General features: G+C 56.8%; 57 protein-coding genes and 1 tRNA gene (2 of these 58 running past the window's edge). 47 read left to right on the top strand and 11 right to left on the bottom strand.

The window, feature by feature from the left end; genetic code table 11:
- Together RQ935_RS03760 and RQ935_RS03755 are read right to left on the bottom strand one after the other, a co-directional pair.
- Positions 1-126, bottom strand: the start of a protein-coding gene (locus tag RQ935_RS03760) for a zf-HC2 domain-containing protein (protein WP_311497269.1). It extends 150 nt beyond the left edge of the window; 126 of the gene's 276 nt are visible here — the first part of the coding sequence; it begins with the start codon at positions 124-126; its stop codon lies beyond the left edge, outside the window.
- Entirely contained in the window at positions 123-707 is a 585-nt protein-coding gene (locus RQ935_RS03755; RefSeq protein ID WP_311497268.1) for a sigma-70 family RNA polymerase sigma factor, read from the bottom strand. The genes RQ935_RS03760 and RQ935_RS03755 overlap by 4 nt, the downstream gene beginning before the upstream one ends.
- A gap of 206 nt (positions 708-913) precedes the next feature.
- On the opposite strand from RQ935_RS03755, the gene RQ935_RS03750 reads away from it, so the two are divergent.
- The 13 genes from RQ935_RS03750 to thrB all read left to right on the top strand — a co-directional run bounded on the left by RQ935_RS03750 (position 914) and on the right by thrB (position 14,822).
- The gene (locus RQ935_RS03750) at positions 914-1,375 is read left to right on the top strand and encodes a DoxX family membrane protein (protein ID WP_311497267.1); all 462 of its coding nucleotides are present in this window, start codon (positions 914-916) and stop codon (positions 1,373-1,375) included.
- A gap of 118 nt (positions 1,376-1,493) precedes the next feature.
- The gene (locus RQ935_RS03745; RefSeq protein ID WP_311497266.1) at positions 1,494-2,861 is read left to right on the top strand and encodes a hemolysin family protein; all 1,368 of its coding nucleotides are present in this window, start codon (positions 1,494-1,496) and stop codon (positions 2,859-2,861) included.
- Complete coding sequence (locus tag RQ935_RS03740; RefSeq protein WP_311497265.1) at positions 2,854-3,888, top strand: hemolysin family protein; 1,035 nt, start codon at positions 2,854-2,856, stop codon at positions 3,886-3,888. The genes RQ935_RS03745 and RQ935_RS03740 overlap by 8 nt, the downstream gene beginning before the upstream one ends.
- Positions 3,889-4,080: 192 nt before the next feature.
- Positions 4,081-4,905 (top strand): M23 family metallopeptidase, encoded by an 825-nt coding sequence (locus RQ935_RS03735; RefSeq protein WP_311497264.1) that lies wholly within the window; start codon positions 4,081-4,083, stop codon positions 4,903-4,905.
- A gap of 9 nt (positions 4,906-4,914) precedes the next feature.
- On the top strand, positions 4,915-5,880 hold the full coding sequence (locus RQ935_RS03730; RefSeq protein WP_399531962.1) for a glycerophosphodiester phosphodiesterase family protein: 966 nt from the start codon (positions 4,915-4,917) through the stop codon (positions 5,878-5,880).
- Positions 5,881-6,022: 142 nt separating this feature from the next.
- Entirely contained in the window at positions 6,023-6,412 is a 390-nt protein-coding gene (locus RQ935_RS03725; RefSeq protein WP_311497262.1) for a hypothetical protein, read from the top strand.
- A gap of 71 nt (positions 6,413-6,483) precedes the next feature.
- On the top strand, positions 6,484-7,740 hold the full coding sequence (locus RQ935_RS03720; RefSeq protein WP_311497261.1) for an Nramp family divalent metal transporter: 1,257 nt from the start codon (positions 6,484-6,486) through the stop codon (positions 7,738-7,740).
- Positions 7,741-7,792: 52 nt separating this feature from the next.
- Positions 7,793-7,865: transfer RNA gene (locus RQ935_RS03715), tRNA-Arg, on the top strand.
- A gap of 111 nt (positions 7,866-7,976) precedes the next feature.
- Positions 7,977-9,656 carry an arginine--tRNA ligase gene (gene argS, locus RQ935_RS03710; protein ID WP_311497260.1) on the top strand — a complete coding sequence of 560 codons (1,680 nt, stop codon included), beginning with the start codon at positions 7,977-7,979 and terminating at the stop codon, positions 9,654-9,656.
- 49 nt (positions 9,657-9,705) lie between these two features.
- Positions 9,706-11,292, top strand: a complete 1,587-nt coding sequence (locus tag RQ935_RS03705; protein ID WP_311497259.1) for a diaminopimelate decarboxylase — start codon at positions 9,706-9,708, stop codon at positions 11,290-11,292.
- A 24-nt stretch (positions 11,293-11,316) separates the two neighbouring features.
- Positions 11,317-12,621: a homoserine dehydrogenase gene (locus RQ935_RS03700; RefSeq protein ID WP_311497258.1), complete on the top strand. Its 1,305-nt coding sequence runs from the start codon at positions 11,317-11,319 to the stop codon at positions 12,619-12,621.
- An 87-nt stretch (positions 12,622-12,708) separates the two neighbouring features.
- Positions 12,709-13,848, top strand: coding sequence for a threonine synthase (gene thrC / locus RQ935_RS03695; RefSeq protein WP_311497257.1), 1,140 nt, complete (start codon positions 12,709-12,711; stop codon positions 13,846-13,848).
- Positions 13,849-13,916: 68 nt separating this feature from the next.
- Positions 13,917-14,822 (top strand): homoserine kinase, encoded by a 906-nt coding sequence (thrB, locus tag RQ935_RS03690; RefSeq protein ID WP_311497256.1) that lies wholly within the window; start codon positions 13,917-13,919, stop codon positions 14,820-14,822.
- Positions 14,823-14,948: 126 nt separating this feature from the next.
- On the opposite strand, the gene RQ935_RS03685 is transcribed toward thrB, so the two are convergent.
- The 5 genes from RQ935_RS03685 to RQ935_RS03665 all read right to left on the bottom strand — a co-directional run bounded on the left by RQ935_RS03685 (position 14,949) and on the right by RQ935_RS03665 (position 20,344).
- Complete coding sequence (locus RQ935_RS03685; RefSeq protein WP_311497255.1) at positions 14,949-15,569, bottom strand: CBS and ACT domain-containing protein; 621 nt, start codon at positions 15,567-15,569, stop codon at positions 14,949-14,951.
- 20 nt (positions 15,570-15,589) lie between these two features.
- Positions 15,590-16,294, bottom strand: a complete 705-nt coding sequence (locus RQ935_RS03680) for an ABC transporter ATP-binding protein (protein ID WP_311497254.1) — start codon at positions 16,292-16,294, stop codon at positions 15,590-15,592.
- A complete protein-coding gene (locus RQ935_RS03675) occupies positions 16,287-18,167 on the bottom strand; it encodes an ABC transporter permease subunit (RefSeq protein WP_311497253.1) in 1,881 nt (626 codons plus the stop codon). The genes RQ935_RS03680 and RQ935_RS03675 overlap by 8 nt, the downstream gene beginning before the upstream one ends.
- 3 nt (positions 18,168-18,170) lie before the next feature.
- Entirely contained in the window at positions 18,171-19,055 is an 885-nt protein-coding gene (locus RQ935_RS03670; protein WP_311497252.1) for a branched-chain amino acid ABC transporter permease, read from the bottom strand.
- 98 nt (positions 19,056-19,153) lie between these two features.
- Entirely contained in the window at positions 19,154-20,344 is a 1,191-nt protein-coding gene (locus tag RQ935_RS03665) for an ABC transporter substrate-binding protein (protein WP_311497251.1), read from the bottom strand.
- Positions 20,345-20,729: 385 nt separating this feature from the next.
- Here RQ935_RS03665 and rho point away from each other — a divergent pair, with 385 nt between their 5' ends.
- From rho to hpt, 4 genes are all read left to right on the top strand, one after another.
- Entirely contained in the window at positions 20,730-22,451 is a 1,722-nt protein-coding gene (rho, locus tag RQ935_RS03660) for a transcription termination factor Rho (protein ID WP_311497250.1), read from the top strand.
- A gap of 233 nt (positions 22,452-22,684) precedes the next feature.
- Positions 22,685-24,046 (top strand): NlpC/P60 family protein, encoded by a 1,362-nt coding sequence (locus tag RQ935_RS03655; RefSeq protein ID WP_311497249.1) that lies wholly within the window; start codon positions 22,685-22,687, stop codon positions 24,044-24,046.
- 12 nt (positions 24,047-24,058) lie between these two features.
- Complete coding sequence (gene tilS, locus RQ935_RS03650) at positions 24,059-25,318, top strand: tRNA lysidine(34) synthetase TilS (protein ID WP_311497248.1); 1,260 nt, start codon at positions 24,059-24,061, stop codon at positions 25,316-25,318.
- Between the two features lie 103 nt (positions 25,319-25,421).
- Positions 25,422-25,976: a hypoxanthine phosphoribosyltransferase gene (hpt, locus tag RQ935_RS03645; RefSeq protein WP_311497247.1), complete on the top strand. Its 555-nt coding sequence runs from the start codon at positions 25,422-25,424 to the stop codon at positions 25,974-25,976.
- Positions 25,977-25,984: 8 nt separating this feature from the next.
- On the opposite strand, the gene RQ935_RS03640 is transcribed toward hpt, so the two are convergent.
- Positions 25,985-27,199 carry a glycosyltransferase gene (locus tag RQ935_RS03640; RefSeq protein WP_311497246.1) on the bottom strand — a complete coding sequence of 405 codons (1,215 nt, stop codon included), beginning with the start codon at positions 27,197-27,199 and terminating at the stop codon, positions 25,985-25,987.
- Positions 27,200-27,298: 99 nt separating this feature from the next.
- On the opposite strand from RQ935_RS03640, the gene ftsH reads away from it, so the two are divergent.
- From ftsH to RQ935_RS03615, 5 genes are all read left to right on the top strand, one after another.
- Complete coding sequence (gene ftsH / locus RQ935_RS03635; RefSeq protein ID WP_311497245.1) at positions 27,299-29,578, top strand: ATP-dependent zinc metalloprotease FtsH; 2,280 nt, start codon at positions 27,299-27,301, stop codon at positions 29,576-29,578.
- Positions 29,575-30,150, top strand: a complete 576-nt coding sequence (gene folE / locus RQ935_RS03630) for a GTP cyclohydrolase I FolE (protein ID WP_296179382.1) — start codon at positions 29,575-29,577, stop codon at positions 30,148-30,150. The genes ftsH and folE overlap by 4 nt, the downstream gene beginning before the upstream one ends.
- Positions 30,151-30,216: 66 nt before the next feature.
- Positions 30,217-31,107 carry a dihydropteroate synthase gene (gene folP / locus RQ935_RS03625; protein WP_311497314.1) on the top strand — a complete coding sequence of 297 codons (891 nt, stop codon included), beginning with the start codon at positions 30,217-30,219 and terminating at the stop codon, positions 31,105-31,107.
- A gap of 15 nt (positions 31,108-31,122) precedes the next feature.
- Positions 31,123-32,424 carry a 2-amino-4-hydroxy-6-hydroxymethyldihydropteridine diphosphokinase gene (gene folK / locus RQ935_RS03620; RefSeq protein ID WP_311497244.1) on the top strand — a complete coding sequence of 434 codons (1,302 nt, stop codon included), beginning with the start codon at positions 31,123-31,125 and terminating at the stop codon, positions 32,422-32,424.
- Entirely contained in the window at positions 32,424-32,906 is a 483-nt protein-coding gene (locus RQ935_RS03615; RefSeq protein ID WP_311497243.1) for a DUF3180 domain-containing protein, read from the top strand. The genes folK and RQ935_RS03615 overlap by 1 nt, the downstream gene beginning before the upstream one ends.
- 37 nt (positions 32,907-32,943) lie before the next feature.
- Here RQ935_RS03615 and RQ935_RS03610 read toward each other — a convergent pair whose 3' ends face one another.
- Entirely contained in the window at positions 32,944-33,453 is a 510-nt protein-coding gene (locus tag RQ935_RS03610; RefSeq protein WP_299293322.1) for a hypothetical protein, read from the bottom strand.
- 84 nt (positions 33,454-33,537) lie between these two features.
- Between RQ935_RS03610 and RQ935_RS03605 the strand changes: the two genes are divergently transcribed.
- Together RQ935_RS03605 and disA are read left to right on the top strand one after the other, a co-directional pair.
- Entirely contained in the window at positions 33,538-34,350 is an 813-nt protein-coding gene (locus RQ935_RS03605; protein WP_311497242.1) for a hypothetical protein, read from the top strand.
- A gap of 4 nt (positions 34,351-34,354) precedes the next feature.
- Positions 34,355-35,428: a DNA integrity scanning diadenylate cyclase DisA gene (gene disA, locus RQ935_RS03600; RefSeq protein ID WP_297722761.1), complete on the top strand. Its 1,074-nt coding sequence runs from the start codon at positions 34,355-34,357 to the stop codon at positions 35,426-35,428.
- A gap of 14 nt (positions 35,429-35,442) precedes the next feature.
- Here the strand turns inward: disA and RQ935_RS03595 are convergent, their stop codons facing one another.
- A complete protein-coding gene (locus RQ935_RS03595) occupies positions 35,443-36,411 on the bottom strand; it encodes a DUF808 domain-containing protein (protein WP_311497241.1) in 969 nt (322 codons plus the stop codon).
- Between the two features lie 99 nt (positions 36,412-36,510).
- Positions 36,511-37,470: a type II CAAX endopeptidase family protein gene (locus tag RQ935_RS03590; protein WP_311497240.1), complete on the bottom strand. Its 960-nt coding sequence runs from the start codon at positions 37,468-37,470 to the stop codon at positions 36,511-36,513.
- Between the two features lie 289 nt (positions 37,471-37,759).
- Between RQ935_RS03590 and rpsL the strand changes: the two genes are divergently transcribed.
- The 23 genes from rpsL to RQ935_RS03475 form a co-directional block, all read left to right on the top strand.
- Positions 37,760-38,134 (top strand): 30S ribosomal protein S12, encoded by a 375-nt coding sequence (gene rpsL, locus RQ935_RS03585; RefSeq protein WP_004008363.1) that lies wholly within the window; start codon positions 37,760-37,762, stop codon positions 38,132-38,134.
- 2 nt (positions 38,135-38,136) lie between these two features.
- Positions 38,137-38,607, top strand: coding sequence for a 30S ribosomal protein S7 (gene rpsG, locus RQ935_RS03580; protein WP_296179357.1), 471 nt, complete (start codon positions 38,137-38,139; stop codon positions 38,605-38,607).
- 100 nt (positions 38,608-38,707) lie between these two features.
- Entirely contained in the window at positions 38,708-40,840 is a 2,133-nt protein-coding gene (gene fusA, locus RQ935_RS03575) for an elongation factor G (RefSeq protein ID WP_311497239.1), read from the top strand.
- Positions 40,841-41,049: 209 nt separating this feature from the next.
- Complete coding sequence (gene tuf / locus RQ935_RS03570; protein ID WP_282922111.1) at positions 41,050-42,246, top strand: elongation factor Tu; 1,197 nt, start codon at positions 41,050-41,052, stop codon at positions 42,244-42,246.
- A 162-nt stretch (positions 42,247-42,408) separates the two neighbouring features.
- Complete coding sequence (locus RQ935_RS03565; RefSeq protein ID WP_298635883.1) at positions 42,409-44,031, top strand: aldehyde dehydrogenase; 1,623 nt, start codon at positions 42,409-42,411, stop codon at positions 44,029-44,031.
- Between the two features lie 90 nt (positions 44,032-44,121).
- Positions 44,122-45,747 carry an aldehyde dehydrogenase family protein gene (locus RQ935_RS03560; RefSeq protein WP_282922109.1) on the top strand — a complete coding sequence of 542 codons (1,626 nt, stop codon included), beginning with the start codon at positions 44,122-44,124 and terminating at the stop codon, positions 45,745-45,747.
- A 125-nt stretch (positions 45,748-45,872) separates the two neighbouring features.
- The gene (locus RQ935_RS03555; protein ID WP_311497238.1) at positions 45,873-46,859 is read left to right on the top strand and encodes an ABC transporter substrate-binding protein; all 987 of its coding nucleotides are present in this window, start codon (positions 45,873-45,875) and stop codon (positions 46,857-46,859) included.
- Between the two features lie 186 nt (positions 46,860-47,045).
- A complete protein-coding gene (locus RQ935_RS03550) occupies positions 47,046-48,035 on the top strand; it encodes an ABC transporter permease (RefSeq protein ID WP_295026546.1) in 990 nt (329 codons plus the stop codon).
- 3 nt (positions 48,036-48,038) lie between these two features.
- Positions 48,039-48,830: an ABC transporter ATP-binding protein gene (locus RQ935_RS03545; protein WP_311497237.1), complete on the top strand. Its 792-nt coding sequence runs from the start codon at positions 48,039-48,041 to the stop codon at positions 48,828-48,830.
- Between the two features lie 368 nt (positions 48,831-49,198).
- Positions 49,199-49,507: a 30S ribosomal protein S10 gene (gene rpsJ / locus RQ935_RS03540; protein WP_004008351.1), complete on the top strand. Its 309-nt coding sequence runs from the start codon at positions 49,199-49,201 to the stop codon at positions 49,505-49,507.
- Between the two features lie 11 nt (positions 49,508-49,518).
- Positions 49,519-50,175: a 50S ribosomal protein L3 gene (gene rplC / locus RQ935_RS03535; protein ID WP_282922104.1), complete on the top strand. Its 657-nt coding sequence runs from the start codon at positions 49,519-49,521 to the stop codon at positions 50,173-50,175.
- A 2-nt stretch (positions 50,176-50,177) separates the two neighbouring features.
- Positions 50,178-50,822, top strand: a complete 645-nt coding sequence (gene rplD, locus RQ935_RS03530; protein WP_311497236.1) for a 50S ribosomal protein L4 — start codon at positions 50,178-50,180, stop codon at positions 50,820-50,822.
- Positions 50,819-51,121: a 50S ribosomal protein L23 gene (gene rplW, locus RQ935_RS03525; RefSeq protein ID WP_282922102.1), complete on the top strand. Its 303-nt coding sequence runs from the start codon at positions 50,819-50,821 to the stop codon at positions 51,119-51,121. Before rplD ends, rplW begins: the two co-directional genes overlap by 4 nt.
- A 12-nt stretch (positions 51,122-51,133) precedes the next feature.
- On the top strand, positions 51,134-51,970 hold the full coding sequence (gene rplB / locus RQ935_RS03520; RefSeq protein WP_282922101.1) for a 50S ribosomal protein L2: 837 nt from the start codon (positions 51,134-51,136) through the stop codon (positions 51,968-51,970).
- A 15-nt stretch (positions 51,971-51,985) separates the two neighbouring features.
- On the top strand, positions 51,986-52,264 hold the full coding sequence (gene rpsS, locus RQ935_RS03515; protein WP_282922100.1) for a 30S ribosomal protein S19: 279 nt from the start codon (positions 51,986-51,988) through the stop codon (positions 52,262-52,264).
- Between the two features lie 19 nt (positions 52,265-52,283).
- Positions 52,284-53,054: a 50S ribosomal protein L22 gene (gene rplV / locus RQ935_RS03510; RefSeq protein ID WP_311497235.1), complete on the top strand. Its 771-nt coding sequence runs from the start codon at positions 52,284-52,286 to the stop codon at positions 53,052-53,054.
- Positions 53,055-53,057: 3 nt separating this feature from the next.
- On the top strand, positions 53,058-53,879 hold the full coding sequence (gene rpsC, locus RQ935_RS03505; RefSeq protein WP_282922098.1) for a 30S ribosomal protein S3: 822 nt from the start codon (positions 53,058-53,060) through the stop codon (positions 53,877-53,879).
- Between the two features lie 3 nt (positions 53,880-53,882).
- Positions 53,883-54,299, top strand: coding sequence for a 50S ribosomal protein L16 (gene rplP, locus RQ935_RS03500; RefSeq protein ID WP_282922097.1), 417 nt, complete (start codon positions 53,883-53,885; stop codon positions 54,297-54,299).
- On the top strand, positions 54,296-54,538 hold the full coding sequence (rpmC, locus tag RQ935_RS03495) for a 50S ribosomal protein L29 (RefSeq protein WP_004008342.1): 243 nt from the start codon (positions 54,296-54,298) through the stop codon (positions 54,536-54,538). Before rplP ends, rpmC begins: the two co-directional genes overlap by 4 nt.
- 3 nt (positions 54,539-54,541) lie before the next feature.
- Positions 54,542-54,826: a 30S ribosomal protein S17 gene (gene rpsQ, locus RQ935_RS03490; protein ID WP_004008341.1), complete on the top strand. Its 285-nt coding sequence runs from the start codon at positions 54,542-54,544 to the stop codon at positions 54,824-54,826.
- Between the two features lie 175 nt (positions 54,827-55,001).
- Complete coding sequence (locus RQ935_RS03485) at positions 55,002-56,147, top strand: aminotransferase class I/II-fold pyridoxal phosphate-dependent enzyme (protein ID WP_311497234.1); 1,146 nt, start codon at positions 55,002-55,004, stop codon at positions 56,145-56,147.
- Positions 56,148-56,379: 232 nt separating this feature from the next.
- The gene (locus RQ935_RS03480) at positions 56,380-57,366 is read left to right on the top strand and encodes a LacI family DNA-binding transcriptional regulator (RefSeq protein WP_308536018.1); all 987 of its coding nucleotides are present in this window, start codon (positions 56,380-56,382) and stop codon (positions 57,364-57,366) included.
- Between the two features lie 12 nt (positions 57,367-57,378).
- Positions 57,379-57,671, top strand: partial view of a sugar ABC transporter ATP-binding protein gene (locus RQ935_RS03475; RefSeq protein ID WP_311497233.1) — the beginning only. The gene runs 1,204 nt beyond the window's last position; 293 of the gene's 1,497 nt are visible here — the first part of the coding sequence; the start codon lies at positions 57,379-57,381; its stop codon lies off the right edge, out of view.

The following is a 57,671-nucleotide window of genomic DNA, read 5'->3' as shown; positions in this document are numbered from 1 at the left end:
TTGCTGGGCGGTGGGCAAATCCATCTCTCCGTTCATGATTTCACGCATATTTTCCGTGACGGTTTCGCAGTTACAGTCGGACTCAGACGCGGGGGGCATCTGTGGATTAAGGTTTTCCTCACTCATACCAACACCTCAGCTTCCACACGTTCTCTCAGCATTTTTCGCAGTTTCGCCCGTCCACGATGCAGACGGGACATGACCGTCCCGGAGGGAATATCAAGGATTTCCGCAATCTCTTTGTAAGCCAGACCTTCTACATCGGCTAGGTACACCGCTTCGCGGTATTCATCGGGTAGGGCATCCAAGGCATCAAGAATGTCTTGGGTTCCCAGACGATCCAAGGCCAGAGACTCCGCCGAATGAGCTTCTCGGTTGGAGTCGTCCTGAGCGAGTTGGTAATCCGTCAGCTCAGCCATAGTTTCGGTACGGGGCCGACGCTGATCCTTGCGATAAGAGTTAATGAAAGTGTTGGTCATGATGCGATAGAGCCACGCCAACAGGTTCGTTCCCTCCTGAAAAGAATCAAAACTTTTAAAAGCTTTCAGGAAGGTTTCTTGGACCAGATCCTCGGCATCGTGCGGGTTTCTGGTCAAACGCAAGGCACCGGAATAGAGCTGATTCAAAAACGGCATGACTTCCGTTTCAAAACGCTGCTCCGATTTGGAAGGCGTCCCTGGGGGCGCAGAATTTACTGTTTCGCTCATCGTTGCCCAGTTTAGACCTGTGCAGGGTGCGGGCGGAAGAGATTGCGCCCGGTTTGTTGCGCCCCGGGCGCGAGTGGGCTTGGCGAGAGGTTTTTCCAAAGTTTGTCTCACACCTGTTATAACCGTAGTGGGTGGTTTTTATTCCTCACCGCCAAAAACGTTTCGAAAAGGTGCGAACTGGTCTAAAAAATGGGGACAATAGTGTTATGAGGACTTTGCTGCGTTTTATTTCACGTCCGCTGCTGGCGGCGGTGTTCATTCATGACGGCCTCGACGCTTTGCGCAACCCCGCAGATCACGTGGAACGTTTCCGAAAGATGGAGCCGACCCTGGAAAAGATTGGCCTGCCGCCCATGCTGACTTCGGATGCGAAGCTGTTGTCCCGCTTGGCTGGAGCCGCAACGGCGGTGACCGCGATGGGTCTGGCTCTGGGGAAGTACCCCCGGATTTGTGCCCTCATTTTGGCGGTCGTGAACCTTCCCATCAGCGTGGTCAACAATCCGGTTTGGGCAGCGAATTCCTCAGAGGAACGCAAAGAATACACCCGCGGCTTGGTAGCTGGGGGTTCGCTGGCGGGAGGCTTGGGCATGGTCCTAGCCGATGGCAACGGCCAGCCTTCTCTGCGGGTCCGCCGCGAAATCGTCCGTGCCGCCACAGCTGGCAAATAAGTACGGTGGTTAAACTGCAAGACATCCCGCGATTATCTTTTTTTCTGTTCCCCACCCCGGTTCTCCGGTTTCAGCCCGGTCGTCCCGCCTTGGTTTCAGATGAGGGCGCACAAGGGCGGTGGGTCGGTTGAGTCCTGTCGTGGCTGACTGGCTGTTGGTGGCGGTGGGGTTGATTCTGACTTTGGTCACAGCTTTTTTTGTAGCCACTGAGTTTGCCTTCCTAGCTGTCGACCCCGCCAGAGTTGCGGGTCGCGCGGCTAACGGCGACAAGCGGGCCGCCCTTGTGAAGGACTCTATTTCTAATCTGTCTACCCAACTTTCGGGTACCCAGGTGGGCATTACCCTGTCCACAATTATGGTGGGTTACACCACCCAAACAGCCATAGCGAACCTGGTGACACGCGGTTTAGGACATACCGGGATGGCTCTGGCCGCAGCCACGGCACTGGGCGCGGTGGTCGCCCTGGTCATCACGAATCTTTATTCCATGGTCTTTGGCGAGCTCATTCCCAAGAACCTGGCGCTGGCGGACCCCATGAAAACGGCCGGTTTTGTGGTGCGTCCGCAGCGGGCGTTCACCTTTATTTTCAAGCCTCTCATTGTGGTGCTGAAGGCTTCGGCGAACTTCGTGCTGGACCGGATGGGTGTGGAGGTTGTGGAAGAACTGTCCGGGGCTCATTCCGCTCAGGAACTCGTGGCGATGGTGCGGCAAAGCGCGGAGGAAGGGCTGCTGGATTTATCGACCGCTTCCCTGTTTACCCGTTCGGTGCATATTTCTGGTTTGGCGGCGAAAGACGTGATGACTGACCGCGGGCGGGTGCACTATCTGACTCAGAATGACAGCGCGGATGACCTCATTGCCAAAGCGCGGGAAACCGGGCATTCTCGTTTTCCGGTGGTTGGACCGGACGGTTTGGACGACATCCTGGGATTCGCCAATCTGCGCCGAGCCGTATCCGTACCTTATGAACGCCGCGGTGAAGTCGTGGTCACTTCGTCGTCGCTGATGTATGAAGTTCCCAGGGTTCCCGAGACGATGGGTCTGGCGGATTTGATGGTGCTGCTGCGTGATGCTGGCGGCCAAACCGCGGTGGTGGTAGACGAGTACGGGGGCACTTCGGGCATCGTGACTTTGGAGGACGCGGTCGAAGAAATCGTGGGTGAGGTCGCGGATGAACACGATCAGCACGCTGCTGGGATTAATCATCCTCTGGAGGGCGAGTGGCTGGTTCCAGGGTTGATACGCCCTGATGAACTGTCGATTCAAACCAAAGTGGAACTGCCTGATGAAGGCCCCTACGAAACATTGGGGGGCTTGATTATGAACGAACTGGGACACATCCCCTCGCAAGGTGATACAGTCCTGGTCAACGGATACCTTTTGCGTGTCGAACAGATGGACGGTCGGCGTATCGACCGAGTTCGCATCACCCGCAACCCTGTCCCCGGCATGCGCTTGACTTCCCCGGAGGCGACGTATGAGTGATTGGATTGCCCTAATCGTGATGGTGGTGCTCCTGGCCATCAACGCTTTCTTTGTCGGCGCGGAATTCGCGTTCACGGCTTCGCGTAAAGCTGAGATTGAACCCCTGGTGAAAGAGGGGAAACGCGGGGCAGCTTCCGCGCTGATTGCGGTAGAAAATATTTCCGAAATGCTCGCCGTTTGCCAGCTGGGAATTACGTTGGCGTCTACCGGATTGGGAGTGGTGGCGGAACCGGCAATTGCGCATCTGCTGTTGCCGGTGGCGCTGCTGCTGGGACTGCCTGCCGTCAGTGCTCATTCCCTAGCCATTATTCTCGCTTTGCTGATTGTTCTGTACCTGCACGTGGTGGCCGGTGAGATGATTCCGAAATATACCTCGGTTTCGGCTCACACCCGACTCATCTTGATTTACTCACCCCCGATGGTGGCGATAGAAAGGGCGTTGCGTCCCGTCATCGGCGCCATGAATCGCTTTGCGAACTCGGTGGTGAGGTTGTTCGGTTTGGAACCGCAACATGAAGTTGGGGTGAGTTTTACAGTCGAAGAAATGTCTTCAATCGTTGAGAAATCCCGCGAGCAGGGGGTTTTGGAGGACGACTTGGGCCTGCTTTCCGGGACTCTGGAGTTTTCTGCAGAAGTCGTGTCCGGGGTAATGGTCGGTTTAGAGAACTTGGTGACGTTGCCCGCGGATATCACTCCTGTAGAGGCAGAAAAAACCGTGGCACGCACCGGGTTTTCGCGTATCCCGATTATCGATGAAACCGGGAATATTACCGGATACTTGCACATCAAAGATGTCATTGCGGTAGAGAAAGAATCGCGTGAGAAACCATTGGAACCCTGGCGGATTCGCTCGTTAATCACCGTGACCCCCCAGATGGAAGTGGAGGATGCCCTACGGGTGATGCAAAAGCAAGGCACTCACTTGGCTGGGGTGGTCAAAGCAGAGGGTCCTGGAACGGTTATCGGAGTAATTTTCTTGGAAGATATCCTGGAAGAACTGGTCGGTGAGGTCCGGGATTTGCTCTGAGTGGCGCAAAACTGTGGGCGGGGAAATTAATACTAAAAATCCACGTTTTTTTCAGGTAATTTTCGTAAAAAAAGCGTTTAGTGTTAACAAATGTTACTAAAGTGAAAATTGATACACTCATTTAATTGCAAATCGTTATCGACTTGTTATAAACTCGATTTCGAGTTGTTATCCAGAGTCGGAAGGTAATCCGTGGTAAGCGAAAGGCCTCGCACTCGTCGGGAAGCACGCGAATTGCGCAATCGCGCTCAGTCCGCGCGCATCCGTAAAGAAGCGCAAGTTTTCAATGCTCCGCGCCTAGTGTTGCTGGGCGTGGTTTCGGCTATCACCGTAGTCGCTCCGCTGTCCGGGATGGTTTCTCCGAATCTGTCCATTGCCTCTCCGAATTTTGATTTCAGCACCAATCAGACTTTGCTCTCCGTCGTGGCTAAGGCCAGCGGCGCTACCGATTACGACTCCGACTTAAACGCGGTTCCCGCCAGCTCGCGCTCCCGTGTGGTGGAAGCCTCCGAATTGGGTCAGTGTGCCGCGCAGGGCTCCGCTAACGGCGACGCTTCCGCCGCTCCGGAGGAAGACATCCTGCTGTGGCCGCTGTTGTCGGGAAGCTACACGTTTACTTCCCCGTGGGGGATGCGAGTCAATCCGGTGACAGGGACTCGATTGATGCACGAGGGCGTTGATCTTTCCGCCCCTACCGGTACGAATATCCACGCGGTAGCTGACGGAGTTGTGACGGAAGCGGGAATGCAGGGTTCCACTGGCATTATTACTGTCAAGCATGTTCGGGATGGCGAGGTGTTCTATTCTCGTTACCTGCATATGTATAGCAATGGAATTTATGCCCATGAGGGCGAAAAGGTAAAAGCCGGGGATGTCATCGCTGGCGTGGGCTCAACCGGGCGCTCTACCGGACCGCACTTGCACTTTGAAATTCGCAACTCTAACAAGGAATCCATCGAGCCTTTGGGCTGGATGAAGCGTCATGGCGCTAAGTTCATCAACCAGATTTGCTCCTAGATTTATCGCCTGATTTTGCGACCCGCTCCTGTTTTTCCCGTTTTGCACCATCGGCCAGTGTTGTTGGCTCATCGTGGAGCGGCAGTGTCCGCCAGCGCGGCCCTGGGGTGCCCGGTTCCGGAAAACTCACGAGCTGCCTTTGACTGGGCCGTTTCTTGCCAGGTGGTTTCCGGGTTGGAAACTGATATTCACGCCACCACCGACGGGGTTCCCGTAATCAGCCACGACCCGCTGTGGCACGCGGTGGATGGGGAAATCGCTATTGCCGAAGTTTCGTGGGCGGAGCTGTGCCGACATCAGCTGCCTAACGGCGAGCAGCCTTTGAGTTTGGAAGAATTTCTCGATCGATATCCCGAAATTTACCTAAACATCGATGCGAAAACCGATGCGGTTGTGCCGGGAACGCTCCGCATCTTGCAGGGGCGCCGGGACCTGGGACGCCTCGCGTTAGCGTCCTTTTCCGCTCGGAGAGTCTGGCGAATGGCCCGATACCTCGGACCGGTGTGCGGATTTTTGCCCGGAGCGCGAGACATTGCGCGGCTCATAGGGGTATCTGCCGCCGGTTTGGTGCGGCCAATCCACCCGGAGATTCGCAGCGTAGGGATTCCCCCGGAAGCTTTTTTGGCCTGGGAACAGGGAAACGAGGCAGTGTCTCAAATCGAAACCAACGCACACCATGTCATGGTGGGATTAGCGGAAAAACGCCATGTCGAACGGCTCTACCACGTCGGCATAGTGCCGCGCCTGCTCAGAGACTTTCACTGCGCTCTGGCAGTACCGGAAACTATCCGGGGGATAAACATAGTGACTCCACGGTTTGTGGCGGCCGCACACACCCTAGGCTGTCCGGTTTATGTGTGGACGGTGAATGATACCTCCTCCTATCGGCGTTTAGTTTCCCTTGGAATTGATGGGATTTACACCGATATTGTCAGTACATTAGCCCAAACCCGCACTAAGTATTCTTCCAGCTAAATGCCGAAAATTGGTTGAAATAACAAGGAATACTTAGCAAACTCTGAAATAAATATCAGAAAAACCTAAGAATTGCCTTGGAGCTGACGAAGGTAACTGGTAGATTACTGATATCGACAGACTTTCAAAGAGAGGTTAGGCAATGGAACAGCAGCGCTCGGCAGTTCGTTTAGCAGCCGTAGTCGCGAAGCAGCGCCAAAGCAGCGATGTGTTGCGTGGGGCTCAGACCGTTGTCGACGAACACACCCAGTGGGTGCTGTCCCACCTTTCTCGCGGCGACCGTGACCTGATTAAGTCCGTCACCGGCGAGGTCATCGAACCTGGTGCCGATTCTGCCTCTCTGTTTGCTTTGACTTTGGCTGAATCACGGATAAGTCAGGCTTCTGCCCCTGCCGCGCGTTCGCAAAATCAGCAACTCCTGTTGCGTCGCCCGCAGCCTTTGAGCCAACACGACCGCATCGCCACCTTTACTTCCATGCGCGCCATGCTCGGCAACGGCTCGGTGGGTCGGGCTCTGGACACTGAAGCCTAAGTTTCCTATCTCTAACTCCGCGTTTCCCATCGGGATTTCACTGCCTAGCAGTTTCGCGTATGATTTTAGGTATGCCTTACCTTACTGACGAGCAGAAAACCCCTCAAAAGTCTCTGGTTGCCCTGATGGGGCCCGCTTTCGTGGCCGCTGTTGCCTACGTGGATCCGGGTAACGTCGCTGCTAATATCACTGCGGGAGCTCGCTATGGCTACACGCTGGTGTGGGTGTTGGTGCTGGCTAACTTGATGGCCATGCTGGTGCAATACGAGAGCGCGAAACTTGGAATAGTAACCGGTCAGTCCCTGCCACAGGTCTTAGGCGACCGTTTACGCCGACCGGGGCGACTCGCCTTTTGGATTCAAGCCGAAATTGTGGCCGGTGCCACCGACCTTGCCGAAGTCATCGGCGGAGCCATCGCTCTCAACCTTTTATTTGGAACTCCCTTGCTGGTGGGCGGCCTGATAATCGGTGTGGTGTCTTTAGGGCTGCTGTTTTTACAAAATACCTCCGGTCAGATTGTGTTTGAACGAGTCATCATCGCTCTGCTCCTGATTATCACTTTAGGATTTGTGGGAGGACTGGTGGTGGCTCCGCCCTCATGGCAAGCTGCCGTGGCGGGACTGCGGCCTACGTTTCCTACCGCTGACTCGGTACTAGTGGCTGCTTCCATGCTCGGTGCCACCGTGATGCCGCATGCGATTTACCTGCATTCTTCCCTGACGAAAGACCGTCACGGTTCGGAGCATCCCGATGACCACAAGCGTAGACTCCTCCGGGCGACAAAACTGGATGTGTTCTGGGCGTTGCTGGTGGCTGGTTCGGTCAACATTGCCCTGGTACTGCTGGCTGCCGCCTCGTTGCATGGCCCCGGAACTGGACAGGAGGACACGGACACTATCGAGGGCGCTTACCACGTCATAGCCGCTGCACTCGGCGGCGGGGTAGCCACGGTGTTCGCAGTCGGATTGCTGGCTTCGGGGCTAGCCTCCACTTCGGTGGGAGCATATGCGGGTTCCGAGATTATGGCCGGTTTACTGCACATACGCGTTCCGTTGCTGGCGCGACGCGTGGTGACCTTGATACCGGGATTGGTCATCTTGGCGTTTGGTTTCGACCCCACCTGGGCGTTGGTGTTAAGCCAAGCCTTGCTGTCCTTAGGAATTCCTTTTGCGTTGTTACCCTTGGTTATCTATACATCGAAGAAGGACATTATGGGACCTTTTGCTGACCCCAAATGGCTGCTGGCAATTAACATTGTGGTAGCCGCCTTGATTATTGCTTTGAATCTGGGACTTTTGGTGCTGTTAGCGCTGGGCTTGGGGGGCTAAAATTTACCTTCCGGAAACAAAGCGGTAAACTGTGGGAGCTGATTACAGTATGGCCCCGGTAGCTCAGTGGATAGAGTGTTTGCCTCCGGAGCAAAAGGTCGTGGGTTCGAATCCCATCCGGGGCGCTGAGTCACATGCGGTGCGTTCACTCAATGGATACAGTGTTGTTTCCCAAAATTTTCACCCCCGAACGAACCAATTTGAATGTACTCTCGGCGAAACGTTAGGCTTGTGGGGTGACTCCTGAAGAATTAACTCAGCGCATAATTGCGCAGCTTGGCACCGCAGCGGCGGAAAACAATATCGATATTGCAGACGGCGTTTTGGCCGAAAAGGTACGCGTGGAACGTCCCAAGAACCGAGACCATGGGGATTGGGCGACGAACATCGCCTTGCAGCTGGGCAAATCCGTGGGTAAGAACCCTCGGGAACTGGCAGAAATCTTCGCTTCCGCCATCGCCCAGATTGACGGGGTATCTTCCGCGGAAGTTGCCGGCCCGGGGTTCATCAATATCCGTCTCGATGCCGGGGCCGCCGGTGCCTTGGTGGCTGACATCCTGGAGGCCGGTAACGAATACGGGCGCGGCGAAAGCCTCAAAGGAATTCATATCAACCTGGAGTATGTGTCGGCCAACCCGACCGGACCGCTGCACATTGGCGGCGCTCGCTGGGCCGCCGTTGGGGACTCCCTGGCGCGTCTGTACAAGTTTGGCGGGGCAAAAGTCACCCGTGAGTACTACTTTAATGATCACGGTACGCAAATCGACCGCTTTGCGGTTTCTTTGCTGGCGGCGGCTCGCGGTCAGGAAACCCCCGAAGATGGTTACGGCGGGCAATATATTGCTGACATTGCGGCCAAGGTCCAAGCCGAAGCGAAAGCCGCGGGCGACCCTGATCCGGCGACCTTGGATGACGAAGCGGCCCAAGAATACTTCCGTTCTCACGGCGTTGAAATGATGTTCGATGAGATTAAAGAATCCCTGCGCAGTTTCCGCACCGAATTCGATGTGTTCTTCCACGAAAATTCCCTCTATGAAACCGGGGCAGTCACCAAGGCGCTGGATTACTTGCGTGAGCGTGGCGAGGTGGCCGAAAAAGACGGCGCGACCTGGCTGCTGACAACCAAGCATGGAGACGACAAAGACCGCGTGGTCATTAAGTCTGACGGCAACGCCTCCTACTTCGCCTCTGACGTGGCCTACTATCAGGACAAGCGTCGGCGCGGAGCCGATCGCACCGTATTCCTGTTCGGGGCTGACCACCACGGTTACGTTGGGCGCATGATGGCAATGTGCGCCGCTTATGGCGATAAGCCGGGCGAGAATATGCAGATTATCATCGGGCAGCTGGTGAACCTGTTTAAGAACGGTGAACCGGTACGTATGAGCAAGCGTGCCGGAGACATCGTTACGCTGGAGGACTTCGTCGAAGCTGTAGGCGTCGATGCGGCCCGTTATGCCCTGGTGCGTTCTTCGATGGATACCCAGCTGGCTATTGACCTTGATGTGCTGGCTTCGCATACCAACGAAAATCCTGTTTACTATGTCCAATATGCGCACGCCCGCACCGCTAACGTAGCCAAGAACGCTGCTGAACACGGGGTTTCTTGCGAGGCGGGCTTTGACCCCGAGGAACTCAGCGATCCGGCGGATGCGGCGCTTATCGGCGTGCTGGCGCAATTCCCGTCGGTAGCGGCGACGGCCGCGGCTGAGAATGCCACGCACCTGGTGCCTCGTTACTTGGAGAACTTGGCGGGGGCTTACCACACCTGGTACGGCAAGCGCCGTGTCACCCCCGCTGGTGATGAACCGGTAACGGCTGAGCATGCGGCGCTGCTGGCGCTGAACAACGCTGTTGGTCAGGTCCTGCGCAACGGCTTGGACCTGTTGGGTGTGACCGCACCCGAGCGTATGTGAGCGGCGCCGTTTTTCGAGGAAGCCGCGCCACGTAAGGAAGGAACGGGCGGTGGATTTGGCGGCTGATGACCCAGCACGTTTACACCCGGGGGATTCTGGCTTAAGAATTTGGGTTGCCCCGGACCCGCAGGTGCGCGCGGACTTGTGGCCCAGTGGGCTAAAGCGCGGCTCGCAGGGAGAAATGACTCTGCACGGGCGAAGCCTCAGCGAGCTGTTGAGTCAGGCTCCGCAGGTGGACGGTCGGGGCGGACAAACCCCGATTTTTGTGCTGGACATGGCGGATTTTCAAGACCGTCTCAAGGCTTTTCGCGAGGCTTTTGCCGCAGCGTTTGGTGAGCATGAGGTGCAGGTACACTATGCCGGAAAAGCCTTCTTGTGCGTGGAAATAGCCCGCTTGGCGGCTGGGGCAGGATTCGGGTTAGATACGGCTTCTGCTGGGGAGATGGCTTTGGCGCTAGCTTCGGGCTGTCCACCGAGTTCGATTGGCTTGCATGGGAACGGGAAATCCCCCGAACTGCTGCGACAAGCAATTGAGGCTCACCTGGGGAGGATTATCGTTGATTCCCCCGCGGAAGTCCGGCGTATTCAGCGCGTCTTAGATGAATTGGAGCCGCAAAGCCGGGTGCCGCTGATGGTGCGTGTCACCACGGGCGTTCACGCCGGCGGTCACGAATTTATTGCTACCGCCCACGAAGACCAAAAGTTCGGGTTGTCCCTCACCCCTGGGGCTCACGGTTTTGAATCTATCGATGACTCCAATTCTCCCCGCGGCGCAGCCCCGGCTTTTGATTCCCCCGCCTGGCGCGTGGTGCAGTCCATTTTAGCCGATGAACGCTTGGAGCTGAGCGGTCTGCATTCTCACATTGGTTCTCAGATAGTGAGTCTTGACGGTTTTTGTGCCGCGGCTCGGAAAATTCTGGAGTTTCGGGGTCTGGTGAAACAAACGACCGGTTATCTCATTCCAGAAATCGACCTGGGGGGCGGTTACGGCATCGCCTATACCCCTGCCGATGCCCCCGCGCCAGGCGCCGCCGACTTCGCCGCTGGACTGTACCAAGTGATACAACATGCCTGTGATGAGTTAGAACAACCCTTCCCGCGGGTTTCCGTAGAACCGGGACGAGCTATTGCTGGTCCCAGCACTATTACTTTGTACCGAGTGGTCAATATCAAGGATCAGCCGGTGGGTCAGCATCGAGACGGCAGCCTCAGCTATCGTCGCTACGTGTCGATAGACGGTGGAATGAGCGACAACATTCGTCCCGCGCTGTACGATGCCAACTATACGATCGCTTTGGCTAACCGCCTGTCGACTGCACCTCTGGCGGCCTGCCGCGTGGTGGGTTCCCATTGTGAATCGGGTGACATTGTGGTTAAAGACGTGGCCCTGCCCGCAGACTTGATTGAGGGCGACCTGCTGGCGGTACCCGCCACAGGAGCCTATGGGTGGGCCATGAGTTCGAACTATAACTGGTTTACGCGCCCGGGAGTGCTGGGGGTGGAGCAAGACAATACTGGAACGGTCATTACAAAATGGCTTTTGGAGCCGGAAACTGTGGATGCCATGCTGGCTCATTTTGACTCGCAGTACCGCAAATTTTTAGACGACCGCCCTGCTGATACAGTGAATGTGTAAAGGGATACCGAAAGGGAAACAACGATGGCGCAAAAGCAAGATGTCAAGATTGGGCTGCTGGGTGCCGGCACGGTGGGGCTGCAAGTCGTGCGCATTTTGCACGACCAACAGCAAGAACTTGCGGCTCGGGCGGGTGCGAACCTGGTGCTCAGCGGAGTTGCGGTCCGCGACACCAGCAAGGCTCGGGAGGGCCTGGACCGAAGTCTGTTGACCACCGATATTGACGCGGTGATTGACTCCGCCGACCTGGTCATCGAACTGATGGGAGGTCTGGAACCGGCTCGCAGTGCCATGTTGAAAGCCCTAGAAGCGGGCAAAACCGTGGTGACCGGCAACAAAGCGGTGCTCGCGCAATACGGCCCGGACCTGTACGAGGCCGCAGCCCGCACGGATGCGAATCTGTATTTTGAAGCCGCAGTGGCGGGGGCGGTTCCCGTGGTTTATGGATTGCGGGAATCCTTGACCGGGGATCGAATCAACAAAGTTCTGGGTATCGTCAACGGCACTACCAACTACATTCTCGACCAGATGACCACCCAGGGCTGGTCTTATGAACAGGCCCTGAAAAAAGCCCAAGAACTCGGCTATGCCGAGGCGGATCCCACGGCTGACGTGGGCGGTCACGATGCGGCAGCCAAGTGCGCCATCTTGGCCTCCCTGGCTTTTCACACCCGGGTGAACCTAGAAGATGTCCCGGTGAAAGGAATTACCGAGGTCAGCGCCTCGGACATTCGACAGGCTAAAGAGTCGGGGTATGCGGTGAAACTGTTGGCTCGCGCCCAAAGAGTCACCGTCGATGGAGAGGAACAAATCGCCCTCGGCGTGGAACCGACCCTAGTGCCACAGAGCCACCCGTTGGCTGGCATCACGGGACCCTACAACGCCATAGTTTTGGAAACCGAGTTTGCCGGCCGGCTCATGTTTTATGGGGCGGGAGCAGGCGGAGCACCCACTGCCTCCGCGGTACTTTCCGACGTGGTGGCAGGGGCCAACCACTTGGTCTCCGGAGGGCACGCCCCTCGTGAGAGCGTGTATGCAGACCTGCCGATTTGCGCCCCGGGACGGGTGGAAACCTGCCGTCAGGTGCGTTTGCAGGTAGCCGACCGGATTGGGATGCTGGCGGAAATCGCCAAAATCTTTGCCGCTGGGGAAGTCTCTATCGCGTCTTTGACCCAGCCACCGACCGAGACCGCACCCGACGAAGCGATGTTGGTCATTTCGACCCATTTGGCACAGAATTCTAAGCATGACGGAATTACCGCCGCTTTGGCGAAATCGCCATTAGTGCATAAAATCGCCTCAGAGATGTCCATTGAGGAAGACCAATGAGAACCTCAAATTTTTCGTGACACCGGCACAGCCGACGGCGAAAAATTATTGAGGTTATCGAAACCGCGAATAAGGAGCAACCAAAACATGGCACAGATGTGGAGCGGTCTGCTGGAAGAATACCGGAATCGACTTCCCTTGGAACCAGGCGACCCCGTTGTGACCCTGTTTGAGGGCAATACCCCCTTGATTCGGGCGCGCCGCGTGGAACAGCGTATCGGCGCTTTGAGTGAAAAAGCCGGCGTGGACACCACCGGCACCGAAGTTTATGTGAAGTTTGAGGGCGCCAACCCCACCGGTTCGTTCAAAGACCGGGGCATGACTATGGCCATGACGAAGGTGAAGGCGGCAGGCACCCAGATGGTTGCCTGCGCTTCTACCGGCAACACCTCAGCTTCCGCGGCTGCTTATTCAGTCGCGGCAGGAGTGGGATGCGCGGTCATTTTGCCAGCCGGAAAGATTGCTCTGGGCAAGCTGGCTCAGGCCGTGATGCACGGAGCCAAGCTCATAGCCGTGGACGGAAACTTTGACGACTGCTTGCGAATCACCCGGGAACTGACGGAAAAGTACCCGGTGGATTTGGTAAACTCGATTAACCCCTACCGCCTGCAGGGACAGAAAACCGCCGCTTTTGAAATCTGTGACGCCTTGGGCGATGCTCCGGACATTCACTGTTTGCCGGTGGGCAACGCTGGAAACATCAGCGCCTATTGGATGGGATACAACGAGTATTTCGGACGGAAAGTTGCTTCTTCAATCGAGGATTCGGCTCTGAAACTGAAGCCGCAAACCACCAAGTTGCCTCGAATGTGGGGGATTCAAGCCACCGGAGCCGCGCCTTTCGTGGCGGGACACACCATCGAAAACCCGGAAACCATCGCTACCGCGATTCGGATTGGCAACCCCGCGTCTTGGGACTATGCCACCGCCGCTCGTGACGATTCCGGTGGGTTGATTACCGCCGTCAGTGATGAAGCCATTATGCAGGCTCAGTCCATTATCGCCGCGGAAGTCGGAGTGTTTTGTGAGCCGGCCAGTGCCGCCCCGATAGCGGGTCTGTTGGCGATGGCCGAGCAGGGCAAAGTACCTGGAGGCGTACGGATTGCCTGTACCTTGACCGGTAATGGCTTGAAAGACACCGCTACCGCGATGGAAGCGAAAGGCAACGTGACTCCGTCCGTAATCGAACCCAGCCTGCAGGCCGCAGTGCGGGAACTTGGCCTGTAACAGTACCGTCCCGCCGGACCGGTGCTGTCACCGACTAGGCGCAAGACCACCGAACCTAAGGAATTGCCATGAATTTTGTGCGTGACGAAGTAACGGTCAGCGTGCCTGCCTCTTCGGCCAATCTGGGACCGGGATTTGACGCTTTGGGGCTCGCCTTGGAACTGCGCGATGAAGTCAGCGTGCGGGCCACCACCGGAGCGACTCACGTCACTGTGGAAGGCGAAGGCGCCGGCAAAGTACCTGAGGATGAAACCAACATGGTCGTGCAGGCTTTGCGAGCCGGGCTGGAATCTGTGGGAGCCTCCCAGATTGGGATCGAGATGCATTGCGTGAACCGAGTTCCGCACGGCCGCGGGTTGGGTTCGTCTTCCGCGGCGCTTGTTTCCGGCTTGGCCGCTGCTGGGGCTTTGCTGGAGCCGGGGGTCTTGGACACCGATGCGATCTTTCAGCTGGCGGTCCAGATGGAAGGCCACCCTGACAACGCCGCCCCGGCAGTGTATGGGGGAGCCGTGGTGGGTTGGATGGAACCGAGTGCGGATGGGAGCGCGCCGCGAGCCTATGCGCAGCATTTTGAGGTGTCTCCACAGGTGCGGTTGACAGTGCTGATTCCCGAATTTGAACTGGCCACTTCCAAGGCGCGCGGGTTGCTGCCCGAGTCGGTTCCGCATCGGGACGCGGCCTTCAATGCCGGACGCGCCGCGCTACTGCCCCTGGCCTTGGCTAAATACCCCGAACTGCTGTATTTCGCCACCGAGGATCGGCTGCACCAGGAATATCGCCGTGAGGGTATGCCCCAGTCTCTGGAATTAGTAGACCGACTGCGAGCCGCGGGCGCTCCGGCCGCCATCAGCGGTGCCGGGCCCACCGTAATAGTTTTCGACCATCTGGACCCCGCCACGCGCCAGGACCTCGAACACCTGGGTTGGAAACCGCGGGAATTGCCGGTGGCTCCACAGGGAATTATCGTTAGGTAACTACCGGGAACCACCCCAGTGGCAATCCGGCTCCAGATACAGGCCCCCCGAGCTTGTGAATAAGACCCTACCCCGCCAAGAAAGGCAATGACGGGGTAGGGAGACTTTTTCGAGAGGGCCGACGCTTTAGCGTCTGAGGACGTAACGGACCTGGAACCCGGCTTTCGTGAACGCATCTTCCAAGTCGGAGGTGTTCACGGTGTTCACCCCCAGAAGCACGAAAGAACTCTCCATCCCGGTGCGGTACACCGCAATATGGGTGATGTTGGTCTCGAGTTCCCCGGTGACCCGCGCCAGGCGACTCATCACTCCGGGCTGGTCGTCGGCCTCAATGACCAGGCGGGTTCCGGGCTCGCGAGCCCCGTTAATGTCGATAAACGCATCGAGGACGTCAGATTCGGTGATGACCCCGACGACCTTGCCCTCATCCATGACCGGCAGAATGTCGACTTTCGAGTCGCGCATGACGATGGCGGCTTCCTCCAGCATGGCATCGGCCGAGATGGTGGGGGGATTCTTTTGCATAATCTTATAGATTTTCAGTTTGGACAACAGGTAGGCTACTTCGCCAAAAGACAGGGAAGTCGCGTCCGAGGGTAGGGCTCGGTTGATGTCCGACTGAGAAACGACGCCGCACAGTTTGCCGTCACGCAATACCGGCAACTTCGTGATGCCGTGTGTCTGCATCATTTCGATAGCGTCGGGTACGGTGACGCCCGAATCGATGGTAAAGGGGTTGGCTGTCATTCGCCATTTTACAAACATGGTTATCCTCCCAGGTAGGCATGCTTAACTTCATCGCTAGCCAGCAACTCTGCGGCTTCGCCTTGCAACACGATCTTGCCGGTTTCCATCACGTAGGCGCGCGAGGCAATCTGCAAAGCCATGTTGGCATTTTGCTCTACTAATAAAATCGTAGTTCCCATTTCTTGAATTTTGACGATGATGTCAAAAATTTCTTGGACGAACAGCGGAGCCAAGCCCATCGAAGGTTCGTCCAACAGCAGTACCCGCGGTTTGGCCATCAGACCACGGCCCATAGCGAGCATCTGCTGTTCACCGCCGCTCAAAGTCCCCGCCAGCTGATTTTTCCGGTCAGCCAAAACCGGGAACCGTTCAAACACCATTTTCAGGTCCGCGGCACTGCCGGCACGGTCTTTGCGCATATAGGCACCCAAGTCGAGGTTCTCCATCACGGTCATTCCGGGGAACACCCGACGGCCCTCCGGGACGTGAACCAAGCCGTGACGTACCCGCGAACGCGGCGAGGACTTGGTGATTTCCTTGCCGTCAAGCCAAATCGAGCCTTCCAGAGGACGTTCCAGACCGGAGGAGGTACGCAACGTCGTGGTTTTACCGGCTCCGTTGGCGCCAATCAAAGTGACGATTTCGCCTTCCTCCACGCGCAGGGAAATGCCCTTAAGAGCCTGGATGCCGCCGAAAGAAACCTTGAGGTCTTTAATCTCAAACATTTTCCACCTCCTGGCCCAGATAGGCTTCGATAACCTTCGGATTGTTACGAACTTCCTGAGGCGTGCCGGAAGCGATGACCACGCCGTGATCGAGCACGTAGAGGCGCTCACAGATGGTCATCACCAGCGACATATCGTGTTCAATGAGCAAGATGGTGAGGTGATAGCGTTGGCGCAGCATCTCAATTAACTCGGTCAGCTGGGCAGTCTCAGCCGGGTTCATTCCCGCCGCCGGCTCATCCAGCAGCAGCAACTGCGGGTTAGTCGCTAGGGCGCGAGCAATCTCTAAGTGACGCTGTTCGCCGTAGGACAGGTTCCGAGCGGATTCATCGGCTTTTTCAGCGAGGTCCATCATCTGAAGTAACTGCATAGACTCTTTGTAGACGCGCTGACGCGACTTGGACCAGGATGGCAGATGGAAGAAGGATGCCAGGAGGGAATACTTTTCGCGCTGTTCCATGGCGAAAATCACATTTTCCAGCACCGTCAGGTCCTTGAACAAGCGAATGTTTTGGAAAGTGCGGGCGACGCCACAGCGAGAAATTACAAAGGGTTTCTTGCCGGCTATAGAGACGTCCTCGCCCTGCGGGTCGGGGCGGAAGGCGATGGTGCCCGACGAGGGGGGATAAACCCCGGTCAGAAGGTTGAAAACGGTGGTTTTCCCCGCTCCGTTGGGTCCAATCAGACCGATTAGCTCACCGGGCTGCAGATACATATCCACGTCAGTGAGTGCGGCGAGACCGCCGAAGTGTCGCGTCAGGCGGCGCACGTCCAAGATAGCGTGAGCGCGTTGCTCCTCCGTCGGGGGCTCGGTGGCGGCGGGTTCTTTCCCGGCTTCGGCACTAGCCTCGGCGCGGGGTGTCTGCGGGGAAGTCTGTGCGGTTGGGGGAGCCGACAGGGCACTGCCACTTTCCGGTTTATTCTCGCCGGTTGGCTTGCGGAACAACCGGCCAAAAACTTTAAAGGTCAGTTCCTTGGTGCCCAACAGACCCTGGGGACGGAACACCATGAGGATAACCAAAACCAAGGCGTAGAGAATCATCCGGATTTCCGGGAAGGGCTGGAGCAGGGTCGAGACCACCGCCAGCAAGATGGCGGCGATGATCGAGCCGGTCAGCGAACCCAAACCGCCCAAAACCACGATAACCAGGATGTTGATGGACATCATGAAGTTGAACAGGTCCGGCTTCACAAAGAAGAAGTTGCCGATGTACAGGCCGCCCCCGATGGCTCCAAAGAAAGAACCGACCACGAAAGCCAGGGTCTTAATCCGGGTGGAGTAAATGCCGATGGATTCAGCGGCGATTTCGTCCTCGCGTACCGCGATGCAGGAGTGACCGTGACGGGAGTTCAGGAAGTTACGAATCAGCAGGATGGTGCCCGCCGTGAGGATGAACAGAATGTTCCAGTCCGTGAACTGCAGTTGGATGAACAGCCCGGCAGCCCCGCCGGAAAATTCCAGGTTCAACAGCAGTACGCGGATAATCTCGGCCAGCCCCAGGGTGGCGATAGCCAGGTAGTCGCCCTTCAGACGCAGGGTCGGCAAACCGATGAGGAAACCGATGGCGGCGGCGAAAAGTCCGCCGATGAACAGCCCTAGGAAGAAACCGCCGTAGGTAGGAATCGCGGTGACGATGAGGCCGGTGGAATAGGCTCCTACCGCCATGAATCCGGCGTGACCCAGAGAGAATTGTCCGGTAAACCCGGTGACGAGGTTCAACGACACCGCTAGGATAATGTTCACGCAGATGGTGACCATAGTGTTAAAGATGTAAGAGTCGATGACCCCCAATGTGATGAGGGCGTATCCCAACCCCCAAAGAACCGCGAGAATGACGGCTTGTGCAATGATACTTTTTATTCCCGGTTTCATGGCTCAGACCTTCTCCTGTACGTTCTTGCCGAGGATGCCGGCAGGCTTAAAGATGAGCACGATAATCAGCACCATGAACACAGCTGCGTCACGGAATGTAGACAGACCCAGAGAGTTCACAATCGTCTCTAAAAAGCCGACCAGGTAGCCGCCCACCAACGCTCCTGGAATCAACCCGATACCGCCCAAAACGGCGGCCACAAAGGCTTTCAAACCAGGCATAATGCCCATGAGCGGGGTAATCGAAGTGTAGTACAGTCCCCACAGCACCCCGGCGGCTCCAGCCAGAGCGGAACCGAGGGCAAAAGTGAAGGAAATCGTGTTATCCACGCTGATTCCCATGAGTTTGGCGGCGTCTTGGTCCTGGCTGACCGCGCGCATGGCTTTACCGATGCGGGTTTTCTTAATGATGAACTGTAGGACAATCATCAGGACCACGGAAACCACCACGATGATGATTTGAATCATGGACAAGCTCACTCCACCGAAGCGGTAACTGGCTCCCAACCAGCCGGTTTGTGCGGGGTAGGCGCGGGCTTCAGCCCCGACAAAGTACATCATTACGTACTCAATCAGCAGGGACATACCGATGGCGGTAATCAGCACGGCGATCCGGGTTGAGTGGCGCAGCGGCCTATAAGCCAAACGCTCAATCAGCATCCCCAGAATCGCACAGATAATCATTGCCGCCAGCAAGGATGTGAACGGGTCGAGGTGCAGCAGGACCATTCCCGCGAAACCAACGTAAGCCCCGACCATCAGGACGTCGCCGTGGGCGAAATTGATGAGCTGAATGATGCCGTAGACCATGGTGTATCCCAACGCGATTAGCGCATAGATACTTCCCAGCGACAGGCCGTTAATCAGCTGTTGCAGTATCAAATCCATGAGGAACGTTCTTTCTCGAGGTCCCGAGGACGGGGAGCCCGAACCCGGTAAAGATTCAGGTCAACGGGCCGCCCCGCCCTTGGGAAACACTCGATCACTCACTTCAGGGCGTAGGCCTCAGCGGAGTCCTGGACACCGTCCTTCAGGGAAACCACGACCGCCGTCTTAATCGGGTCATGAGTCTTGGGATCCATATCGAAAGAACCGGTCACGCCCTCGAAGCCCTTAGCGTTAGCCATCGCTTCGGCAATATCCGGTCCGGTCAGCTCTTTCGCTTCACCAATCGCCTTGGCCACGAAGTAAGCCGTGTCGTAACCCAGGGCGTTGAACGAGGACGGATCCTCGCCGAACTTGTCCTTGTAGGTCTTGATGAAGTCTTGGAGTTTCGTGTTGGAAGTATCCAACGCCGAGTAGTGCGAGGTAAAGAACACGTTGTTCAACGCCGGAGCGCCGGCCAGTTCCATTAGGGTGGGGGAGTCAAAGCCGTCGCCTCCCAGAATCTTGGCGTCAATGCCCAGTTCGCGGGCCTGCTTGATGATGAGGCCGACTTCCTGGTAGTAGCCGGGGATATAGAGCACATCGAAATCCTTGCCCTTGATATTGGTCAAGGTCGCCTTGAAATCGGTGTCACCAGCCACGTAGCCTTCTTCTGCCACGACCGAACCGCCGGATTTGGTGAAGGTTTCCTTAAAGTTCTTGGCCAGACCTTTAGCGTAGTCAGAGGAGGTGTCTCCCATGATGACCGCGGTCTTGGCTCCCAACTTTTCAGCGGCGTATTGGGCCATCACGCCACCCTGGTAGGAATCGGAGAAGCAGGTGCGGAAAGCAAATGGTTGAAGTTTGCCGCCGGTGACGGTCACGTCGTCCGCGGTGGCAGATCCGGAAATAACCGGAACTTTATTCTGGTTACCAGCGGGGATAACCGCTTTGAAGGAACCGGAGGTCGCCGGGCCAATCATGGTGAGAACCTTATCCTGGCTCATCAACTTGGTGGCCAGAGTGGTAGCTTCGGCCGGCTCTGACTTGGAATCGTATTTCACAATTTCAATCTTTTTACCTTTAACACCGCCCTTGGCGTTGATTTCATCAACCGCCATTTGGATGCCGTCAACATTTTGTTTACCGTAGGTGGCCACAGCCCCGGAAAGTTCGTAGTTCACGCCGATTTTAATCGTGTCTCCGGTGGCAGCGTTACCGCCGCCAGTGGGCCCTGAGCTGGGCTGAGTGCAGGCCGACATGCCGACCAAGGTCAATGCTGAAATTGCAGCAGCTGCAATTATGCGTTTCATAAGAATGCCTTTCTTTGAATAATGAAGTTTTCGGATGGGGAGATAAAAAATCCAGTTCCGCAAAAGCATTGAATGTGAAAATAACGCATGAAGCGGCGGAAACCACTCCCTAGTGCCCCGAAGTTGCGTTGCTGCTGTAGCTTCCGTTCCTGATAGACCATTGTGTGGTCCGGGTCATGACGGGGTCACGCTCACGAAGTTGATACTCGTTTTGTTGAAACCTTAGCGCGGAGGTATGATTTAATCAACACGGCTCAGCCGCGGGTCCGTAGATATCTTCCGGGCCAAACCCGATTCGTATTCTTGAGTCGGTCTGCTTGCGAACCTTCGTAATTTAGAACGTTGCGCAAGTTTTTACCCATTAACCTTTGAGATAAGGACACTTGTGAACGACAATCAACTGGCTGCTATGAAGCTTTCGGAACTGCGCGAACTGGCAAAGTCGCTGGGCATTAAAGGCATTTCTCAGGCTCGAAAACCGCAACTTATTGAAGCGATTATTGAAAAACAGAAATCTGGAGATTCTGCGCCCGCCTCCCAAAAAACTGCGACGCGAAAACCGTCTCAGGATACGGAACGTGACGGTGAGAAAGAAGCTACTCCCTCCGCGGGTCAAACGCGTACGGTGCGCCGTCACCGTCGGGTCTCTGCGCCGGCGGGTGAACCCAGCACGGAAGAAAACTCCGAATACACGCCCACTCTTGACGTGAAGGCGGCGTTGGAGCACGATCTTGGAGCCGCGCCCTCGCGCCACCACCGCAGCCATGATGACGCCGAATCCGTCACCGAGAACAATCCCCAGCTGGAAGCGGTAGCCCAAGGAGCCAGCGCCCGGCGCGAACAGACTCAAGACGACCGGAGCGAACGCTATGACCGGCGCAACCGCAACGATCGCCGCGGCCGAAATCGCAACCGCAACCGTGGCCGCGATCGGGATGACAACGACAACAACAACAGCGGCGAAGAAATCAGCCCCGAAGAGTTGCTGCCTATCGCCGGTATCTTGGACGTGAAAGAGAACCACGCCTTTGTGCGGACCTCCGGGTACCTGCCCGGCCCTAACGATGTTTACGTGACTTTGGGTCAGGTGCGGCGGTGGGGACTGCGTCCCGGCGACGCGATTGTGGGAGCAGTGCGCAAGCCTCGTGAAGGCGAGGAACGCCGTGTCAAGCACAACGCTTTGGTCCATCTGGATTCCATCAACGGGCAGAGCATCGAGGAGGCTTCGCAACGAATCGAGTTTTCCAAGCTGACCCCGCTGTATCCTGATGAACAGTTGCGCCTGGAAACATCTTCGAAGGTGCTGGCTCCGCGGATTATTGACCTGATGGCTCCCATCGGCAAGGGTCAGCGCGGCCTGATTGTGTCTCCGCCGAAGGCCGGTAAGACCATCATCTTGCAGCAAATTGCCAACGCGATTTCCATCAACAACCCCGAAGTTCACATCATGGTGGTTCTGGTGGACGAACGCCCGGAGGAAGTCACCGATATGCAACGCACGGTCAAGGGCGAGGTTATTGCCTCGACTTTCGATCGTCCTGCCTCGGAACACACTACGGTGGCGGAACTCGCGATTGAGCGAGCCAAGCGCTTGGTGGAGCTGGGCGGCGACGTCGTGGTGCTGCTGGATTCCATCACTCGTTTGGGGCGTGCTTACAACCTGGCCGCCCCGGCTTCGGGTCGGATTCTTTCTGGTGGTGTGGATGCGTCTGCTCTGTATCCGCCCAAGCGTTTCTTTGGCGCCGCCCGCAACGTCGAAAACGGCGGCTCCTTGACGATTATCGCTACCGCCCTGGTCGAAACTGGCTCCAAGATGGACGAGGTCATCTTTGAGGAATTCAAAGGTACCGGCAATATGGAACTCCGGCTGTCTCGCGAACTGGCCGAAAAGCGTTTGTATCCGGCGGTGGATGTCAATTCTTCGGGTACTCGCCACGAGGAGGTGCTGTTCACGAAGGAGGAGCTGAGCGTGCTGTGGCGGCTACGTCGAGTGCTGGCGTCTCTGGAACTGGAACAAGCCGCAGGCGTGGTGCTCCAGAAGCTGAAAGATACCCAGACCAATGCCGAGTTCCTGATGGCAGTCGCCAAGACGACTCCTGCGGAATAGGTTTTTCACTTTTCACAAGGTTCCCCTCTCGCGTTTGTGCGGGAGGGGAACCTTTTTTCGGTGTGGTGTTGCCGACACCCCCCGGCATTTGTCAGGACAAATGTTACTGCTGTTACTAAAGTGATAGATGAGGTTATTGTGAAAGTAGTGATTTTTGTTTAGAATCGTTAAATCTGTTGAAAACTGCCGATTGATGTGGTTAGAGTTAAAGAAGCTGTTAAGGGAGGCAGGCTTTGAGTAACGCAGACCAGTTTGGACCATGGAAGCGTCGCTTGGTGGCGATGAGTGTGGCTGCGGCTATGACGCTGGGGATGGGGGCAATTCCCCTGGCTGTGGGCGCTCCCAGCGCAAAACCGGATCGCATAGCCCAACTGGAAAGCGCTATTGCCCGCAACCGGGTGAAAGTCGATGAAGCCCAGTTACACTATGCCCAAACTGCCGAAGATTTTGCCGAGGCTACGGATGCTCTTAATGCCGCCACTGCTGAAGCCAGCGAAAGCGCGAAAAAAGCCCAGGCGGCGAAACGGGAAGCCGACGCGGCCAAAGCAAAGCTGGGTCGGCTGGCTGTGGCAATGTATCGCCAAAACAGCAGTGGATTGTCCGATTTGGCAGCTATTACCGAATCCGATGCCTTCCGCGACGCCGCTTTGAAGGAAGCCGCCACCGATGCTTTGGGCAATCAGGCAGACAACCAAACTCAGGGCTTGATGGCGCTGCAAAATGTCGCCGAAGTATTGCGCGACAAGGCCAATCGCGCCGCCAAAGCTAAGAAAGACGCGGCTGCCAGCTTGGCCACTACCGAAAAAACCGCTCGCGCCCAGGCCCAAGATGCTTTGGACGAGTTAAAGAAACTTGAATCTCAGCGGGAAAAAATCATTGTCGAGTTGGCGCGGGAACGCGAAGTGACGATTGCGGAAGAAAAAGCCCGGCAGGAAAAAGTCGAGCAGGAGCGACAAGCTGCCCTGGCGGCCGCGGCGCAGCGCAAACGTCAAGAACAAGAGGCTCTGGCAGCCCAGCAGGCAGCGGCTCGGGCAGCTCAACAGGCAGCGGAACAAAAAGCGCGTGAGCAGGCTGCTAAGGCGCAAGCAGACCGCCAGGCTCGCCAGGCAGCGGCTTCGGGACAATCTCCGCAAGCGACCTCGCAACCTAGCGTTGTCCCCTCTCAGCCGACAACTTCACCAGCGCCGACTTCTCAGCCCGCCGCGCCCCCCAGCAGTGCCGCGAGCGGGGGATATGGTCCGGCCTTGCTGGATTGGGCTAAAACGAAAACAGGTATTCCTTACGTTTGGGGTGGGACCGGGCCCGACGGCTACGACTGCTCTGGATTGGTTTATGCGGGGATGAAAGAGCTCGGCAAAGGAGTGCAGCGTTCCGCCGCTGCCCAATACAACGCCTACGCCAATGTTCCTTTCAGCGAAAAACAGCCGGGAGATTTGGTGTTTTGGTCCAATAACGGGACTGGTAACGGGGTCTACCACGTGGCGATTTACTCCGGCGGCGACACCATCCTGATGGCGCCTAAGCCCGGCAGTTCCGTGGGTATTTTCAACTTCTATAACCAGAACAAGATTATGCCTTTCGTGGCGCGCCTCTAATAGAATGCATCCATGAGTTCTCTGCCTCCCTTTGTTAGCCCTGAGGGTGCCGAGACGCGCCTTTGGGAGCATGACGCCGGGGGAGCTTTGGGGGAAATCCAGCTTGCGGTGCGCCGGGTGCTGCACTCACTAGGATCCCCGGAAGATACGCTGTTGTGTCTGGCGCTTTCGGGCGGTCCTGATTCGTTGAGTTTAGCGGCGGCTCTGATTCGCGTCGCTCTGCGTCACCCTCGCCCGTGGGTCGTGAGCTGCCTCACGGTAGATCACGGCTGGCGGTCCGAATCCGCCTCTGAATCGCAAGCCGCCGCCCGGTGTGCCCGCGAGCTGGGGTTTACTTCGGCGATGGTGTTGCGGGGCGAAAGTGGCGGAGGTGCAAACGGGCCGGAAGGCGAGGCGCGCCTGTTGCGCTGGGGATTGTTGGCACGCGCTGCCATAGCCGAGGCCAAAGCCCAGGGGAAGAACCACGCGGTTATTCTCACCGGGCATACGTTGGATGACCAGGCCGAAACCGTCTTGTTACGTTTGGCGCGGGGATCTTCGCTACGTTCCATTGCGGCCATGAGAGAGTTTGAGTCCTTGGATTGCCAAACCGGCCTACCCTTACGTTTTGCCTGGAGGGAGGCAGATTCCGGTGTCGATGCCGCGGTGGATTTGGGCCTAGCGCGTCCATTGCTGGGAATTCGGCGGGAACTCACCCAAGCCGCTTGTGAGCAGGCCGGGCTCGTAGCCGTCAACGATCCGAGCAACCGGATGGAAGGCCCCGTGAAAACTGCCGCTGGCCAGCCGTTACCTCGTGCTGCCATCCGCGAACAGGTTATGCCCGCTCTCGCGGCCGCGCTCGGTCAAGACCCCGCTCCCGCTTTGGCACGTCTGGCTGGTCAGGCCGCCGCGGACGACACCATACTGGAAATGCTCGCGGGAGAGGTCCTTTGGGAAGTGCTGAGCGACGAGCCCGGCGATGGGGAACCGGGGGACAGTGTAAAACTAGACCTCACGGTCATTGAGGGGTACAAATCCCACGACCTAATCCGCTATTCCGCCCCGGTCCTGCGCCGGGTGTTACGCCGAGCGAGCCTGTTAGCGGGGGCGAGGGTGGATTCCCTCACTGAAGCCCACCTGCGTGGCGTAGTGGGCCTGATTCATGACTGGCATGGCCAAGGTCCCCTCGCCCTGCCCGGGATTACCGTCACCCGCCGGGGGAACTTCTTGGAATTTGTCGGCCGCTCTCGCGACTGCTCTGACGGCTCCGACCCCGAAAAACGTTCGGATTAACCGAAAAAATGACGATTTAGGCAATGCCGGGGGAAGGCCTAAAATGGACACAGACCAGCGGGGGAACTTTTAGAATGAACCTGCAACTTGAGGGAGGCATCTGATGGACGCTGCAGACATAGGCGCAGACATGGAACGGGTCTTATTGACCGAGGAACAGATTCAAACCAGGCTCACCCAGATGGCGGCCGTCATTGACAACGACTACGCGGGTCGCGAAATCCTGCTGGTGGGGGTGTTGCGCGGAGCTGTCATGGTGATGGCGGACTTGGCTCGGAAACTGCACTCGCCCATTCAGATGGATTGGATGGCGGTGTCCTCTTACGGTTCTGGGACGAAATCGTCCGGGGTGGTGCGGATTTTGAAGGATCTGGACACCGATATTAAAGACCGTCACGTCTTAATCGTGGAGGACATTATCGATTCCGGCTTGACCCTGTCTTGGCTGGAGGCAAACCTGCGCACCCGGGGGTGTGCGTCCCTGAATATCGCGACTTTGTTGCGTAAACCCGATGCCGCCAAAGCGGTGGTCAATCCACGCTACGTGGGCTTCGATATTCCCAACGAATTCGTGGTCGGATACGGCCTGGACTACGCCGAACGCTACCGCAACCTGCCGTTTATCGGGCTCTTAGCGCCCCACGTTTACGAAAAGTAGCCGCGCGACTACTCCTGGGGGAATACGTAGTCGGGATCGATGGCGTCCAGATGCTGGCGCACTTTCGTGTTTTCTTCCTGAGCCGAACGGTACAGGGCTTCGTAGCTGTCCAGAGTTTTTTCAAAGTCATGGGGTTTAGCTTTCTCTAGGCTCATCTTGCCCATAAACTTGCGTTTTTGCTCGTTTAAAGCCAAGTCTTCCAGGTAATCGGAGAGAGCCTCGACATCTCCGGGCTGGAACAGGTAGCCGTTGACGCCGGGACTCACCAAGTGCGGCAGCCCTACCGCATTCGCCAAAATTACCGGAATCCCCGAACTCAGTGCCTCCAAAGTCGCCAAAGACTGCAGTTCCCCAGTGGAGGCGTTGACAAAAATATCGCTGCGCGCGTACATCTCGATGAGGGCATCGTCGTCCAGGTAACCATGGAAAGTAACCCGGTCAAAGACCCGCAGTTCCGCAGCTTTCCGCCGCAAATCTTCCTTTTTCGTGCCGGTTCCCACAATGTCAAAGTGCAGTTTGGTGGAGGGCTGCAGCAGGGCCAGGGCGGTGATGATGTCGTCCACGTGTTTCTGGTTTTCCAGACGTCCCACGTACAGAAGGTGCGGAATTTGGTGTTTTTCAGCCTTTTGAGCGGCAGCTTGGTGCACGGGCAGATTCACCCCGTTGCTGATGGAGATGCCTCCGCCCAGATGCGCGTGTTCTTTCATGACCGCGATAGCGGCGGGGCTGGGAGCGACCAGACGATCGGCTCGTTGGAACACATTTGCCAGGTCCCTCCAGGCCATATCCGCCAGCAGCTTGCCGATGAACTTCGGTACACAGCAAGAGATGCGGTCAAGGAGGTTTTCCGGAGTGAAGTGGTTTGTCACAACCAACGGCAGTCCCAATTCGTTGGCGTATTTGCAGACGGCCCGGCCCACGCTGAGGTGGGATTGCACGTGTACCACATCGGGATTTATACCCTGCAGAATTCGGCGCACGGTGCTATTAATTTTCCAAGGCATACTCAGAGAGAAACCACGGAGATAGGCAAATTCGTGGGAGCGCATCCGATGCTCGGAAATACCCGCAACGTTGGTGATATACGGCCTAGAAACTGGGGAAGGAGCGATGACATGAACGCTGTGGCCCCGAGCGCGCAGCCCGCGAGCTAAGTTCTGAGAAAAAATCGCATTCCCACTCACGTCTGGGGGATAAGAATCAGCCGCGATAACAATCTTCATGATGCTCTCTTTATAGTTGGCGTAAAACTGGGGGAATGCACCCATTTTATAGCTGTTTGGTAGGCTTAAGGTGTTGTACCGGATAACGGAAAAGTGAACATGGACAAGACGAATAAAACTCCAAAGAAAAAACAAATCTCTGGCGGCATCGCGGCCTTTGTAGTCATCGCAATAATTGTGGCTTTCATGGTTTTTTCTGCCCAAGGCGGTCCCACTCGCATTACCACCGACGAAGGTTTGACGTTGTTGCGGGGCAGCACCGTTGAAAAAGTCGTTATCAACGATGGCACCCAGACCGTCAGTATGGAGTTGACCAAGTCCTACCAACGTCCGCGGGTTTACCTGCCCAAAGACGGTCCTTTCGGGTTGAAACCGAATGCGGATGCGGGTAAAAAGGTTTCTTTTTCGTATGTTCGTCCCCAAGCTGAGACGGTTGCGAACGCGGTAGCCGACGCGAAACCAAAGAAGGGTTTCGATTCTATCTATCCGGTGTCCTCCTGGTGGGAGTCCATGCTCACTTTGATGGTGCCGATGATTATCATCTTTGTGGTGTTTTTCTGGTTTGTTTCGCGCATGGGCGGGGGTATGGGTCCCCTCGGAATGGGTAGAGCAAAGCCTCGAATGTTCAACAAAGAGGACGAAACGAAAGTGACGTTCGCTGACGTTGCGGGCGTCAATGAGGCTGTGGAGGAATTGGAGGAAATCAAAGAGTTCCTGGCGGAGCCCGAAAAGTTCCACAAGCTTGGGGCGAAGATTCCCAAGGGGGTGCTGCTCTACGGTCCTCCCGGCACCGGTAAGACCCTGTTGGCTCGCGCGGTTGCGGGAGAAGCCGGGGTGCCGTTCTTTTCGATGAGCGGTTCCGAGTTCGTCGAGATGTTCGTGGGTATGGGCGCCTCCCGAGTGCGGGATTTGTTTGAGCAGGCACGGGCGGCGGCTCCGGCCATCATTTTTGTTGACGAGATTGACGCGGTAGGTCGTCACCGCGGCACCGGCTTGGGCGGGGGTCACGATGAACGCGAACAGACCTTGAACCAGCTGCTGGTTGAGATGGACGGATTCGATGAACGCACCAACGTCATCATGATTGCCGCTACCAACCGTGCCGATGTGCTCGATCCGGCTTTGTTGCGTCCCGGTCGTTTTGATCGTCAAGTCGCGGTCGAAGCCCCGGATTTAAAGGGACGCGAAGCGATTTTGGCGGTTCACTCCAAGAACAAGCCCTTGGCTCCCGATGCGGATATGAAATCTCTGGCCAAACGTTCCCCCGGATTCACCGGCGCGGATTTGGCCAATGTTTTGAACGAAGCGGCCCTGCTGGCGGCACGTCACAGTCGGGAAGTCATTACCGCCCAGGATCTCGATGAAGCGGTGGACCGGGTTATTGCCGGGCCCCAGAAGCATTCGCGGATTATGAACGACCACGACAAACTGGTCACTGCCTACCACGAGGGTGGCCACGCCTTGTGCGCCGCGGCATCGAACTATTCAGACCCCGTGACGAAAGTGACGATTCTGCCCCGTGGACACGCCTTGGGCTACACCATGGTCATGCCCACCGAGGATCGCTATTCCGAGACCCGTAATCAGCTGCTGGACCAGCTGGTTTACGCTATGGGAGGGCGAGTCGTAGAGGAAATCGTGTTCCAGGACCCCTCTACCGGGGCGTCTAATGACATTGAAAATGCCACCGCTATCGCCCGCAAGATGGTGACCCGCTGGGGCTTGTCGGCCGGGTTGGGAGCGGTTCGTTACGGCAGCTCCCACGATGAACCTTTTGTGGGCATGGATTATGGCAAAGCGCAAGATTATTCCGATTCCACCGCTCATGCGATCGACACGGAGGTGCAAGATTTGATGGAAGCCGCCACGCGAGAAGCCTGGTCCATCATTACCGAGAATCGTGACATTTTGGATACGCTCGCGCGCCGCTTGCTGGAGGAAGAAACTCTGGACGAAAAAGCCTTGGATGTCATCTTTAAAGATGTTAAGAAAGCGCCGCGCCGCACCGTGTGGCAGTCTTATGAAGGGCTAACCTCCCATGACCGCGGACCTATCGAGATTCCTGAAGCCGTGAGGATTCGTAACGCCAAAGCCAGCGCAGAGTCGGGAGAAGGTTTCGCTTTGGATGGTGCCGATCGCCCGTTGGCGGATTCAGGGCTCGGGGGAACCGTGCCGTTTGGTCAGGGGGAAGTGAAGACCGAGGAAAACCCGGCAGATTCGCAACTGGACCCCGCAGCTGCGGCTGATTTGAGCTTGCCGATTCCTCCGATCGGGAAGAAACAAGAGGTGCGTATTCTCGACGACACCGACCCGCTGCCTCCGACTGAAAACCCAAGTGGGGAACCTGCGCCAGCACCTAGTGAGGATGAAAACGAATGAACGCGACCTATGACCCCGAAGGGGTGACCCGGGCTATCCGGGATTTGTTGGTGGCGGTGGGGGAAGACCCCGACCGCGAGGGCTTGCGCGAAACCCCGGACCGGATGGCCCGCTCTTTTGCGGAGCTGCTGCAAGGCTACCAAGAGGATCCGCGAAAGCATCTGGAGCGAATGTTCCCGGTGGAACACAACGACCTTGTTCTGGTCAAAGACATCCCGTTCAACTCCATGTGTGAACACCACCTGCTGCCGTTCGTGGGACTGGCGCACGTGGGCTATATCCCGCAGGGGAAACGGATTACGGGGCTGTCCAAGCTGGCGCGGCTGGTGGACGGGTACGCGCACCGTTTGCAGGTGCAAGAACGCCTGACCCAGCAAATCGCTGACGCGGTGTGGCAGGTGCTCCAGCCGCAGGGGGTCATCGTGGTGCTGCAGGCCGAACATATGTGCATGACGGTGCGCGGGGTAAAGAAGCCGGGGGCTCGCACCACGACTTCCGCGGTGCGCGGGGTGATGGAACACTCCAGCACGACGCGTTCTGAAGCGATGAGTCTGATTTTGTCTGCGGACTAGGACGCCGTGGACATCGGTTCGGGTTGCCCGGGCCGGTTCAGAAACGAAGAGGGAGAGAGGCATATGATGGCTGTTCCAGTCGGGACCCAGCCCGCCCCATCGGCGCCAGCGCTGCCGGACTATCTGCGCCCCCAGCGCACCCTGGTGATGGGGGTTTTGAACGTGACCCCGAATTCCTTTTCGGACGGCGGAAAATGGCTTGATTCGAGCCGGGCGGTGTCTCACGCCCTGGAAATGGTGGCACAGGGAGCTGACCTGGTTGACGTGGGGGGCGAATCGACCGCGCCGGGTCGCAAACCTGTGGAGGTTGAGGAAGAAATCGCCCGTGTCCTGCCGGTCATTACAAAGTTGGTTGCGGCCGGCATGACTGTTTCGGTGGATACCCTGCACGCGAAAACTGCCCAGGCGGCCGTGGAGGCGGGAGCCAGCATCATCAACGATGTTTCGGGCGGAATCGTGGACGACTCCATGTTTGCCACGGTGGCTGCGCTTCAGTTGCGCTACCCGCAGCTGAGCTATATTTGCCAGCACTGGCGGGGCAGTCCAGAGAAGGCCAACGAGTTGGCCGTCTATGACGATGTGGCTGGGGAAACCTGGCATGAGGTGGAGGCGCGCCTGGAACTCATGCGCCACAGCGGTATTGATATGCACCGAGTCATCATCGATCCCGGCCTGGGATTTTCCAAGGTCGGTGAGCAGGACTGGGAGGTGCTGGCGAACCTAGATGTGTTTTTACACCGTGGCTACCCGGTGCTTATCGGTCCGTCACGAAAACGATATTTAGCGGATTTGGAGACGGCGGCCAGTGACCGCCATCCTCGCGATGATGCCACTGCAGCAGTTTCCATGTATGGCGCACTGCACAAGGTTTGGGCGGTGCGCGTACACAACGTGGCTCCGGCAGCGGTGGCTGTCCGGGCGGCGGCTCTCCTTGACGCCCACCATCATCCCTGTTGAGAGGCAGTTTTACAGATGACTTTACGACATGCTCCCGGACCGGATTCTCCACGAGATGCCCTCGGGCGCTCTGTTGACGTGGTTGACCGTTTGGACGGTCTGGATTCCATCACGCTGCGCGGGATTTTCGCGCGGGGCATTCACGGAGTTTTGGAATCGGAGCATCACGCCCCCCAGGACTTTTCGGTCGACCTAACCCTGTGGTTCGATTCCCGTCGGGCAGCCAGCTCGGATGACGTCGCTCACACCGTCGATTACTCAGTCGTGGCTGAAAAGATTGTCGCGGTCATTGAAGGGAAAAGCGCCTCCCTGATTGAGCGTCTGGCTACGCACATCGCCCTGTCTGTGCTGGAGGATTCGCGCATTGCGGCGGTCCAAGTCACCTTGCATAAACCTCATGCCTGCATGGATGTGCAATTCGAAGACGTGGCGATACGCATTTTGCGCACGCGGGCGGATTTTGCAGCGCACTTGGCTGATTATCCCGCCAACCTGACCTTACGCCCCGAGCAGGCTCGCCCCGCAGTGTTGGCTTTGGGTGCGAACTTGGGCAATCCGCTGGGAACGCTGCGAGAGGTGGTGGCCGCCCTGCAGTCCGCTCCGGAGTTCGAACGGGTGGAGGTCTCGCCCCTAGCTCGGACTCGTCCGGTGCTGCAGCCCGGCGCCGCCCCGCAACCGGATTACTACAACGCGGTGGTGCAAGTGTGGTCGCGTTTGTCTGCGGTAGAGCTGTTGAATTTGGCGCATCATCTGGAAGATACCCACGGGCGGGAGCGGCCCTATCGCTGGGCAGCGCGGACTTTGGATGTTGACGTGATTGACGTTGAAGGGGTGACTTCTGACGATTCACGCCTGGCCTTGCCCCACCCGCGAGCCTCCGCACGAGCGTTTGTCTTGGTACCTTGGTCCCGACTTGACCCGCACGCGACTCTGGAGGGTCGCTCCGTCTCTCAACTTGCGGCTTGGGCGCAGGACGCCAACGGAATTGTGAACCTGTGGACGGACTGGCTGGTGACCGATCCGGAAACGAAGCCGGAACAGAACGCGCCGAACCTCCCTTCTGCCCCCGATTTCACGGACGTACCCGAAGGCTCTCCGCTGGGCGAGCCGGAGGACAGGGACCGCGACGGTTTCGGTCTGCCGTCTTGGCAAGCCGCCCTGCCCGGAGCGGATGCCCGGCCTCGCGTGGTCGACAACGACACCGAAATCGACATTATTCGTCAAGATTCCACCCCTTCGGCCGCGAACTCGCTTTCCTCCGCGCAGCCCACAGTCCCTGCCCCACAGTGGAAGCGTGTCAGGAAGCGGCGGCACTGATGAGCCACACGAAACCTGTCGTACTGGTGCTCCTGACCGTGGTGGTGGGAGCCCTCAGCGCCGCGTTGCTGAACTTCCTGTACAACCAAGGCGCCTCGCTGCCGCGTGACGGTGTGGAATTCGGTTTGGTTGCCCTGATTATTTCCCTCTTGAGCGCGTGGTTGGCGGCGCACGTACATAGGCTCAAGAAGCGTCAGGAGACTTGGATGAGCGCGGTGGGGGCCGCTCGGGTGGCGGCGCTGTCTCTCGCCCTGTCGCACACCGGGGCCATTTTCCTGGGCTATTTCGGGGCGCAGTCCATCTTTATACTGGTGAACTTGGGAAACGATGCTCTGGCAGAGACGCTATGGAGAAAGATTGTGGCGGTTATCGGCGCGGCATTGATGGTGGCAACCGGACTGATCATCGAAAAAATCTGCACTATCGACCCGGAGGATCCGAAATCTCAATCCTCGTCTGGAGCGACCCCGGAAGCTGCTTAGACAGGGGGGACAATGCCTCTCGAACCGACGCTAACAATCAGTTCGTCTGCGCGTCGTCAACCAGGTAACCTGCGGCAAACAGCAGGGAGATAGGGATAGCTTGGCGAGTATGAGCCAGTTTCACCCCGGACAGGCGGCGGCGCTCACCCCGGCGAAACAGCCAGAACTCCAGCCAAATACTGCAACCCAGCAACACCGTTCCGAAAGCTCCCAGCAGCATCAACACGCGCCAATCCAGATTCTTGGGATCGAATTTCACGTTGTCGCTGGTCATTTCCCAAGCCTCTTGGTCGGGGCTTTCCGAGGCGATGTCATCGCGTACCGCGGTGACGGTATCCCGCGCCACCAAAGCGGTCAAAGCTGTCAAAGCGGGAATGATGCCCAAGCGCACCAAAGCTCGCGGTTTCTTTTCCGTGAATAGATCCGGAGAGGCGTACCAGGCAAAAGTCAGCAGGGAACCGATGCCGGTGATTGCGAGTTGGCGGGGGGTCACAATCTGGCCACGTGAACCCCTGCCGGAGGACTGGTGCCTTGTCGACGCGCTCATGAAAACTCCTTCGTTTTGACAAAATTCTAGCAACTAACGGCGTGGACTTTCGGGTTTTGCGTCTCTAAGCCGTAACTTAGGAGCATGGTGGACACTGACACAGACAGGCAACGCGCGGATAGACAGCCGCGCTCTACGGTGTCCCGAAACGGCGGGAAATCCGGAACCGCCACAGCACGTAAAACGCAGTCGGGGACTGCCGGAAAAACAGGGATAAACCGTGGAAAGCCGCGTCCGCCAAAGTACACTGAGGCTCAAATTCGGCGCAATCGTCTGATTGCCCTAGCGATTGTAATTTTGGCCATCGTGGGAATGGTGCTGGTGATTCGTGAGGTCGCGACCGCTTTTACCCGGTGGCAAGCCGCCCAAGCGGAAGATGCTAGGGCTTATCAGATTCGGATGGCAGAACGCACTTTCTCCCCGCCGCAGCCCTGCGTGGACAAATCCTTGGAAATCACGCTGACCCACCCCAGTGCGGTAATCAATGTCGGGGCTGGGGACCAAGCCGAGATGACCCTGCACAACGCCGGCAAAGCGGCTTGTACCGTGATGATTGACCCCGCAAAAGTGGGGATGCAGATTATTTCGGGCAACCAAATCATTTACAACTCAACCAAATGCCAGCCCGCCGACGCCCCGACCCAGCAACTGTTGCTGGATCGAGGCATGACTTGGAAACATAACCTGAGCTGGGACGGTCTGGTGCATAACGCGGATTGTTCACCCGCCAGCCAGGCTGCCATGGCGGGCACCTATCGCCTCAACACGGTGTGGAACGGAGCTGTTGTCGGACCAGAAACTGTCTTTGCTCTGCAGGATCCGCCTCCTGCCCCCAGCGCCGCGCCGGAAAGCCCGCCGCAAACCAGTCACGAAAACCCCGCGAAAACAGTAGGATAAAACCATGAACGACGCGCAGAGATTCCGGGAAGTGATTACCATGCTGGCTCCGGGTACCGAGCTGCGCGATGGACTCGACCGAGTCATCCGGGCGCATGCCGGCGCCCTGGTGGTGTTGGGCTACGAGGACCACATCAGAAGGATTTGTTCCGACGGTTTTGAGTTCGACATTGATTTCTCGGCCACGCGGCTGCGCGAACTGTGCAAAATGGACGGCGCGGTCATTATCGACCCGAACAAATGGCGGATTCGCCGCGCAAACGTCCAGCTGCTTCCTGACCCCTCCATTCCCACCACCGAATCCGGCATGCGCCACCGCACGGCTCACCGTGTCGCGGTGCAAAGCGGCAACCCGGTTATTGCCGTATCGCATTCCCTGCGGGCCATTTCGCTGTATCTGGGCAATAAACGCTACGTGCTGGAAGACCCGGAAACCCTGCTGACCCGTGCGTCTCTGGCGATTGACACCTTGGAAAAATATCGGATTCGTTTGAACGAAGTCTCAGACCTGCTGACCACTATGGAAATCGACGACATGGTTACCGCCCGTGACGTGGCGCTGGTGGTGCAACGTCAAGAAATGGTGCGTCGGGTCGGACATGAAGTGTCCGATATGCTCATTCAGCTGGGCGAACACGGGCGCCTATTGAAAATGCAGCAAGCTGAGCTGATGCGCGGCTTTGCGGTGAACCGTTCCCTGCTGATTCGTGACTATATTCCCGATGAATACTCAGAGGAAAAGGTGGTCAATCGCCTGGGCGAACTGGACGATGCAGAACTGTTGGATTTGAGCTTGGTGGCCCGCATCATCGGGGTGAGCGGAATGGGCTCGGAAATCCTCGAGATTCCCTTGAGTGCCCGCGGTTTGCGCATGTTGGCGCGGATTCCGCGGCTTCCTGCCCATATTGTTGAGGCGATTACGCGCCGGTGGGGGACTTTGTCCGAGCTGCTAGAGGTTTCCACCGAAGAACTGATGGAAATCGAAGGAGTCGGGCCGGGACGCGCCCAGATTATTCACGACAGTTTGGAACAGGTCGTGGAAAATTCGGCTCTGGAACGGATTGCCTCGCACTCCTAATCCCGCTGTAGCGACTAGAGTTCTTCCGGAGGATTTTTCCGCTGGATTCGTTTCACGATGGCGCTAATACCCCAAACTGTTACGGTCACAATGGCACCGAGAACAAATCCTAGCAACATAGCTAATACGGTTTCCGTGATCCAAGCACCTGCCGCGCTGGCTACCGGTACAGAACTCGCTACCGCGTGACCACAAGCCTGCATGAATCCGAATATGAGAGGCATCCCCACTTCAGCTAGTCCACTAAAGAACAGATGTCCTCCCACCCACAACATCGCCGCGACCCCGACTGTGGAGAGAATCTTGAGGATAGCGGGCATCAGCCGAATCAGCAACCGTCCGGTAGCCTGAGAGAACTTGTGGTGGGTGCGGCTCAATGCCAAGCCCACGTCATCCATCTTTACCAGTAGCGCTACTACTCCATAGACCAGCGCCGTAATCAGGAAAGCCACCACAATCAGAGCCCCGATTTGCATCGCCAGGCTCTGCGTGCGGACCTCGTTTAGGGCCACCACCATAATTTCGGTGGACAAGATGAGGTCGGTGCGGGTGGCGTCGCGCACGATGCGTTTTTCTTCCTCTGCGGCGTTAGCTGAGGTTGGGGTGTTGTGAGTGGCGCCAGTCTGGTGGTGGAAAATATGCCCCAAAATTTTTTCGGCACCTTCAAAGCACAAGTATGCCCCTCCCACCATCAAGATGGGGGTCAGAGCGGCGGGCAGAAAATAATTCAACAGCAACGAAACCACCAGGATGACGGCTTTATTGATGATTGAGCCGCGGGCAATCTTGGCGATGACCGGAAGTTCTCGCTTCGGGGCAATCCTCGCTACGTACTGAGGAGTGACGGCGGTATCGTCAATCACGACCCCAACCGCCTTGCCGCTGGCTCGGGCCGCCACTCCTGTCACATCGTCAAGTGAAGTGGCCGCGGCTTTCGCCAAAGCCGCCACGTCGTCTAATAGTGCCAACAACCCTGCAGACAAAAATTACCTCCCCAAATCGGTTTACAGTCTAAAAACGCAACTGCCCGAAAATCGCGACCAGTGAAAGCATTAACCTGTCGAGTTACCCCGTTAATCCGCTCATTTCTGCGACAAATCCGGGCTTTCAGGATGGCGGCGCATCCGTAGCACGATGAGCGTCGTAGCGGCCAGGCAAACGATGGCGGTCAGGAAAGAACCCTCCACCCCGACGCTGCCGCCGGTAATCCACTGGGGACCGACAAAGGTACCTTGCAACAGCCCGTGCTGTTCCCCGGTACCGGACACGACCGACCCCCAAAAGGAGCCCTGCATCGCGTTCCATCCAAAATGCAGTCCGATGGGGAACCATAGCCGGTGTTTCCACAGGTAGGCGGCTCCCAGCAGCGGTCCGCCACTGAGAGCCAGGGCGACAACCCCCATTCCCGTCATACCGGGATTCATCAGGTGCAGTCCTCCGAACACCACGGTGGACATGGTGATGGCCCACACCGGCCCCCAAGCTCGGTCAAAAAGCCGCACCATCACCCCGCGGAACAGCAGCTCCTCCCATACACAGGACACCAGACCCATAGCTATGCCCAGACCCACGCCGGGTTCAATACTGACCTGGGTCAGCTGCCAATGTCCGCTGGCCCACAGGATTAGCATCGGCAAGCTCACCAGCCCCGCCCCCGTCGCGATTCCCGCCAGGATTTCGGGCAATGCCGGCTTGGCAGCCAGCTCCGTAACCCGACGCTTCGCAAACAAGCCCACCAGGAGGCGGTAGGCGGCAATTTCCGCGACGCACAGAATCAGGCCGCAAAGCCCCAGAGCTAAGGGCGCTTCAAAAATTTTCTCGGGAGAGCTACCGGTGCCCACCACGGCGCCGTAGATATTCGTTGCCAAACCGATGACCACCAGGTACACCCCAATCAGCGCCATGGGCAGCAAAGTCGCTTGCATCCACACGCCCTTTTCCCCGGCGAGGCGTTCCTTGGCGGCACTTGCGGCCAGAAGGGGACTGTCCGCAGCGGGTTCGATGGGCTCGGGGGGCTGAGGTTTGGGCTGGTCTTCGCTCATGGTTTCATTATAGTGCAGCCGGGTTTGTCTCGCGCACCGACTGGTTTTGTCGCGGGTTCGCAGTTTTGGTAAGATAGCTCTTTGGTGTCTGTTTTTAGTCACCCAGAGTCGCGCGAAGAAACTCGTGCGAACAGCGGGCTCGCTCCGTTCGAGCTCCGGACGCAACCTGAAATGTCGTTCTTGAACCAAGGACCAAAGGAAGGCGGACCGGCCCCCGGACGGTACAGCTATGTCCGCGGGGCGGCTACAAAGCCTTAGATTCCAAGCAAATTCAAGAAACGGAGTTACTGTGCCTACTATTGAACAACTTGTCCACCAAGGACGTACCAGCAAGCGCACGAAGTCCAAGACCCCGGCCTTGGCAGGCTCTCCGCAGCGTCGTGGCGTGTGCACTCGTGTGTACACCACCACCCCGAAGAAGCCGAACTCGGCTCTGCGCAAGGTCGCTCGTGTGCGTCTTTCTTCCGGCATCGAAGTCAGCGCCTACATTCCTGGCGTTGGCCACAACCTTCAGGAACACTCCATCGTGCTGGTGCGCGGTGGCCGTGTGAAGGACCTCCCGGGTGTGCGCTACCACATCGTGCGCGGCGCTCTCGATACCCAGGGTGTGCGCGACCGTAAACAGGGTCGCTCCAAGTACGGCGCTAAGAAGGAGAAGAAGTAAGAATGCCTCGTAAAGGACCGGCGCCTAAGCGCCCACTCATTGCTGACCCGGTGTACAACTCTCCGCTGGTCACCCAGCTCGTCAATCGCGTCCTGTTGGACGGGAAAAAGTCCGTGGCTCAGAGCATCGTCTATGGTGCGCTGCAAGGTGTGGCTCACAAGACCGAGCAGGACCCCATCGTGGTGCTCAAGCGCGCTATGGAGAATATTCGTCCGCACTTGGAGGTTCGTTCCCGTCGTGTCGGTGGGGCAACCTACCAGGTTCCGGTGGAAGTCAAAGCCTCTCGCGCGACCACTTTGGCGCTGCGTTGGCTGGTGGATTTCTCCCGTCAGCGTCGTGAAAAGACCATGACCGAACGGCTCATGAACGAAATTTTGGATGCTTCCAACGGCTTGGGTGCCGCGGTGAAGCGCCGTGAGGACGTTCACAAGATGGCTGAAGCTAACCGCGCCTTTGCCCACTACCGCTGGTAGTCGCCGGGCAGTCGCTGCCTGTAAGTTCCGGATGTAAACCCGCACCGAGTGACTTATAGAATTACTAAGAAATAACAAATACTAACGAAGGGACACGCCCGTGGCACTTGACGTGCTAACTGACCTTAAGAAGGTCCGCAACATTGGCATCATGGCACACATCGATGCTGGTAAGACGACCACGACGGAACGCATCCTGTTCTACACCGGTATCAACTACAAGATCGGTGAAACGCACGATGGCGCTTCGACTATGGACTGGATGGAACAGGAACAAGAACGCGGTATCACCATTACCTCCGCGGCTACGACCTGTTTCTGGAAGAACAATCAAATCAACATCATCGACACCCCCGGACACGTGGACTTCACCGTTGAGGTGGAACGTTCCCTGCGCGTCTTGGACGGAGCGATAGCGGTGTTTGACGGTAAGGAAGGCGTGGAACCGCAGTCCGAAACCGTGTGGCGCCAGGCTGACAAGTACAACGTGCCGCGTATCTGCTTCATCAACAAGATGGACAAGCTGGGTGCGGACTTCGACTTTTCGGTCCAGACCATCATTGACCGCTTGGGGGCTCGTCCGGTAGTGATGACTTTCCCGATGGGCGCGGAATCCGACTTTGTCGGTGTCATTGACGTTTTGCGTCAGCAAGCCGTGTACTTCCCTGAGAAAGATGCTGACGGTAACGAAACCAAGGGCGCCGTTGTCGAGTACAAAGACATTCCCGCGGAATACCAGGAAAAGGCCGCGAAGTACCTGGAGACAGCTACCGAAGAGGCCGCTGAGGCCAGCGACGAACTGATGGAGGCCTACCTCGAGAACGGCGAGCTGAGCGTTGACCAGATTAAGCAAGGAATCCGGGCGCGCACCGTTCGTTCCGAGATTTACCCGGTCTATGGCGGCTCCGCTTTTAAGAACAAGGGCGTGCAGCCCTGCTTGGACGGGGTCATCGACTACCTGCCCTGCCCGCTGGATGTTGAGGAGGTTCGCGGTTTCCGTCCCGGTCACGAGGAGGAAGGCGAAACCGAATCCCGCAAGCCTGATGAGAACGAGCCTTTTGCCGCTTTGGCCTTCAAGGTGGCCGTGCACCCGTTCTACGGCAAGCTGACCTACGTGCGCGTGTACTCCGGGAAAGCCGAGCAAGGCACCCAGATCTACAACTCCACTAAGGGAAAGAAAGAGCGCGTGGGCAAGCTGTTCCAGATGCACTCCAACCATGAGAATCCGGTGGAAGTCGCTCACGCTGGTCACATCTATGCCTTTATTGGTTTGAAAGAGACCACCACCGGCGACACGCTGTGCGCCATCGACAAGCCGATTGTGCTGGAATCCATGACCTTCCCCGAACCCGTGATTCACGTGGCGGTGGAACCGAAGTCAAAGGCCGATCAGGAAAAGATGGGCATCGCCATCCAGAAGCTGGCCGAGGAAGACCCGACCTTTACCGTGCGTCTGGACGAGGAAACCGGACAGACCGTTATTGGCGGTATGGGCGAGCTGCACTTGGACATCATCGTGGACCGGATGAAGCGCGAGTTCAAGGTGGAAGCTAACGTCGGCAAGCCCATGGTGGCTTACCGTGAGACCATCAAGAAGAAGGTCGAGAAGGTCGAATACACCCACAAGAAACAGACCGGTGGTTCCGGCCAGTTCGCGAAGGTGCTGGTGACGTTCGAGCCGTTGAGCGAGGAAGAACGGGCCGAGGGCAACACCTACGCTTTCGAAGACAAGGTCACCGGGGGTCGTGTTCCGCGCGAATACATTCCTTCCGTTGACGCAGGCATTCGCGAGGCTATGGAATCCGGCGTTTTGGCCGGATACCCGATGGTGGACGTGAAAGCAACGTTGGAGGACGGCGCTTACCACGAAGTCGACTCCTCGGAAATGGCTTTCAAGATTGCCGGCAACATGGTGTTCAAGGAAGGCGCCAAGAAGGCGAATCCCGTCATCTTGGAACCCATCATGGATGTGGAAGTCCGTACTCCCGAGGAGTACATGGGTGATGTCATCGGCGACCTGAACTCCCGCCGTGGCAACATTGCTTCCATGAATGACGGCCAGGGCGTGAAGGTTATTCGTGCCAAGGTGCCGTTGTCAGAAATGTTTGGCTACATCGGCGACCTGCGTTCCAAGACCCAGGGCCGCGCGGTGTTCACCATGCAGTTCGATTCCTACGCCGAGGTTCCGCGTTCGATTTCCGAAGAAATCATCGCCAACAACCGCGGTGCATAAGGGTTCTTTTCCTTTTTGGCAGTGTCCCCGGCGCGTAGCCGGGTGCGTCTCGAAAGCCGCTGGGGACACTCCAGGAAAAACCCGCAAAAATCCGCAAGAAGAAAAATCAAGAAAAACCCAGGTAGGAAAATCCGTAAGATAGTGGTAATCTGACATCTGCTTATTTATTACGGAGCAAAACTACCTAAAGTCCAGGAGGAAAGAAAGAAGTGGCACAAGGCACTTATACTCATGACAAGCCGCACGTTAACGTCGGCACCATTGGTCACGTTGACCACGGCAAGACTACTTTGACTGCAGCTATCACCAAGGTGTTGGCTGACAAGTATCCGGATTTGCCCGCAAACAAGTTCACCCCCTTCGATCAGGTGGATAACGCTCCGGAGGAACGTCAGCGCGGCATCACCATCAACGTTTCTCACGTTGAATACGAAACCCCCAACCGTCACTACGCTCACGTGGACGCCCCTGGCCACGCCGACTACATCAAGAACATGATTACCGGCGCTGCGCAAATGGACGGCGCTATCCTCGTGGTGGCTGCCACTGACGGCCCGATGGCTCAGACCAAGGAGCACATCCTGTTGGCCAAGCAGGTCGGCGTGCCTTCCATCCTGGTCGCTCTGAACAAGTGCGATTCCCCGGATGTGGACGAAGACATGCTGGAAATCGTGGAGGACGAAATCCGTGAAGACCTGGAGAAGCAGGGCTTCGACCGCGACTGCCCGATCATCCACCTTTCCGCTCTGAAGGCTCTGGAAGGCGACGCCGAGTGGACCAAGAAGGTTGAAGAGCTCGTGGAAGCGGTTGACACCTACATTCCTGAGCCTGTTCGTGACCTCGACAAGCCGTTCTTGATGCCTATCGAAGACGTCTTCACCATTACCGGCCGCGGCACCGTGGTGACCGGTCGTGTGGAGCGCGGCAAGCTGCCGTTGAACGCCGAAGTCGAAATCGTGGGCATCCGTCCGACGCAAAAGACCACCGTTACCGGTATCGAAATGTTCCACAAGTCCATGGACGAGGCCTACGCCGGCGAGAACTGTGGTCTGCTGCTGCGCGGCACCAAGCGTGAAGATGTGGAGCGCGGCCAGGTTATCTGCATTCCTGGTTCCGTGACCCCGCACACCAAGTTCGAGGGCAAGGTCTACATCTTGAAGAAGGATGAAGGCGGACGTCACAAGTCCTTCTACGATGGCTACCGCCCGCAGTTCTTCTTCCGCACCACCGACGTTACCGGTGTTATCCACCTGCCCGAAGGCACCGAAATGGTTATGCCTGGCGACACCACTGAAATCAGCGTGGAGCTGATTCAGCCTATCGCTATGGAAGAAGGCCTCGGCTTCGCTATCCGCGAAGGCGGCCGTACCGTTGGTTCCGGCAAGGTGACCAAGATTATCGCGTAATTACCTACGGTCAATTACACAGCGGTGGGCAGGAAACTTCGGTTTCCTGCCCACCTTGCTATAAAGCGACAGAACCCGGCAATGGTCCTCATAGCTTTCCGGCTTGGCTATAATTCAAAAGGCTGTTCGTAACCTACAATTGACGTACAGGGAGGGGTTGCAGTGCATTCCGATGTCTTGGACGACAGATTTTTTGCCATCTTGGCAGAATTTTTGTCCTGGATGCACGGTCCTCGCAAAGACGTGGTCGATGTGGAATCCGGACGGTTGCTGACCCGGGTCGCTACGGCTTCCCCCGAAGACGCCCAGGAATCTTTGATGACGGTGCAGGCAGCACAGGTGGTCTGGACTGAAATGGGGCCCTATGGGCGCGCCAAAGTTTTGGCCCGATTTTCCCAGTTAGTGTGGAAGTACCAAAACGAAATGGTCGCCCTGTCGCAAATGCTCAGCGGCAAATCATTAATTGATGCCCACGAAGAGTTTCTCGATGTTTTGTCCACCGCGAAAAACATCAAATTTTCCAGCCGTAGGCTGGGCAAACACCGAGCTGGTAGGGGAGCGCTACCCGGTTCGCGGTGGCGTGTTTACCAGCGTCCCTTGGGCATAGTGGGAATTTTCACGTCACCTGACTGGCCGCTTTCTTCAATCAACGATGTCCTACAGGCGATTGCGGCGGGCAATGCGGTCGTAAACTTCGTGACCCCCCAGGCGGCCTTGGGCGCTGTACTGATGCACGCCATGTTGGTAGATGCGGGAATGCCGTACGGTTTGTGGAAGATTATTCCGGACACAACTTCAAAAGCGGGGCGCGCCGTCATTCCCGGTCTAGATATGGTCACGGTTTTAGGCTCGGAAAAGTTAGGACGCCGGATTTCGAGAATTTGCCAGGAATACCGGGTTCCGTTCAAGGGTTTCCTGCAGGTGCTTAACGTTGGGGTGATTTGTGAAGATTGCCGTTTTGATCATGCGGTCCGGGCGATGGCCCGTGCTGGTTTCCAACACGCGGGACAAACCGTAAACAGCGCCGAAATCATCTGGGTGCAGGATTCAATTTTTGATTACTTTAAACTCGCCTTGAAAGACTTTGTGTCAGACCAGGTTGCCATTGGTTCTCTGGATTCTGCTGAAACCACCTTGGGTGCTATGCTGACACCGCAGCGGGCGCAAACCATCCAGGAGCTGGTGGACGACGCGGTCCAACGAGGGGCTGAGCTAGTCCTAGGCGGTAACACCGCCCCGGACCTGGGACCGTCCTTCTATGAACCGACCATCCTCGCCAGAGTGCCGCAGGACGCCGCAATCTGTGCAAGTGAGCTTCACGGCCCCCTCATCTATCTGCAACCATTCCAGGACCTCACGGAAGTATCACGCTTCTTGGGCACGTCTCGGCACAGTTACTGTATCTATCTGTTCACTGAATCCGAGTTCATGATGCGCGATTTCATCCAAGCAGCCAACGGCGCAGCGGTAATCATCAACGACTCCTACATGAGTCTGTACTCGACGTGGCAAGCTCCGATTCAGGGTATCAGGAGTACCGGCTCCGGCATCCGTCACGGGTTGGAGTCGATTCTGCAGTATTCCCGCGTTCAATCCGTGGCCAGGCAGGAAGGTCATCCCTGGATTTCAAACGACCTCCAGCCCGGAAACCGGATGGAACGGTGGAGCTTTTTCTCTAGCCGTGCCGCAGTGATTGCCTCGATTCTGTTCACCGATACGGTGATTGCTTATGCGTGGCGCAACCTGCGACATCACATTAAGAATCGGATTCACGGCCCGGTATAGAACCGCTTTCGTTTCGCTGCGTCAGAGTGACAACGGATTCGGACAAACTGGAGAAACGAACCCTTAGATTACAGTCAGGAAGGAGGAGACATGGAATACCCCAAGGGTATCGACGACAAGTTCATGACGTCCTTGCTCATTGCCGGTCGTGGCGAGAGCGGTGCTGATGCTCCGGTTTACAATGTCCAGACTTGGGAATCCTTCGGAACCCTGCATTGCTCCACCTTCTCTGATGGAGAACAATCCGTGCTTCGGGCTCATGCCGTGAGTGAACAGTGGTCACAAGAGAGCATTTACACGCGTTCACGCATTCTGTACCGATTCTTGAGACGAGTTGTGCGTTACTATGAGCCGATTATTGGGCTCGACCAGCTGTTGAGCGGGAAATCCTGGCTGGACGCTTCCTCAGAGTATTTTTACATGATTACCCAGGTACGGGGCATTAAGCGACATTTGAGGTATCTGTGGAAACCGCGCCGGGGTGGGGGCTCGGTACCGCTGTCCACCTATCGGGTTTGGTACCGCCCCATGGGGGTAGTAGGGATGTTCACTTCCGCGGACAATCCAATTTCTATGGTCTGCGATATCTTGAACCCTATTATGGCCGGTAACACGGTGGTCAATTTCGTGACTCCCCAGGCGGCTCTGGGAGCCCTGTTGATGAAAGCGGTGCTGGTGGACGCCGGGATGCCCGCAGACGTGTGGCGCATCGTGGTTTCGGAATCTTCACAGTTCGGGATGCAGTTCATTCCGGCCCTCGACTATGTTTCAGCCATCGGACCGAACCGGATGTGTCAAAAAATCTCGATGGAGTGTGCTCGCCACTCGGTGCCCATTTCTTGCTTTGGAGGGGTTAAAAACATTGCGTTGGTGATGGATGACGCGAAATTGTGGGACGCGGCGAAAGCCTGTGCTCGTTCGGCTTTCCTGAACGCCGGCCAATCCACGAAAGCTGTCGAGATTATTTTTGTGCATGAATCAGTGCGAGAACCGTTTGAACAGATGATGCTCCAATATACCCATGAGCAGATTCGGGTCGGGCGATTCGTGGATCGGCACGCCACTATGGGCTCCATGATGTACCCTGGCCGAGTCAAGAATTGTGAAAAAGTTGTGAAACTGGCTCTTGAGAACGGCGCCCGGGTACTGACGGGGTCCCATCCGCGTCCTGAGATTAGTCCGACTTTTTTTGAGCCGACCATCGTGGCGGATTTGCCTCCTGATTTGGAGCTTCTGGAAACGGAAGTGTACGGACCGGTAGTGGCGCTGCTATCGTTCAAAGACATCGCGAACGTGGTGCGCCTGGTAACGGGGTCACGAGTGATTGATTCTGCCGCCGTCTTTACTCGCGACATCGATTTCGTGCGGACCCTGATTAACAATGCACAGTTTGCCGCAGTCAGCGTCAACGACACGTATTTCTCGATGGATATGTCGTGGAAGGCGCCGATTCAGGGCAAAAGCGAAAGCGGCCAGGGGATTCGTCATGGTCTGGAAGCAATTTTGCAATACACCCAGGTATTTTCGGCCGCGCGTTTGAAGTCCATTTCCTGGGTACCGAAAGACTGGCGTTCCGGAAACTGGACGGAACGCCTGACTTTCTGGTTTATGGGGTTATATTCTTGGCTGTCGCGTAACGTGACCGACACCGTGGTCGCGGATGGGATCAGTAATTTCTTCCGGTGGATACGAGACCGATTTGTCGGCCCGGTGTAACCTTTTGCTTTCCGGTTGGATTCCTTTCACTCACCCTGTAGTTCGATATGTGAGACGAGTTTTTTTCAAAACGTGAATAGCGTTATGGTGAGTTTCAATATTCACCAAAACGAAGGATTTTCCTGATGCGTAGAATAATTGCCTCAATAGTCGTCGGTATGGCCGCTTTGGCGCTGGCGGGTTGTTCCTCTACAGACGCCACCAAGGGAGGTGCTGCCAGCGGAGATGGCAAATACAAAGTCGCTATTGCCCAGTACGCCAGTTTCCCGCCCTTGGACGAGGCAGTAGCCGGATTTAAAGCCGCTTTAAGTGAAGCTGGCCTGGAAGTTTCCTATGACGCTTCCAATGCCCAAGGGGACCAGACCAACGTGAACTCCATCGCCTCAAAGTACGCTGCGGGTGATTACGATTTGGTGTTTGCTATCGCCACCCCTATGGCTCAGTCCATCGCCCAAAACGTGGTCGATACCCCGGTACTGTTCACCGCGGTGACGGATCCGGTGGCAGCGGAGCTGGTGGAATCTAACGAGGCGCCGGGTTACAACGTGACCGGCACTACGGATATGAATCCGGTGGCGAAACAGATTGACCTGGTCAAACAGGTGATTCCCGATGCTCAAAAGGTTGGCATTATCTACTCTTCCGGAGAGGTAAACTCGCAGGTACAAGTCAAATTGGCGAAAGCTGAAGCTAAGAAACAAGGGTTGGAAGTGGTGGAAAAAACCATCACTAACACCGCCGAAGTTCAGCAGGCTGCTCAGACTCTGACCGGAGTCGATGCCATTTTCATTCCTACCGATAACACCGTGGTAGCCGCGTTGGATTCCGTGCTGCAGGTGGCGGAGGAAAAGGGCATCCTTACGGTGGCTGGTGAGTCCAGTTCGGTCGGTAACGGTGCGGCTTTGACGCTGGGTCTGGATTACACAACCTTGGGCCATCAGACCGGAGAAATGGCTGTGAAAATCTTAAAGGGCGAGGCTAAACCCGCAACTATGCCGGTGGAAGCCCAAAAAACTCCGTTACTGGTGATAAACCCGGAGGCCGCCGAGAAGCAGGGACACCCGATTCCCGCTGAGCTTTCGGCTAAAGCCGACAAGGTGGTTTACGAGTAACCGCAGTGTTTAGACAACAGCCCATCCTGCCTAAAAGCGGGGTGGGCTTTTGCGATGTTGGAACCGCGCGTGTTTCCAGGGCCCTATTTTGGCTGGGGTGTCAGGCTCGTGTTTTAATTAGTGGGTGAGCGACCCCGAGAACGTAACCGGGGAACCTTGTGAATACACGTAAGGATTTGAAAAAATATGATTGGTGCGGTGGAGCTGGGCCTCATTTACGGATTGATGGCCTTGGGGGTGTACCTCACATTCAGAATCCTCGATTTCGCCGATTTGACGATTGACTCGAGTTTTACCACCGGAGCGGCAGCTTGCGCGGTAGTTATCCTCGGTGGAGGCAGCCCGTGGCTGGGAACCTTGGCGGGATTCGCGGTGGGACTGATTGCCGGGCTGATTACCGGCTTACTGAACACGGCGGGGAAGATTCACCCGCTGCTGGCAGGGATTTTGACCCAGATTGGTTTGTATTCGGTGAACCTGCGCATCATGGGCAAATCCAACCTGCCGTTTCGGCGTGAAGAATCGCTGTTCACGCCACTGCGGGAGGCAAATCTGGTGGGGACGTGGGTCAGCGTAGCGATTCTGTTGGTGGTCCTGCTGGTAGCCTGCGGGATAGTCGTGTGGTTCCTATCCACCAATCTGGGTTTGGCTTTGCGCGCCACCGGGGATAACGAAGAAATGGCGCGCGCCCAAGGTGTGAACACCGACTTGGCCAAACTAATCGGCTTGGCGCTGTCCAATGGCTTGGTGGCGCTGTCCGGTTCCCTCATTGCCCAGTATCAAGGCTTCGCGGATATTTCTATGGGTATCGGGTTGATTATTGCCGGTTTAGCCTCGGTTATCATTGGCACCGCGGTCATTCCCACCGGACGCATCTGGATGGCAGTGTTGGCCGTGGTGGGCGGCTCTGTCGTGTATCGCGTCATCATTCAAGCTGCCTTGATGATTCCGGGATTCAACCCTAACGACATGAAACTGTTGAGCGCCATCATCGTGGTGGTGTTCCTCATTGCCCCACGGTGGAAAGGCTTTCTTTCGTGGCAAAAGAACCATCCCATTGCGGAGTTCTCCGGGGTGCAGCCCTGGGATACGGCCGACGCTGAAGAGCTTGACTCCGGAGATACCCGCCCGGCGGATAAACATATCACCAAACGGACCCGGCGGAAGGGGCTGTGAACCATGCTAGAACTTTCGCATATTTCCAAGGCGTTTTTCCGTCACACCGTTAACGAAAAAATTGCTCTGCGTGACATCTCCCTGCAGTTGGACGAGGGCGACTTTGTGACCGTCATCGGTTCCAACGGAGCGGGCAAATCGACCTTGCTGAACATCGTCTCGGGACGTTACCGCCCGGACTTGGGACAGATACATATTGACGGCCACGATGTGACGCGCAAACCTGACTACAAAGTGGCGCGTTACGTGGGACGCGTGTTCCAAGACCCGATGGCGGGAACCTGCCCGCACATGACTATTGAAGAGAACTTGGCGATTGCCTGGGCGCGCACGCATGGGCACGGACTGGGACTCGGGGTGACCCGAACCCGCAAAGCGCAGTTCCGTGAAGAGCTCAAGGTTTTGGAACAAGGTTTGGAAAATCGCCTGACCGCCCGCGTGGGTTTGCTCTCCGGTGGGCAGCGTCAAGCGTTGTCCCTGGTGATGGCCGTGTTCACTCAGCCGAAGATTTTGCTGTTGGACGAACACACGGCGGCTTTGGATCCGGCGCGTGCCGAGTTGATCACCCGGTTGACCCAGGAGCTGGTGGCGCGCCACGGACTGACCACCCTGATGGTGACTCACAATATGGAACAGGCTCTGCACCTGGGCAACCGCCTCATCATGATGCATGAGGGCGAAATCATTATGGAACTGAGCGGGAAAGACAAGGAAAACGCGACTGTGGACGACCTGCTGGCCCAGTTCGCCAAGTTCAAGGGTGCGGCGCTATCTGACCGGACCATGCTGTCCTGATTTTTACCCCTTTTTACCCCGAGTCTGCCGCTTAGTTCAGCTGTTTAGGGTATCTCCCGGCGTTGCGGTGTCTCGGCTTAGGTTTGTAATAGCATTTAAAGAGTCGAAAGTGTGCAACATTTTTCGTGAACAGTTATTTGTGGTGGGTTTGAACTGACCGCAGAATTTGCATCAGACAGCGGTTTTAGCGTAGGCTTTATCCTCGGCGCATCTTGAGGCGGGTTCACGCCTCCCAGTGCGCACTTGCCTGGCAAAAGTCAGGTGGAATGGAAATCCAACGGTGCGAGATTTCGCTCGTGTTGCGTTTACAAATGCGACACACCCGAAAGCGTGTACCGGTGAAGAACCAGTTAGAGAGAGGTTAGCCCATGGCGGGACAAAAAATCCGCATTCGGCTGAAGTCTTATGACCATGAGGTCATTGACTCCTCGGCAAAGAAAATTGTCGAGACGGTAACCAGTGCTGGCGCTACCGTAGTCGGACCTGTGCCCCTGCCGACCGAAAAGAACGTTTACGTTGTGATTCGGTCGCCGCACAAATATAAGGACAGCCGGGAGCAATTTGAAGTTCGCACCCACAAGCGTCTGATTGACATTATTGACCCCACGCCTTCCGCAGTTGATTCGCTGATGCGTCTCGAACTGCCGGCAGACGTGAATATTGAGATTAAGCTGTAAGGAGGACCACGATGACTAACGACACCATGGCCTCTGTAAAGGCATTACTGGGGCGCAAGCTCGGCATGACCCAGGTCTGGGATGAAGACGGCAAGTTGATTCCCGTGACGGTGGTCCAGGTCGAAAAGAATGTCGTCACCCAGATTCGTACCAATGAAACCGACGGCTACGATGCTGTCCAGCTGGGCTTCGGCAAGATGGACGAGCGCAAGGTCACCAAGCCGATGGCGGGTCACTTCGCCAAGGCCGGGGTTGAGCCGCGCCGTCACCTCGCGGAAATTCGCACCAACGACGCCAGCTCCTACGAGCTCGGTCAGGAACTGGGCGCGGATGTTTTTGATGCGGGAGTCCTGGTTGACGTTTCCGGAAACACCAAAGGCAAAGGCTTTGCCGGGGTGATGAAGCGTCACGGTTTCCAGGGCGTGTCCTCTTCTCACGGTGCGCACCGCAACCACCGCAAGCCCGGCTCTATCGGCGCTTGCGCCACCCCCGGCCGCGTGTTCAAAGGCTTGAACATGGCCGGTCGCATGGGCGGTAACCGTCGCACCATCATGAACTTGAAGGTTCAGGCTGTGGACGCGGAAAAGGGTCTGGTCGTTTTGACCGGCGCGATTCCCGGCCCCAAAGGCGGCATCGTCATGATCCGCTCTGCAGTGAAGGGAGCCTAACAATGACTGAAAACCGCAGCGTAGACATTTTTGATGGCGTCGGCAAGAAAACCGGCACCGTAGAGCTGCCCGGAGAGGTTTTCGACCTCGACTTTAACAACCCCTTGGTACACCAGGTCGTAAACGCCCAGTTGGCGGCCGCTCGTCAGGGGACCCACGCCACTAAGACTCGTGGTGACGTTGCCGGCGGCGGCAAGAAGCCGTGGCGTCAAAAGGGTACCGGCCGGGCTCGTCAGGGCTCTATTCGCGCCCCGCAGTTCGCTGGCGGCGGCATCGTACACGGTCCGCAGCCTCGTGACTACTCCCAGAACACCCCGAAAAAGATGAAGACCGCCGCTTTGCGCCAGGCTTTGTCTGATCGGGCGCGCGCTGGGCGTATCCACGTGTTGAGCGACTTCGGTGTCAAGGAAGCCCCGTCCACCAAGGCCGCGAAAGCAGCTTTGCAGGGTGTTGTCGACGATCGTCGCGCCCTGATTGTGTTGACCCCGGAAGTTGATGACGTCGTGGCGTTGAGCGTGAATAACCTCAGCGAGCACCACGCTCTGTTCGTCGGCGAGCTGAACACCTACGATGTGTTGGCTAACGACGATGTGGTGTTCTCGGCAACGGCGTTGGACTCCTTCCTTGGGAAAGGAGAAGACAAGTGAGCCTGGAAAAGACTAAGAACCCGCACGACGTGATTATTAAGCCCGTCGTCAGCGAAAAAGCCTACAACTTGATTGACCACGGTCAGTACACCTTCGTGGTGGCACCCGACGCAAACAAAGTTGAAATCAAGTCGGCTATCGAAGAAATCTTTAAGGTAAAGGTTGCTTCCGTCAATACCCAGAACCGTGAGGGCAAGCGCGTGCGCACCCGTACTGGCTGGGGCAAGCGTAACGACACCAAGCGCGCCATCGTCACCCTCAAAGAGGGCTCGATTGACGTCTTTGGGATGCAGGCCTAAGGGGGATAACTCATGGGAATTCGTAAGTACAAGCCAACAACTCCGGGCCGTCGTGGTTCTTCCGTGTCTGATTTCGCGGAAATTACGCGTGATCACCCGGAAAAGTCCCTGGTTCGTCCGCTGCACAAGACCGGTGGGCGCAACAACAAAGGTCGGATTACCTCTCGTCGTCGCGGTGGCGGCCACAAGCGCCAGTACCGCCTGATTGACTTCCGTCGTCACGACAAGGATGGTATCCCCGCCAAGGTAGCCCATATTGAATACGATCCGAACCGTTCGGCGCGCATTGCTTTGCTGCACTACGCCGATGGCGAAAAGCGCTACATCTTGGCTCCGTCCAAGCTGAAGCAGGGCGATTCCATCGAACAGGGCCCCACTGCGGATATCAAGCCCGGCAACAACTTGCCGCTGAAGAACATTCCGCTGGGTACCACGATTCACGCTGTAGAGATGCGTCCGGGCGGCGGGGCCAAGATTGCCCGCTCCGCTGGCGTTTCTGTCCAGCTGGTCGCCAAAGAGGGGCGTTTTGCTCAGCTGCGGATGCCGTCTGGCGAAATCCGCAACGTGGATGCTCGTTGCCGCGCCACCATTGGTGAAGTCGGTAACTCCGATCATGCCAACATCGACTTGGGCAAGGCCGGTCGCTCCCGTTGGTTGGGACGCCGTCCGAAGGTCCGTGGTGTGGTTATGAACCCGGTTGACCACCCGCACGGTGGTGGCGAAGGCCGCACTTCTGGTGGCCGTCACCCGGTGAGCCCCTGGGGCAAGCCCGAGGGTCGTACTCGTAGCAAGAAGAAGGCGTCGAATCAGTACATTGTCCGTCGCCGTAAGACTGGCAAGAATCGCTGATAGGGGAGTTTGTTTATGCCACGCAGTTTGAAGAAAGGCCCCTTTGTTGATGCTCACCTGCAAAAGAAGGTGGACGCACAAAACGAGGCCAACACAAAGAACGTCATTAAGACCTGGTCGCGCCGTTCGATGATTACCCCGGATTTCCTGGGTCACACCATCGCGGTGCACGACGGTCGCAAGCACGTGCCGGTGTTTATCACCGAATCCATGGTCGGTCACAAGTTGGGTGAATTTGCTCCGACTCGTACTTTCCGTGGTCACGACAAGGAAGACAAGAAAGGTCGCCGCTAAAGCGGGGGAGGGATAGAACATGAAAGCTACTGCTCATACCCGCTATGTGCGCGTGACTCCGCAAAAGGCTCGCCGCATCATGAATGAGGTGCGCGGAATGGAAGCGAACAAGGCGCTTGACGTGCTGAAGTTTGCTCCGCAAAAGCCGGCCTTGCCAATCCGCAAGACTCTGGTTTCCGCCTTGGCTAACGCTGAACAGGCTGCTCGCAACGCCGGTACGTCTTTTGATTCCGATGAGATGTACGTCATCGAGGCCTACGTCAATGACGGACCCACGATGAAGCGTTTCCGGGCTCGGGCACAAGGGCGCGGGGCGCGTATCTTGAAGCGTACTTCTCACCTGACCATTGTGGTGGGAGACGCGGAAGACAAGAAGGAACTTGCCGCTCCGTACTTGCCGTCCCAGCGCCGTCCGGAAGCTGATCGGATTTCGGCTTCCGCCGCAAAGAAGGCTGCTGCGGCCGCTGTCACAAAAAAGGCAGCTAAGCCGGTAGAAGCCAAGGAAGAGTCGGCTGCGAAGTCCACGACCACGGCCAAGAAGGCTCCTGCCAAGAAGCCAGCCACGGCTAAGTCCACGACAACCAAGGCTGCGGCCACCAAGGCGAGCACGACTAAGTCCACGGCTGCAAAGTCCAAGACCACCAAGTCGACCACGACGAAGTCCACTGCGACCAAGACAACGGCCGCAAAGTCTACGACCTCGAAGTCGTCCACGACCAAGTCCACGGCTACGAAGAGCACGGCGGCAAAAAAGCCCGCCGCGAAAAGCACTGAGAAGGGAGCGGAGTAAATAATGGGTCAGAAAGTACATCCCACTGGTTTCCGTCTGGGCGTAACCGCGGAACACCGTTCCCGCTGGTTTGCTGACTCTACGAAGTCCGGTCAGCGTTACCGCGACTTCGTGAAGGAAGACGTCGAGATTCGTCGTCTCATGCAGGACAAGCTGGAACGCGCCGGTATTTCTAAGGTCGAAATCGAACGGACCCGCGATCGTGTGTCTGTTGACCTGTACACGGCTCGTCCCGGTATCGTCATCGGACGCCGCGGCGCGGAAGCGGATCGCCTGCGTGCCCAGCTGGAAAAGCTGACGGGCAAACAGGTACAGTTGAACATTCGCGAGGTTAAGAACCCCGATTTGGATGCGCAGCTGGTCGCTCAGTCCATTGCTGAACAGCTCAGCGCCCGTGTGTCTTTCCGCCGCGCTATGCGTAAGGGAATGCAGTCTGCGCAGCGTGCGGGTGCCAAAGGTATCCGCGTGCAGTGCTCCGGTCGTTTGGGCGGTGCTGAAATGTCCCGCTCTGAGTTCTACCGGGAAGGCCGCGTGCCGTTGCATACCTTGCGTGCCAACATCGACTACGGCTTCTACGAAGCACGGACCACTTTTGGTCGTATCGGTGTGAAGGTCTGGATTTACAAGGGTGACATGACCGAACGGGATTGGAACCGGATGCAGGCTGAACAGGCCGGCCGCACGGGTCGCCGCAACGACCGTCACGCGGGGACCCGCCGTCCTCGTGCCGACCGTCCTGCTGACAACGCGGCCAACGAAAACGTAAACGAAACCCCCGAAGCCGCGACCGTCGCCGCCGGGGCAACCACAGAAACGGAGGCATAAGCAATGCTGATTCCTCGTCGTACTAAGTGGCGTCGCCAGCACCGTCCGGGCCGGCGTGGCTACGCTAAGGGCGGCACCGAAATCGCTTTCGGCGATTACGGTATCCAAGCCCTGGAGGGCGCTTACCTGACTAACCGTCAGATTGAAGCGGCTCGTATTGCCGTGACTCGTCACGTCAAGCGTGGTGGCAAGATCTGGATTAACATCTTCCCGGATCGTCCGCTGACCAAGAAGCCCGCGGAAACTCGTATGGGTTCTGGTAAAGGTTCCCCCGAATGGTGGGTGGCTCCGGTCAAGCCCGGCCGTGTGCTGTTTGAAATCGCTGGTGTCAGCGAAGAACTGGCCCGCGAAGCTCTGTCTCGCGCCCAGCACAAATTGCCCATCAAGACCCGTTTTATTTCCCGAGAGGGTGGTGAATGAACATGATAGGTTCCAAAGGACTGGCTCCTAACGATTTGGATGCCATGGACAACGAGCAGCTCGCGATGAAGCTGAAGGACGCGAAGCAGGAGCTTTTCAACCTGCGTTTCGCCCAAGCTACCGGTCAGCTCGAAGACCACGGCCGCATTAAGGCGGTTCGCCGCGATGTCGCCCGTATCTACACCATTTACCGTGAGCGGGAACTCGGCATTCGTACCGAGCCCAGCGTTAAGGAGTAATCAATGGCAGACGAAACAATGACTACCGAAACGACCGAACGCAATCACCGTAAGGTGCGCCGCGGCTACGTGGTGTCTGATCGCATGGAAAAAACCATCGTGGTTCAGCTCGAAGACCGCGTGAAGCACCCGCTTTACGGCAAGGTCATGCGCAAAACCAAGAAGGTTACGGTTCATGATGAGCAAAACCTCGCCGGTATCGGCGACTTGGTCGTCATCATGGAAACGCGCCCGCTGTCCAAGACTAAGCACTGGCGCCTGGTGGAGATTGCCGAAAAGGCCAAGTAATTCTCCACAACTGAAACTCGGTTGAGGTCTCTTAGACCTTTCAATCTGGATAAAGGACGCGGCCCGGATACATTATGTGTCTGGGCTGCGTCCTTATTTCAGCACCGCTGGGACCGACTGTTGAAAGCGCGGCGCTTGACCTCATTTTGGCGCTCATTTCCCCTAGAATATAGGGGTGATAGCGTTACCGTCTTTGTCTGACTTGAAAAAATCTCGCTCCCTGAAGTGGAGTATCCACCCCGGAGCCCTGGGTATGTGGGTCGCGGAAATGGACTTTGGGATTGCGCCTGCCGTGAGGGATACCCTGCAGTCCGCCCTCGACGACACCATCACCGGCTACCCTCCCGTAGGTCTATCCCAACATGTTGGCCAGGCAATGCGAGAATTTTATGCGGCTGAATTCGGCTGGCAAATCGAGCCTGATGCGGTTGGCGTGGCCTCCGATGTACTGTCGGTGCTGCAGGCTGTGATGAGTATTCTTCCCCCGCAGGCTCCGGTGGTGGTGCCGACACCTGCCTATATGCCATTTTTGACGATGCCCCAAGACCAGGGACACGAAGTCGTGCAGGTCGTGTCCAACTATGATGCGCAAACTGGCCAGTATCAGCTGAACTTGGAGGGGATTTCGCAGGTTTTCCGCTCGGCGCAGGCAGGGGGGCTGCTGGTGCTGTGCAACCCCTGGAACCCTGTAGGTAAGTGCGTGAGTCCCGCTGAGATGTCTGGATTGTGCGCTATTTTGGCAGATCACCCAGACGTCTTAGTGTTCTCGGATGAGATTCACTCCCCGCTGGTCTTGGACGGACAGTTCCACCCCTTTGCTCAATTTTCGGCGTTGGCAGCTTCCCGGACCGTGACTGCGTCAGCTGCTTCAAAAGGGTGGAACATCCCCGGTCTGCACTGTGCACAGTGGATCATTCCCGACGAATCGCTGCGGCAACGTTTGCGCACCCCGCTGCAAGTTTTTGCCTCCGGGGCGACCCCGTGGGGGATGCTGGCATCCATCAGTGCTTTCCGCGATAGCCGCGAATGGTTGGGGGAAGTCAAAGCGCAGATTGTCGAGAATCGGGAAACCGTCCGTGGCTGGTTGGCCCATCACGGTGAGCACTTCCGGGTGTTCCTGCCCGAGGCGACCTATTTGTCATGGTGGGAAACTGATGGAATCCTCGGAGATTGCCCAGCCCAGACCCTGCGGGATCGCGGCCTAATCGTCAACGACGGCGCGGACTTGGGCAAGGGCTTTGAAAACTCTTTCCGTTTGAACCTGGCGACCACCCCCGAAGTGCTGCACGCGGCTTTGCGGGTTATAGAAGCGGGTATATAGGTTTGCCAAACGGATTGCTGATGCCCATTCTTGGTCAACAGGAGATTTAGAGGGTATTACCGAAGCGTTCTTCCTGGTCTAACCCCAGAATTTTCCCTGCCAAACTTCTCTGAACAGGGAGTTTCTTCAGGAAAAAATTTTCCTATTGGTTTTTCTTGACACAGCTCTCTATGTGTGGCAACATTGTGTAAACGATTACATGTAATCGTTTACACAATGGAGTGGAGAGTCAATGCGCGCTAACGTGACCATTAAAGACGTAGCCGAGGAATCCGGGGTTTCGGTGGCTACCGTTTCGCGCGTACTTTCGGGAAAATCGGCTTCTGAAAAGGCTAAAAGGCAAGTTTACGCGGCGATTAAAAAGCTCCACTACACTCCGAATGGACTGGCTCGTTCGCTGCGTTCCAAACAAAATCGGGTCGTGGCAGTTCTTGTTTCAGACGTACGTAACCCGTACTTTGGTCTCCTTGCCCACGGACTGCAAACTAGCCTGGCAGAAGCAGGATATGCCATGATTATCGGCAACGCCTCAGAGAACTTTGAGCAACAGGAGCAATTCCTATATCAAGCTTTGGAACATCGAGTTGACGGGATGATTCTGGTTATTCAAAGCCGCCATTCCTCAGCTCTAAAACAGGTGCAACGAGCGGGAGTTCCTGTTGTGTTCGTTGATCGCACGATGGAAGGTTACGAGGTACCTACAGTAGATTCAGATGCGTACCCAGGAATTCGCGATGCGCTGATTCACCTGCAGGGATTGGGACACAAACGCATTGGGATGGTGTTGGGTCCAGAACATACTTCAACTGCGCAACAGCGTCTTCGGGTCTTCCTAGAGATTGGTGCTGAACTGGGGCTGGAAACCGTGGTGAATCCGAAATCAGACGGTGAACAGCACTCAGTTGCGTTGATGCAAGAGCTGTTGGAAGCCAATGTCAGCGCGGCCATCATCGCTTACACGCCGCGACTGTGGCCGATTCTCAGCTACCTCGGCAAACAGGGAATCCACGTGCCACAGGAGTTATCGATTATCGGTTATGACGACCTGCCAATTATGGAACACCTCAATCCACCGTTGACCACGATTAACCAGGATATTGAAGAAATGAGTTCTCTGGCTGTTCAGGAGTTGCAAAAACTAATTGCAGGGGAAGAAGCGCAAAGCCTTCACTTGCCAACTTCCCTCATACTCCGCAAATCCACAGCGCGGGCAAAGTAAGGAGCAGCGCAGATGACAACGTTGGAACTAAAGCATATCTATAAATCTTTTGGACCAGTAGAGGTGTTAAAAGACATTTCTCTGCGCGTAGAACCAGGGAAAGTGCATGTCTTGCTGGGAGAAAACGGTGCTGGTAAATCCACCCTCATCAAAATTATTGCCGGAATATACAGTGCAGATAAGGGTGAACTGTTCCTGGATGGGAAACCAGTGACAATAGCGAACGTTAAGGACGCGGAGTCATACGGAATTTCGGTAATTCACCAAGAACTCAACCTCGTCCCCAAGATGAGCGTGGCAGAGAA

It is taken from the genome of uncultured Mobiluncus sp., from assembly GCF_963511525.1.
Lineage (GTDB): Bacteria > Actinomycetota > Actinomycetes > Actinomycetales > Actinomycetaceae > Mobiluncus.
The sequence above is the reverse complement of the archived record's forward strand: the minus strand, read 5'-3'. Positions and strand labels throughout refer to the sequence as shown.

Bases quoted from the DNA above. Each gene is read 5' to 3' on its own strand.
- rpsJ (WP_004008351.1), top strand. From the start codon at position 49,199: ATGGCGGGACAAAAAATCCGCATTCGGCTGAAGTCTTATGACCATGAG.
- RQ935_RS03610 (WP_299293322.1), bottom strand. From the start codon at position 33,453: ATGAGCGCGTCGACAAGGCACCAGTCCTCCGGCAGGGGTTCACGTGGC.
- RQ935_RS03700 (WP_311497258.1), top strand. From the start codon at position 11,317: ATGGCGCAAAAGCAAGATGTCAAGATTGGGCTGCTGGGTGCCGGCACG.
- rpsG (WP_296179357.1), top strand. From the start codon at position 38,137: ATGCCTCGTAAAGGACCGGCGCCTAAGCGCCCACTCATTGCTGACCCG.
- hpt (WP_311497247.1), top strand. From the start codon at position 25,422: ATGGACGCTGCAGACATAGGCGCAGACATGGAACGGGTCTTATTGACC.
- disA (WP_297722761.1), top strand. From the start codon at position 34,355: ATGAACGACGCGCAGAGATTCCGGGAAGTGATTACCATGCTGGCTCCG.
- RQ935_RS03725 (WP_311497262.1), top strand. From the start codon at position 6,023: ATGGAACAGCAGCGCTCGGCAGTTCGTTTAGCAGCCGTAGTCGCGAAG.
- RQ935_RS03545 (WP_311497237.1), top strand. From the start codon at position 48,039: ATGCTAGAACTTTCGCATATTTCCAAGGCGTTTTTCCGTCACACCGTT.
- RQ935_RS03605 (WP_311497242.1), top strand. From the start codon at position 33,538: ATGGTGGACACTGACACAGACAGGCAACGCGCGGATAGACAGCCGCGC.
- RQ935_RS03720 (WP_311497261.1), top strand. From the start codon at position 6,484: ATGCCTTACCTTACTGACGAGCAGAAAACCCCTCAAAAGTCTCTGGTT.
- tilS (WP_311497248.1), top strand. From the start codon at position 24,059: ATGAGTTCTCTGCCTCCCTTTGTTAGCCCTGAGGGTGCCGAGACGCGC.
- ftsH (WP_311497245.1), top strand. From the start codon at position 27,299: ATGGACAAGACGAATAAAACTCCAAAGAAAAAACAAATCTCTGGCGGC.
- folP (WP_311497314.1), top strand. From the start codon at position 30,217: ATGGCTGTTCCAGTCGGGACCCAGCCCGCCCCATCGGCGCCAGCGCTG.
- thrB (WP_311497256.1), top strand. From the start codon at position 13,917: ATGAATTTTGTGCGTGACGAAGTAACGGTCAGCGTGCCTGCCTCTTCG.
- RQ935_RS03670 (WP_311497252.1), bottom strand. From the start codon at position 19,055: ATGGATTTGATACTGCAACAGCTGATTAACGGCCTGTCGCTGGGAAGT.
- rplC (WP_282922104.1), top strand. From the start codon at position 49,519: ATGACTAACGACACCATGGCCTCTGTAAAGGCATTACTGGGGCGCAAG.
- rplV (WP_311497235.1), top strand. From the start codon at position 52,284: ATGAAAGCTACTGCTCATACCCGCTATGTGCGCGTGACTCCGCAAAAG.
- RQ935_RS03675 (WP_311497253.1), bottom strand. From the start codon at position 18,167: ATGAAACCGGGAATAAAAAGTATCATTGCACAAGCCGTCATTCTCGCG.
- rpmC (WP_004008342.1), top strand. From the start codon at position 54,296: ATGAACATGATAGGTTCCAAAGGACTGGCTCCTAACGATTTGGATGCC.
- folE (WP_296179382.1), top strand. From the start codon at position 29,575: ATGAACGCGACCTATGACCCCGAAGGGGTGACCCGGGCTATCCGGGAT.
- folK (WP_311497244.1), top strand. From the start codon at position 31,123: ATGACTTTACGACATGCTCCCGGACCGGATTCTCCACGAGATGCCCTC.
- RQ935_RS03640 (WP_311497246.1), bottom strand. From the start codon at position 27,199: ATGAAGATTGTTATCGCGGCTGATTCTTATCCCCCAGACGTGAGTGGG.
- rplD (WP_311497236.1), top strand. From the start codon at position 50,178: ATGACTGAAAACCGCAGCGTAGACATTTTTGATGGCGTCGGCAAGAAA.
- RQ935_RS03480 (WP_308536018.1), top strand. From the start codon at position 56,380: ATGCGCGCTAACGTGACCATTAAAGACGTAGCCGAGGAATCCGGGGTT.
- rplB (WP_282922101.1), top strand. From the start codon at position 51,134: ATGGGAATTCGTAAGTACAAGCCAACAACTCCGGGCCGTCGTGGTTCT.
- rpsC (WP_282922098.1), top strand. From the start codon at position 53,058: ATGGGTCAGAAAGTACATCCCACTGGTTTCCGTCTGGGCGTAACCGCG.
- RQ935_RS03665 (WP_311497251.1), bottom strand. From the start codon at position 20,344: ATGAAACGCATAATTGCAGCTGCTGCAATTTCAGCATTGACCTTGGTC.
- RQ935_RS03560 (WP_282922109.1), top strand. From the start codon at position 44,122: ATGGAATACCCCAAGGGTATCGACGACAAGTTCATGACGTCCTTGCTC.
- RQ935_RS03685 (WP_311497255.1), bottom strand. From the start codon at position 15,569: ATGACAGCCAACCCCTTTACCATCGATTCGGGCGTCACCGTACCCGAC.
- RQ935_RS03750 (WP_311497267.1), top strand. From the start codon at position 914: ATGAGGACTTTGCTGCGTTTTATTTCACGTCCGCTGCTGGCGGCGGTG.
- RQ935_RS03755 (WP_311497268.1), bottom strand. From the start codon at position 707: ATGAGCGAAACAGTAAATTCTGCGCCCCCAGGGACGCCTTCCAAATCG.
- rpsQ (WP_004008341.1), top strand. From the start codon at position 54,542: ATGGCAGACGAAACAATGACTACCGAAACGACCGAACGCAATCACCGT.
- RQ935_RS03680 (WP_311497254.1), bottom strand. From the start codon at position 16,294: ATGTTTGAGATTAAAGACCTCAAGGTTTCTTTCGGCGGCATCCAGGCT.
- thrC (WP_311497257.1), top strand. From the start codon at position 12,709: ATGGCACAGATGTGGAGCGGTCTGCTGGAAGAATACCGGAATCGACTT.
- RQ935_RS03555 (WP_311497238.1), top strand. From the start codon at position 45,873: ATGCGTAGAATAATTGCCTCAATAGTCGTCGGTATGGCCGCTTTGGCG.
- RQ935_RS03550 (WP_295026546.1), top strand. From the start codon at position 47,046: ATGATTGGTGCGGTGGAGCTGGGCCTCATTTACGGATTGATGGCCTTG.
- RQ935_RS03740 (WP_311497265.1), top strand. From the start codon at position 2,854: ATGAGTGATTGGATTGCCCTAATCGTGATGGTGGTGCTCCTGGCCATC.
- RQ935_RS03615 (WP_311497243.1), top strand. From the start codon at position 32,424: ATGAGCCACACGAAACCTGTCGTACTGGTGCTCCTGACCGTGGTGGTG.
- rplP (WP_282922097.1), top strand. From the start codon at position 53,883: ATGCTGATTCCTCGTCGTACTAAGTGGCGTCGCCAGCACCGTCCGGGC.
- rpsS (WP_282922100.1), top strand. From the start codon at position 51,986: ATGCCACGCAGTTTGAAGAAAGGCCCCTTTGTTGATGCTCACCTGCAA.
- RQ935_RS03590 (WP_311497240.1), bottom strand. From the start codon at position 37,470: ATGAGCGAAGACCAGCCCAAACCTCAGCCCCCCGAGCCCATCGAACCC.